Source organism: Actinoplanes sp. ATCC 53533 (genome assembly GCF_003947245.1).
In genome coordinates this window covers 1-56,448 of record NZ_QHHV01000146.1, presented here as the reverse complement: position 1 = coordinate 56,448, position 56,448 = coordinate 1, and the positions used below count along the sequence as shown (strand labels likewise).

At 72.7% G+C, this 56,448-nt stretch carries 54 protein-coding genes and 1 pseudogene (1 of these 55 only partly in view); 22 read left to right on the top strand and 33 right to left on the bottom strand.

All coding sequences use genetic code 11. The features are described from left to right. Positions 1-1,161: the 5' portion of a pyruvate kinase gene (gene pyk, locus DMB66_RS39950; RefSeq protein ID WP_125809323.1), read on the bottom strand. It extends 288 nt beyond the left edge of the window; only the first 1,161 of its 1,449 coding nucleotides appear in the window; its start codon is at positions 1,159-1,161; its stop codon lies off the left edge, out of view. A 270-nt stretch (positions 1,162-1,431) separates the two neighbouring features. Here pyk and DMB66_RS61685 point away from each other — a divergent pair, with 270 nt between their 5' ends. After that, positions 1,432-1,602, top strand: coding sequence for a hypothetical protein (locus DMB66_RS61685; RefSeq protein WP_158647527.1), 171 nt, complete (start codon positions 1,432-1,434; stop codon positions 1,600-1,602). Between the two features lie 52 nt (positions 1,603-1,654). Here the strand turns inward: DMB66_RS61685 and DMB66_RS39945 are convergent, their stop codons facing one another. Both DMB66_RS39945 and gltB read right to left on the bottom strand, forming a co-directional pair. Next, positions 1,655-3,130 carry a glutamate synthase subunit beta gene (locus DMB66_RS39945; protein WP_125809322.1) on the bottom strand — a complete coding sequence of 492 codons (1,476 nt, stop codon included), beginning with the start codon at positions 3,128-3,130 and terminating at the stop codon, positions 1,655-1,657. Further along, entirely contained in the window at positions 3,123-7,712 is a 4,590-nt protein-coding gene (gene gltB / locus DMB66_RS39940; RefSeq protein ID WP_370320125.1) for a glutamate synthase large subunit, read from the bottom strand. Before gltB ends, DMB66_RS39945 begins: the two co-directional genes overlap by 8 nt. A 194-nt stretch (positions 7,713-7,906) precedes the next feature. Between gltB and DMB66_RS39935 the strand changes: the two genes are divergently transcribed. After that, entirely contained in the window at positions 7,907-8,773 is an 867-nt protein-coding gene (locus DMB66_RS39935) for a GNAT family N-acetyltransferase (protein WP_125809320.1), read from the top strand. Between the two features lie 55 nt (positions 8,774-8,828). Here the strand turns inward: DMB66_RS39935 and DMB66_RS39930 are convergent, their stop codons facing one another. Genes DMB66_RS39930 through trpC form a run of 5 tightly spaced genes read right to left on the bottom strand, consistent with a single transcriptional unit; the run spans position 8,829 to position 14,228 of the window. Then, positions 8,829-10,019 carry an NAD(P)/FAD-dependent oxidoreductase gene (locus DMB66_RS39930; RefSeq protein ID WP_125809319.1) on the bottom strand — a complete coding sequence of 397 codons (1,191 nt, stop codon included), beginning with the start codon at positions 10,017-10,019 and terminating at the stop codon, positions 8,829-8,831. Between the two features lie 28 nt (positions 10,020-10,047). Continuing rightward, positions 10,048-11,349: a prolipoprotein diacylglyceryl transferase gene (gene lgt / locus DMB66_RS39925; protein WP_199752897.1), complete on the bottom strand. Its 1,302-nt coding sequence runs from the start codon at positions 11,347-11,349 to the stop codon at positions 10,048-10,050. Between the two features lie 34 nt (positions 11,350-11,383). Continuing rightward, on the bottom strand, positions 11,384-12,190 hold the full coding sequence (gene trpA / locus DMB66_RS39920; protein WP_125809318.1) for a tryptophan synthase subunit alpha: 807 nt from the start codon (positions 12,188-12,190) through the stop codon (positions 11,384-11,386). Then, complete coding sequence (trpB, locus tag DMB66_RS39915) at positions 12,187-13,428, bottom strand: tryptophan synthase subunit beta (RefSeq protein WP_125809317.1); 1,242 nt, start codon at positions 13,426-13,428, stop codon at positions 12,187-12,189. Before trpB ends, trpA begins: the two co-directional genes overlap by 4 nt. After that, positions 13,425-14,228 carry an indole-3-glycerol phosphate synthase TrpC gene (gene trpC / locus DMB66_RS39910; protein ID WP_125809335.1) on the bottom strand — a complete coding sequence of 268 codons (804 nt, stop codon included), beginning with the start codon at positions 14,226-14,228 and terminating at the stop codon, positions 13,425-13,427. The genes trpB and trpC overlap by 4 nt, the downstream gene beginning before the upstream one ends. A gap of 383 nt (positions 14,229-14,611) precedes the next feature. Between trpC and DMB66_RS39905 the strand changes: the two genes are divergently transcribed. Next, positions 14,612-14,917, top strand: a complete 306-nt coding sequence (locus tag DMB66_RS39905) for a hypothetical protein (RefSeq protein ID WP_125809316.1) — start codon at positions 14,612-14,614, stop codon at positions 14,915-14,917. Here the strand turns inward: DMB66_RS39905 and DMB66_RS39900 are convergent. The 3 genes from DMB66_RS39900 to hisI are packed head-to-tail and all read right to left on the bottom strand — an operon-like array spanning position 14,851 to position 17,407. Beyond that, on the bottom strand, positions 14,851-15,411 hold the full coding sequence (locus DMB66_RS39900) for a Trp biosynthesis-associated membrane protein (RefSeq protein ID WP_125809315.1): 561 nt from the start codon (positions 15,409-15,411) through the stop codon (positions 14,851-14,853). The genes DMB66_RS39905 and DMB66_RS39900 overlap by 67 nt on opposite strands. Continuing rightward, complete coding sequence (locus DMB66_RS39895; RefSeq protein ID WP_125809314.1) at positions 15,411-16,991, bottom strand: anthranilate synthase component I; 1,581 nt, start codon at positions 16,989-16,991, stop codon at positions 15,411-15,413. The genes DMB66_RS39900 and DMB66_RS39895 overlap by 1 nt, the downstream gene beginning before the upstream one ends. Further along, entirely contained in the window at positions 16,988-17,407 is a 420-nt protein-coding gene (hisI, locus tag DMB66_RS39890) for a phosphoribosyl-AMP cyclohydrolase (RefSeq protein ID WP_233625172.1), read from the bottom strand. The genes DMB66_RS39895 and hisI overlap by 4 nt, the downstream gene beginning before the upstream one ends. 206 nt (positions 17,408-17,613) lie before the next feature. Between hisI and DMB66_RS39885 the strand changes: the two genes are divergently transcribed. From DMB66_RS39885 to DMB66_RS39870, 4 genes are all read left to right on the top strand, one after another. Then, entirely contained in the window at positions 17,614-19,419 is a 1,806-nt protein-coding gene (locus tag DMB66_RS39885) for a hypothetical protein (RefSeq protein WP_125809313.1), read from the top strand. A 611-nt stretch (positions 19,420-20,030) separates the two neighbouring features. Then, on the top strand, positions 20,031-20,753 hold the full coding sequence (locus DMB66_RS39880) for an ABC transporter ATP-binding protein (protein ID WP_125809312.1): 723 nt from the start codon (positions 20,031-20,033) through the stop codon (positions 20,751-20,753). Between the two features lie 85 nt (positions 20,754-20,838). Next, positions 20,839-21,576 carry an ABC transporter permease gene (locus DMB66_RS39875; RefSeq protein WP_125809311.1) on the top strand — a complete coding sequence of 246 codons (738 nt, stop codon included), beginning with the start codon at positions 20,839-20,841 and terminating at the stop codon, positions 21,574-21,576. Between the two features lie 13 nt (positions 21,577-21,589). Continuing rightward, on the top strand, positions 21,590-22,201 hold the full coding sequence (locus DMB66_RS39870; protein WP_125809310.1) for a TetR family transcriptional regulator: 612 nt from the start codon (positions 21,590-21,592) through the stop codon (positions 22,199-22,201). Here DMB66_RS39870 and DMB66_RS39865 read toward each other — a convergent pair. Next, positions 22,198-22,941: a DUF2470 domain-containing protein gene (locus tag DMB66_RS39865; protein ID WP_125809309.1), complete on the bottom strand. Its 744-nt coding sequence runs from the start codon at positions 22,939-22,941 to the stop codon at positions 22,198-22,200. The genes DMB66_RS39870 and DMB66_RS39865 overlap by 4 nt on opposite strands. Before the next feature lie 102 nt (positions 22,942-23,043). Between DMB66_RS39865 and rpsD the strand changes: the two genes are divergently transcribed. Beyond that, positions 23,044-23,652 (top strand): 30S ribosomal protein S4, encoded by a 609-nt coding sequence (gene rpsD / locus DMB66_RS39860; RefSeq protein WP_125809308.1) that lies wholly within the window; start codon positions 23,044-23,046, stop codon positions 23,650-23,652. A gap of 54 nt (positions 23,653-23,706) precedes the next feature. Here the strand turns inward: rpsD and DMB66_RS39855 are convergent, their stop codons facing one another. Together DMB66_RS39855 and DMB66_RS39850 are read right to left on the bottom strand one after the other, a co-directional pair. Continuing rightward, positions 23,707-25,551: an ABC transporter ATP-binding protein gene (locus tag DMB66_RS39855; protein WP_370320118.1), complete on the bottom strand. Its 1,845-nt coding sequence runs from the start codon at positions 25,549-25,551 to the stop codon at positions 23,707-23,709. Beyond that, on the bottom strand, positions 25,548-27,302 hold the full coding sequence (locus tag DMB66_RS39850; protein WP_125809332.1) for an ABC transporter ATP-binding protein: 1,755 nt from the start codon (positions 27,300-27,302) through the stop codon (positions 25,548-25,550). The genes DMB66_RS39855 and DMB66_RS39850 overlap by 4 nt, the downstream gene beginning before the upstream one ends. A gap of 203 nt (positions 27,303-27,505) precedes the next feature. On the opposite strand from DMB66_RS39850, the gene DMB66_RS39845 reads away from it, so the two are divergent. Beyond that, complete coding sequence (locus tag DMB66_RS39845) at positions 27,506-28,135, top strand: TIGR03085 family metal-binding protein (RefSeq protein ID WP_125809307.1); 630 nt, start codon at positions 27,506-27,508, stop codon at positions 28,133-28,135. 10 nt (positions 28,136-28,145) lie between these two features. On the opposite strand, the gene DMB66_RS39840 is transcribed toward DMB66_RS39845, so the two are convergent. Continuing rightward, entirely contained in the window at positions 28,146-29,141 is a 996-nt protein-coding gene (locus tag DMB66_RS39840; protein ID WP_233625171.1) for an aldo/keto reductase, read from the bottom strand. 89 nt (positions 29,142-29,230) lie between these two features. On the opposite strand from DMB66_RS39840, the gene DMB66_RS39835 reads away from it, so the two are divergent. Further along, positions 29,231-29,890, top strand: coding sequence for a class I SAM-dependent methyltransferase (locus tag DMB66_RS39835; RefSeq protein WP_125809306.1), 660 nt, complete (start codon positions 29,231-29,233; stop codon positions 29,888-29,890). Positions 29,891-29,901: 11 nt separating this feature from the next. Here DMB66_RS39835 and DMB66_RS39830 read toward each other — a convergent pair whose 3' ends face one another. Next, positions 29,902-30,378 carry a hypothetical protein gene (locus DMB66_RS39830; RefSeq protein ID WP_125809305.1) on the bottom strand — a complete coding sequence of 159 codons (477 nt, stop codon included), beginning with the start codon at positions 30,376-30,378 and terminating at the stop codon, positions 29,902-29,904. Positions 30,379-30,479: 101 nt separating this feature from the next. On the opposite strand from DMB66_RS39830, the gene DMB66_RS39825 reads away from it, so the two are divergent. From DMB66_RS39825 to DMB66_RS39815, 3 genes are all read left to right on the top strand, one after another. After that, positions 30,480-31,190: a response regulator transcription factor gene (locus tag DMB66_RS39825; RefSeq protein WP_125809304.1), complete on the top strand. Its 711-nt coding sequence runs from the start codon at positions 30,480-30,482 to the stop codon at positions 31,188-31,190. 10 nt (positions 31,191-31,200) lie between these two features. Further along, positions 31,201-32,469 (top strand): HAMP domain-containing sensor histidine kinase, encoded by a 1,269-nt coding sequence (locus tag DMB66_RS39820; protein ID WP_125809303.1) that lies wholly within the window; start codon positions 31,201-31,203, stop codon positions 32,467-32,469. A 75-nt stretch (positions 32,470-32,544) separates the two neighbouring features. Then, a complete protein-coding gene (locus DMB66_RS39815; protein WP_125809302.1) occupies positions 32,545-32,988 on the top strand; it encodes a PepSY domain-containing protein in 444 nt (147 codons plus the stop codon). 65 nt (positions 32,989-33,053) lie between these two features. Here the strand turns inward: DMB66_RS39815 and DMB66_RS39810 are convergent, their stop codons facing one another. After that, entirely contained in the window at positions 33,054-34,265 is a 1,212-nt protein-coding gene (locus tag DMB66_RS39810; RefSeq protein ID WP_125809301.1) for a S8 family peptidase, read from the bottom strand. Between the two features lie 343 nt (positions 34,266-34,608). On the opposite strand from DMB66_RS39810, the gene DMB66_RS39805 reads away from it, so the two are divergent. Further along, a complete protein-coding gene (locus DMB66_RS39805) occupies positions 34,609-36,432 on the top strand; it encodes a long-chain fatty acid--CoA ligase (RefSeq protein WP_125809300.1) in 1,824 nt (607 codons plus the stop codon). 215 nt (positions 36,433-36,647) lie between these two features. On the opposite strand, the gene DMB66_RS39800 is transcribed toward DMB66_RS39805, so the two are convergent. Next, positions 36,648-37,106, bottom strand: coding sequence for a pyridoxamine 5'-phosphate oxidase family protein (locus DMB66_RS39800; protein ID WP_125809299.1), 459 nt, complete (start codon positions 37,104-37,106; stop codon positions 36,648-36,650). Next, the gene (locus DMB66_RS39795) at positions 37,103-37,450 is read right to left on the bottom strand and encodes a VOC family protein (protein WP_125809298.1); all 348 of its coding nucleotides are present in this window, start codon (positions 37,448-37,450) and stop codon (positions 37,103-37,105) included. Before DMB66_RS39795 ends, DMB66_RS39800 begins: the two co-directional genes overlap by 4 nt. An 83-nt stretch (positions 37,451-37,533) precedes the next feature. Here DMB66_RS39795 and DMB66_RS39790 point away from each other — a divergent pair, with 83 nt between their 5' ends. Then, positions 37,534-38,391, top strand: coding sequence for a sigma-70 family RNA polymerase sigma factor (locus DMB66_RS39790; protein WP_125809297.1), 858 nt, complete (start codon positions 37,534-37,536; stop codon positions 38,389-38,391). A gap of 23 nt (positions 38,392-38,414) precedes the next feature. Here DMB66_RS39790 and DMB66_RS39785 read toward each other — a convergent pair whose 3' ends face one another. Continuing rightward, the gene (locus tag DMB66_RS39785; RefSeq protein WP_125809296.1) at positions 38,415-39,869 is read right to left on the bottom strand and encodes a PLP-dependent aminotransferase family protein; all 1,455 of its coding nucleotides are present in this window, start codon (positions 39,867-39,869) and stop codon (positions 38,415-38,417) included. A gap of 59 nt (positions 39,870-39,928) precedes the next feature. Between DMB66_RS39785 and DMB66_RS39780 the strand changes: the two are divergent. Together DMB66_RS39780 and DMB66_RS39775 are read left to right on the top strand one after the other, a co-directional pair. Continuing rightward, positions 39,929-40,579, top strand: a pseudogene (locus DMB66_RS39780) (YitT family protein); the annotation flags it as partial. A gap of 304 nt (positions 40,580-40,883) precedes the next feature. Next, a complete protein-coding gene (locus tag DMB66_RS39775) occupies positions 40,884-41,312 on the top strand; it encodes a hypothetical protein (RefSeq protein WP_125809295.1) in 429 nt (142 codons plus the stop codon). Between the two features lie 145 nt (positions 41,313-41,457). On the opposite strand, the gene hisF is transcribed toward DMB66_RS39775, so the two are convergent. Together hisF and DMB66_RS39765 are read right to left on the bottom strand one after the other, a co-directional pair. Next, positions 41,458-42,234, bottom strand: a complete 777-nt coding sequence (gene hisF, locus DMB66_RS39770) for an imidazole glycerol phosphate synthase subunit HisF (protein ID WP_125809294.1) — start codon at positions 42,232-42,234, stop codon at positions 41,458-41,460. After that, a complete protein-coding gene (locus tag DMB66_RS39765; protein ID WP_125809293.1) occupies positions 42,231-43,142 on the bottom strand; it encodes an EamA family transporter in 912 nt (303 codons plus the stop codon). Before DMB66_RS39765 ends, hisF begins: the two co-directional genes overlap by 4 nt. 72 nt (positions 43,143-43,214) lie before the next feature. Between DMB66_RS39765 and DMB66_RS64445 the strand changes: the two genes are divergently transcribed. The 3 genes from DMB66_RS64445 (at position 43,215) to DMB66_RS39755 (ending at position 44,701) form a co-directional block, all read left to right on the top strand. After that, positions 43,215-43,736 carry a LysR family transcriptional regulator gene (locus DMB66_RS64445; RefSeq protein WP_233625170.1) on the top strand — a complete coding sequence of 174 codons (522 nt, stop codon included), beginning with the start codon at positions 43,215-43,217 and terminating at the stop codon, positions 43,734-43,736. Then, complete coding sequence (locus DMB66_RS64440) at positions 43,622-44,128, top strand: LysR substrate-binding domain-containing protein (RefSeq protein WP_233625174.1); 507 nt, start codon at positions 43,622-43,624, stop codon at positions 44,126-44,128. Before DMB66_RS64445 ends, DMB66_RS64440 begins: the two co-directional genes overlap by 115 nt. 192 nt (positions 44,129-44,320) lie before the next feature. Further along, the gene (locus DMB66_RS39755) at positions 44,321-44,701 is read left to right on the top strand and encodes a hypothetical protein (protein WP_125809292.1); all 381 of its coding nucleotides are present in this window, start codon (positions 44,321-44,323) and stop codon (positions 44,699-44,701) included. 63 nt (positions 44,702-44,764) lie between these two features. On the opposite strand, the gene DMB66_RS39750 is transcribed toward DMB66_RS39755, so the two are convergent. Beyond that, positions 44,765-45,253, bottom strand: a complete 489-nt coding sequence (locus tag DMB66_RS39750) for a MarR family transcriptional regulator (RefSeq protein WP_158647526.1) — start codon at positions 45,251-45,253, stop codon at positions 44,765-44,767. A 51-nt stretch (positions 45,254-45,304) separates the two neighbouring features. Here DMB66_RS39750 and DMB66_RS39745 point away from each other — a divergent pair, with 51 nt between their 5' ends. Further along, positions 45,305-45,748, top strand: a complete 444-nt coding sequence (locus DMB66_RS39745; RefSeq protein ID WP_125809290.1) for a nitroreductase/quinone reductase family protein — start codon at positions 45,305-45,307, stop codon at positions 45,746-45,748. Between the two features lie 129 nt (positions 45,749-45,877). On the opposite strand, the gene DMB66_RS39740 is transcribed toward DMB66_RS39745, so the two are convergent. From DMB66_RS39740 to hisD, 8 genes are all read right to left on the bottom strand, one after another. Beyond that, positions 45,878-46,267, bottom strand: coding sequence for a Rid family hydrolase (locus DMB66_RS39740; protein WP_125809289.1), 390 nt, complete (start codon positions 46,265-46,267; stop codon positions 45,878-45,880). Between the two features lie 120 nt (positions 46,268-46,387). Continuing rightward, on the bottom strand, positions 46,388-47,113 hold the full coding sequence (gene priA, locus DMB66_RS39735; protein WP_125809288.1) for a bifunctional 1-(5-phosphoribosyl)-5-((5-phosphoribosylamino)methylideneamino)imidazole-4-carboxamide isomerase/phosphoribosylanthranilate isomerase PriA: 726 nt from the start codon (positions 47,111-47,113) through the stop codon (positions 46,388-46,390). A 34-nt stretch (positions 47,114-47,147) separates the two neighbouring features. Continuing rightward, the gene (locus DMB66_RS39730) at positions 47,148-47,468 is read right to left on the bottom strand and encodes a hypothetical protein (protein WP_125809287.1); all 321 of its coding nucleotides are present in this window, start codon (positions 47,466-47,468) and stop codon (positions 47,148-47,150) included. Then, positions 47,465-48,103 carry an imidazole glycerol phosphate synthase subunit HisH gene (hisH, locus tag DMB66_RS39725; protein WP_125809286.1) on the bottom strand — a complete coding sequence of 213 codons (639 nt, stop codon included), beginning with the start codon at positions 48,101-48,103 and terminating at the stop codon, positions 47,465-47,467. Before hisH ends, DMB66_RS39730 begins: the two co-directional genes overlap by 4 nt. After that, complete coding sequence (locus tag DMB66_RS61680) at positions 48,103-48,270, bottom strand: hypothetical protein (RefSeq protein WP_158647525.1); 168 nt, start codon at positions 48,268-48,270, stop codon at positions 48,103-48,105. The genes hisH and DMB66_RS61680 overlap by 1 nt, the downstream gene beginning before the upstream one ends. Then, positions 48,267-48,878, bottom strand: a complete 612-nt coding sequence (hisB, locus tag DMB66_RS39720) for an imidazoleglycerol-phosphate dehydratase HisB (RefSeq protein ID WP_125809285.1) — start codon at positions 48,876-48,878, stop codon at positions 48,267-48,269. The genes DMB66_RS61680 and hisB overlap by 4 nt, the downstream gene beginning before the upstream one ends. Before the next feature lie 46 nt (positions 48,879-48,924). After that, positions 48,925-49,989 carry a histidinol-phosphate transaminase gene (locus DMB66_RS39715; protein WP_125809284.1) on the bottom strand — a complete coding sequence of 355 codons (1,065 nt, stop codon included), beginning with the start codon at positions 49,987-49,989 and terminating at the stop codon, positions 48,925-48,927. Between the two features lie 55 nt (positions 49,990-50,044). Further along, positions 50,045-51,355, bottom strand: a complete 1,311-nt coding sequence (gene hisD, locus DMB66_RS39710) for a histidinol dehydrogenase (RefSeq protein ID WP_125809283.1) — start codon at positions 51,353-51,355, stop codon at positions 50,045-50,047. 147 nt (positions 51,356-51,502) lie between these two features. Between hisD and DMB66_RS39705 the strand changes: the two genes are divergently transcribed. Further along, complete coding sequence (locus DMB66_RS39705) at positions 51,503-52,213, top strand: LON peptidase substrate-binding domain-containing protein (RefSeq protein ID WP_125809282.1); 711 nt, start codon at positions 51,503-51,505, stop codon at positions 52,211-52,213. On the opposite strand, the gene DMB66_RS39700 is transcribed toward DMB66_RS39705, so the two are convergent. Both DMB66_RS39700 and dnaE read right to left on the bottom strand, forming a co-directional pair. Further along, positions 52,128-52,943: a DUF2567 domain-containing protein gene (locus DMB66_RS39700; protein ID WP_233625169.1), complete on the bottom strand. Its 816-nt coding sequence runs from the start codon at positions 52,941-52,943 to the stop codon at positions 52,128-52,130. The two genes, DMB66_RS39705 and DMB66_RS39700, sit on opposite strands and share 86 nt — an antisense overlap. 58 nt (positions 52,944-53,001) lie before the next feature. Then, positions 53,002-56,448 (bottom strand): DNA polymerase III subunit alpha (dnaE, locus tag DMB66_RS39695; RefSeq protein WP_125809281.1); only part of this gene is annotated, 3,447 nt, incomplete at its 5' end.

The window sequence follows — 56,448 nt, the reverse complement described above, 5'->3', positions numbered from 1 at the left end:
CCGGGAGAGGCGGCGGACGGTGTCGCCGGTCTGGGAGAACGCGACCAGGGCCTTGGCGCCGATGTTGCGGGCGATCCGGCTGGCGGCGACGGTCAGCGCGCCGCTGTGGGTGCGCGGGTCGTGCTGCAGGACCGGGACGCCGAAGTCGCCGCTCTCGGTGGTGGTGACGATCTTCGCCATCGTGCTGACGGTGAGGACCGGATACTTGCCGACCGAGGTCTCGCCGGAGAGCATCACCGCGTCGGCGCCGTCGAGGACGGCGTTGGCGACGTCGGAGGCCTCCGCACGGGTCGGGCGGGAATTTTCGATCATCGAGTCGAGCATCTGGGTGGCGACGATGACCGGCTTGGCGTTCTCGCGGCAGAGCTGCACGGCCCGCTTCTGCACCAGGGGAACCTGGTCGAGCGGCAGCTCGACGCCGAGGTCGCCGCGGGCGACCATGACGCCGTCGAAGGCCAGCACGATCGCTTCCAGGTGGACCACGGCTTCCGGCTTTTCCACCTTGGCGATGACGGGGAGGGTCGTGCCCTCCTCGGCCATGATCTGGTGGACCAGCTTGATGTCGTCGGGCGAGCGGACGAACGACAGGGCGATCAGGTCGACGCCGAGGCCGAGCGCGAAACGCAGGTCCTCCTCGTCCTTTTCGCTCATCGCGGGCACGCTGACGGCGACGTTGGGCAGCGAGACGCCCTTGTTGTTGCTGACCGGGCCGCCCTCGATGACCAGGCAGCGGATGTCGTTGCCCTCGACGGCGGAGACCTCGACGGCGACCTTGCCGTCGTCGATCAGGAGCCGGTCGCCGACCTTGACCTCCTGGGGCAGCTTGGCGTAGGTGCAGCTGACCCGGTCGGGGGTGCCGAGGATGTCGTCGCTGGTGATGGTGACGACATCGCCGGTGTTCCACAGGTGCGGGCCGTTGGCGAAGCGGCCGAGCCGGATCTTGGGGCCCTGCAGGTCGGCGAGGACGGCGACGGCGCGGCCGGTTTCCCGGGCGGCGTTGCGGACCATGTCGTAGATCTGGCGGTGGTCCTCGTGGCTGCCGTGGCTGAAGTTCAGCCGGGCGACGTCCATGCCGGCCTCGACCAGTCCGAGCATGCGCTCGGGGGAGGCGGTGGCGGGACCCATAGTGCAGACGATCTTTGCGCGGCGTGTCACAGCCATCAGGCTAGTCTCTCTTTCGGATCGGCCCGATGGCCGACCCCCGTCATGGTGATGAACTGCTAGTGGGCGACGCCCCGCGAGGTTCCGGGCCGGCGTCGGCGGGCTTCAGCGACCGCGATCATCGTCAGCTTATCGGGCGCTGCCATGCCCTCGCGGGCAGACGGGGTAGGCCGCAGCACTCAACCCGTGCTAGACGAAATGAACCCATGCACGCGTTGTCACGTGTTGACAGCAGCCAGTTGTTTTGGCGGCGGTCTTGGAGGTGTGACGATGGCGTTCCGGGAGTGCACGGGCGGGCTCTGGTGGTCGGCCACGAAGCGGCGGCGGGTGCTGGACCGCGCCGAACGGGAGCAGGCGCTGGAGAGCGCGGCGGCCCGGCAGCGGCTGCTGCACCTCGCGGCGCAGTCAGACGCGGGGCACGGCCTGCGCGAGGCGGCCTAGCGCAAACGGCGGGGCGGACCCGAAAGCCCGCCCCCTCCGCACGAAGTCGAACTCAGTGGGCCGCGGCCAGCGGCTGCGACGACGGGCGTACCGGCGCCGGCAGCTCGCCGAAGCCACCCAGGTAGGTGTGGATCGCCGCGGCGGCGGCCCGGCCCTCGGCGATCGCCCAGACGATCAGCGAGGCGCCCCGGTGCATGTCGCCCGCGACGAACACGCCCTTCGCGCCGGTCTGCCAGTCGTCGCCGGCGTCGACCGAGCCGCGGCCGTTGCGGGTCACCCCGAACTGCTCCAGCAGCGGCTGCGGCTCGGTGCCGTCGAAGCCGATCGCCAGCAGCACCAGCTGGGCGGGCAGGTCGCGCTCCGAGCCCTCCTGGACGGTGACGGTACGGCGCCCGTTCACGCGCTCCACGACCACGTCGGCGACGCGCACCGCCGTGACGCTGCCCGTACCGTCGTCGACGAATTCCTGGACCGCGACGCCGAAGACGCGTTCGCCGCCCTCCTCGTGGGCCGGGTAGTTGCGCAGGATGACCGGCCAGGTCGGCCACGGGTGCAGCTCGCCGACCCGGTCGGCGGGTGGCAGCGGATACTGGTCGAGCTGGATCACGCCCGCCGCGCCCTGCCGGTGTGCGACGCCGAGGCAGTCCGCGCCGGTGTCGCCGCCACCGATGATCATCACGTGCTTGCCCGCGGCGTCGATCGGCGTGCTCTCCTGCTGGCCGGACACCACCCGGTTGGCCGGGACCAGGTGTTCCATGGCCAGGTGCACGCCGTTCAGGTGCCGCCCGGGTGTCTCGGTCGCGTCCCGGCCGGCCAGGGCGCCGCAGGTCAGCAGCACCGCGTCGAAGCGTTCCCGCAGGTCGTCGGCGGTGACGTCGACGCCGACGTTGACGCCGGTCTCGAACACCACGCCCTCGGCCGCCATCTGGGCCAGGCGCTCGTCGATCCGGGCCTTCTCCAGCTTGAAGTCGGGGATGCCGTAGCGGAGCAGGCCGCCGATCTTGTCGTCGCGCTCGTAGACCGTGACCGCGTGGCCGGCCCGGGCCAGCTGCTGCGCGGCGGCCAGCCCGGCGGGGCCGGAGCCGACGACGGCGACGCTGCGGCCGGACTGGGTGGCCGGCGGCTGGGGACGCAGGCCGGTGGCGAACGCGTGGTTGGCGATCTCCACCTCGACCTGCTTGATGGTCACCGGGTCGTCGGAGATGCCCAGCACGCAGGCGGCCTCGCACGGCGCCGGGCAGAGCCGGCCGGTGAACTCCGGGAAGTTGTTCGTGGCGTGCAGGCTCTCCGCCGCCGCGTCCCAGGCACCGGTGCGGACCAGGTCGTTCCAGTCCGGGATCCGGTTGCCCAGCGGGCAGCCCTCGTGACAGAACGGGATGCCGCAGTCCATGCACCGGGTCGCCTGGTCGCGGATGAGCTCGTCGCCCGCGGCCGGATAGACCTCGCGCCAGTCGCGGATGCGCACCGGCACCGGGCGGCGCTTCGGCAGCTGCCGCTCGTACCGCAGGAAACCATTGGGATCAGGCACGGGTAACCCCCATAACCGCCTCGTCGATGTTCCGACCGGCGGCTTCGGCGGTCTTGATCAGTTCCATCACGCGCTTGTAGTCGCGCGGCACCACCGCGGTGAACTCGGTCACCGCGGCCGGCCAGTCGGCGAGCAGGCGTTCCGCCACGGCGGAGCCCGTCTCGGCGAGGTGCTTGCGCACCAGGGTGAGCAACTGCTCCTGCTCCTCGGCGTTGAGCGGGGTCAGGTCGACCAGCTCGGGGTTGATCCGGGCGGCGTCCAGGCGGTGCACGAACGCGGTGCCGCCGCTCATGCCGGCGGCGAAGTTGCGCCCGACGGTGCCGAGCACCACCACGGTGCCGCCGGTCATGTACTCGCAGCCGTGGTCGCCGACGCCCTCGACGACCGCCGCAGCACCGGAGTTGCGGACCGCGAAGCGCTCACCCGCGCGGCCGCGCAGGAACACCTCGCCGCCGGTGGCGCCGTACAGGATGGTGTTGCCCGCGATGATGTTGTCTTCCGCGACGAACGGCGCGGTCTCGTCCGGGCGCACGATCACCCGGCCGCCGGAGAGGCCCTTCGCGACGTAGTCGTTGGTGTCGCCGATCAGCCGCAGGGTCACGCCGCGCGGCAGGAACGCGCCGAACGACTGGCCGCCGGTGCCGCGCAGGGTAAACGAGATGGTGTCGTCGGGCAGGCCGTTGCCGCCGTAGCGGCGGGTGACCTCGCCGCCGAGCATCGCGCCGACGCTGCGGTGGTCGTTGCGCACGGTCACCTCGGCGCGGACCTCGGTGCCCTCGTCGAGCGCCGGGGCGGCGAGCGCGATGAGCTCGTTGTCCAGCGCCTTCTCCAGCCCGTGGTCCTGGGCGACGACGCCGCGGCGGGCGGCGCCCTCGGGCAGCTCCGGCACGTACAGCACCGGGGCCAGGTCCAGGCCCTTGGCCTTCCAGTGCGTCACGGCCGGGACCACGTCGAGGATCTCGGCGTGCCCGATCGCCTCGTCGATGGTGCGGAAGCCCAGCTCGGCCAGGTAGCCGCGGACCTCCTCGGCGAGGAACAGGAAGAAATTCTCCACGAACTCGGGCTTGCCGGTGAACCGCTCGCGCAGCACCGGGTTCTGGGTGGCGATGCCGACCGGGCAGGTGTCCAGGTGGCAGACCCGCATCATGATGCAGCCCGAGACGATCAGCGGCGCGGTCGCGAAACCGAACTCCTCGGCGCCGAGCAGCGCCGCGATGATGACGTCCCGGCCGGTCTTGAGCTGGCCGTCGACCTGCACGGTGACCCGGTCGCGCAGCTTGTTGAGCAGCAGCGTCTGCTGGGCCTCGGCCAGGCCGAGCTCCCACGGGGAGCCGGCGTGCTTGAGCGAATTTAGCGGGGAGGCGCCGGTGCCGCCGTCGTGGCCGGAGATCAGGATGACGTCGGCCTTGAGCTTGGCCACGCCCGCCGCGACGGTGCCGACCCCGATCTCACTGACCAGCTTCACGTGTACGCGGGCAGCCGGGTTGACGTTCTTGAGGTCGTGGACGAGCTGCGCCAGGTCCTCGATGGAGTAGATGTCGTGGTGCGGCGGGGGCGAGATCAGCCCGACGCCCGGGGTGGCGTGCCGGGTCTTGGCGATCCACGGCCACACCTTGTTGCCGGGCAGCTGGCCGCCCTCGCCGGGCTTCGCGCCCTGCGCCATCTTGATCTGCAGGTCGTCCGCGTTGACCAGATATTCGCTGGTCACGCCGAAGCGGCCGGAGGCGATCTGCTTGACCGCCGAGCGGCGCTGGGAGTCGTACAGGCGCTCGACGTCCTCGCCGCCCTCGCCGGTGTTGGACTTGCCGCCGAGGCGGTTCATCGCGATGGCGAGCGTCTCGTGCGACTCCGCCGAGATGGAGCCGTACGACATGGCACCGGTGGCGAACCGCTTGACGATCTCGCTGGCGGGCTCGACCTCCTCCAGCGGGACCGGCACCCGGTCCCGGAACCGGAACAGCCCGCGCAGCGAACCCGCCGCCGCGGCCAGGCCGTCGACCTTCTCCGTGTACTGCTTGAAGACGTCGTACTGCTTGCTGCGGGTGGCGTGCTGCAGCAGGAAGACGGTCTCCGGGTTGAACAGGTGGACCTCGCCCTCGCGGCGCCACTGGTATTCGCCGCCGACCTCGAGGCGGCGGTGGCTGCGCTCGGCCGGGTTCTTCGGGTACGCCTTCGCGTGCCGCGCCGCGACCTCCGCGTGGATCTCGGCCAGGCCGGAGCCGCCGATGCGCCCGGACGTGCCGGCGAAGTAGCGCTGCAGCAGCTTGTTGTCGAGACCGACCGCCTCGAACACCTGCGCACCGCAGTACGAGGACACTGTGGAGATGCCCATCTTGGACATGATCTTCAGGACGCCCTTGCCGAGCGCCTTGACGTAGTTGCTGACTGCCTTCTTCGACTCCATGCCCGCCAGCGGGCCGGTGGCGATGAGGTCGTCGACGGTCTCGAACGCCAGGTACGGGTTGACCGCCGCGGCGCCGTACCCGATCAGCACGGCCGCGTGGTGCACCTCCCGGCAGTCGCCGCTCTCCACGACGAGCGCCACCTGCGTGCGGGTCTGCTCGCGCACCAGGTGCTGGTGCACCGCCGCGGTGAGCAGCAGCGACGGGATCGGCGCGAGGTCGGCGTTGGAGTCGCGGTCGGACAGCACGAGGATGCGCACGCCGTCTTCGATCGCCTCCGACACGTGCCGGCAGATCTGGGTCAGCCGGGCCTTGATGCCGTCGGCGCCGTCGCGCAGCGGGTAGAGGCCCGAGACCCGGACCGCCTTGAAGCCCGGCAGGTCGCCGTCCTCGTCGATGGAGAGCAGCTTGGCGAGGTCGTCGTTGTCGAGGATCGGGTACGGCAGCACGATCTGCCGGCAGCTCGCCGGTCCCGGGTCGAGCAGGTTGCCCTCCGGCCCGATGGTCATCGACAGGCTGGTCACCAGCTCCTCGCGGATGGCGTCCAGCGGCGGGTTGGTGACCTGGGCGAAGAGCTGGTGGAAGTAGTCGAACAGCAGCCGCGGGCGGGTCGACAGCGGCGAGATCGGCGTGTCGGTGCCCATCGAGCCGAGCGGCTCCGCGCCGAGCCGGGCCATCGGCGCGACCAGGATCTTCAGCTCCTCCTCGGAATAGCCGAAGACCTGCTGGCGGCGCATGACCGAGTCGTGGGTGTAGATGACGTGCTCGCGGGCGGGCAGGTCCTGCAGGTCGATCAGCCCGGCGTGCAGCCACTCGTCGTACGGCTGCGCGGCGGCCAGCCCGGCCTTGATCTCGTCGTCGTGCACGATCCGGCCGGCCTCGGTGTCGACCAGGAACATCCGGCCCGGCTGCAGCCGGCCCTTCGCGATGACCGTGGCCGGGTCGAGGTCGAGCACGCCGGCCTCGCTGCCCAGCACGACCAGGCCGTCGCTGGTGTGCCACCAGCGGCCGGGGCGCAGGCCGTTGCGGTCGAGCACGGCGCCGATGATGCTGCCGTCGGTGAACGCCACGCTGGCCGGGCCGTCCCACGGCTCCATCAGGCTGGCGTGGAAGCGGTAGAAGGCGCGCCGGGCCGGGTCCATGGCCAGGTCGTTCTCCCAGGCCTCCGGGATCATCATCAGCACGGCGTGCGGCAGGCTGCGCCCGGACAGGTGCAGCAGCTCCAGCACGGCGTCGAAGTTCGCCGAGTCGGACGCCTCGGGCGTGCAGATCGGGAACAGCCGCTTGATGTTGCCGGGCACGTTCGGCGAGGCGAGCAGGGCCTCCCGGGCGGCCATCCAGTTCTTGTTGCCACGGATGGTGTTGATCTCGCCGTTGTGCGCGATGAACCTGTACGGGTGGGCGAGCGGCCAGGACGGGAACGTGTTGGTCGAGAACCGGGAGTGCACGAGCGCGATCGCGCTCTCCACCCGGTCGTCGCTCAGGTCCGGGAAGAAAGCCGGCAGCTGGTCGGGGGTCAGCATGCCCTTGTACGTGATGGTGCGCGCCGACAGCGACGGGAAGTATGCCGCGACGCCGCGCTGCGAGCTCTCCCGCTCGGCCTGCTTGCGGACGCAGAACGCGACCCGCTCCAGCTCGAGGCCGGACAGCGGGGCGCCGGCCGGGCCGGACTTGCCGCCGGTGAGCCGATGCGCGGCGAGGAAGACCTGGCGGATCTGCGGGCGGGCCGCCGCGGCGGTCTCGCCCAGCCCGGACGGGTCCACCGGCACGTCCCGCCAGCCCAGGATGTCGCCGCCCTCGACCAGGGCGTACTTCTCGAAGACCGCCACCGAGCGGGCGGCCTCCTCCGGGTCGTTGGGCAGGAACACCAGGCCGGTCGCGTACGAGCCGGCGGGCGGCAGGTCGAACTCCACCGCGGCGCGCAGGAACGCGTCCGGGATCTGGATCATGATGCCGGCGCCGTCACCGGTGTTGTGCTCCGCGCCGCGGGCGCCACGATGGTCGAGCCGGATCAGCGCCGAGAGTCCCTTGGCGACCACCTCATGGGAGCGCCGACCGTGCAGGTCGGCCACGAAGGCCACGCCACACGCGTCGTGCTCCTGCGCCGGATCGTACAAACCACGAGAGTCATGGTTGTCGCTTCGGGGGTGCGGAAAAGCCACCGGGCCTCCGATCGTCACTGGTGTTTCCGTTCAAGGTCGGGACGACGTCGGCCCTGCAAAGTCTCTAGAGTCTACGTTAGTCGCCACCGATCTCCGCCAGGTGCGGATGGATCACACTTTTACCCCAGTGGAATTGTCACGGAGCTGCTGGCTGGGGCGATATGTCCCCGCCGGGCGAGAGATGCCGCAGAACCAACGGGTAGTCTCGCGCGGTGGCGATAGAGGATACCGACGTCTTCACCCGGCTGGAACGTTTCTACGATGCCGTGCCCCGCGACGCCGCCGTCGCGGAGGAGATCGGTGGTTTCGTGCTCTTCGTCAGCGATGGCGCGGGCTGGCCCTACTATGCCCGGCCCCGCCTGGGCGGTGCCGGCGCCCCGTCCGCCGCCGATGTTACCGCCGTGCGGCAGCGGCAACGTGAGCTCGGCGTGCCCGAGGCCTTCGAGTGGGTGCACGAGACGACCCCCGACCTGCTGGCCGTGGCCCGCTCCGCCGGGCTGGGGGTGCTGCTCGCGCCGCTGATGGTGCTGGAGAACGCGGCCCTGGTGCCGGACCTGCCGCTGCCCGGCGCCACCATCCGCTTCCTCGAGCCGGCCTCGACCACCTTCGGCGCCGACATCAGCATCAGCCGCGCGGTCGGCCGGCTGGGCTTCGGCGCCCCGGCCAACGCGACCACGGTGCAGAGCGGCTCGCTGGTGGTGGAGGTGGCCGGCCCGGCGCAGCGCGACGCCGTGCCGCCGCTGAGCGACGAGGCCGTGACCGAGCTGACCCGCCGGCACGCGTCCGGCCGGTTCCTCAGCGCCGTGGTCGAGTCACCCACCGACGGGATCCTGGCCTGTGGCTCGGTCCAGCGGGTGGACGTGGTCGGCGAGGTCGCCGGGGTGGCGACGCTGCCGTCGGCCCGGCGCCGCGGCTACGCGTCGCAGCTCACCGCGAGCCTGGCCCGGCGCACCCTGATGGACGGCAGCGATCTGGTGTTCCTGTCCGCGGGCGACGACGACGTGGCGCGGCTCTATTCCAAGGTCGGCTTCCGCCGCATCGGCACCGCCTGCATCGCCGAGCCGGCCGCGGTCCTCTAACCCGCGACGGCATCGGCCGCGGTCCTCTAGGCCGCGACGGCACCAGCCGCGGTGCTCAGTCCGGGGGATGCCAGTCGGCGGTCTGGCCGTGTGCGTGGCCCAGGATCCGGGGCCGCAGCGAGCCCAGTGCCGCGTTGCGGGCCCGCAGCGCGAGCCGCCCGCGCGCCTGCACCACGGCCGACATCCGCCGGGTCTGCCGGACCACGCTGGCGGTGCGGGGCCGGCGCGCCCGGTCGTATTCCTCCACCGCCGCGCCCAGCGCCGGGCCCGGCTGCGCGTCGGCGACCAGCGCCCGCAGCGTGGCCGCGTCCTCGAACGCCAGGCAGGCGCCCTGCCCCAGGTGGTGCGGCATCGCGTGGGCGGCGTCGCCGAGCAGCACCACGCCGCCCGGTCCGGATCGGAAGCTGTAGGCGCGCGGCAGCGGCCGCAACTCGCGGACCTCCTGCGGGACCAGGTCCTCGGGGAGGGTCGCGGCGAGCAGCGCACCGACCGGCGGGTGCCAGTCGGCGAACCAGCGCCGCAGCAGCGCGAGCTGGGTCGCGGGCGGCTCCGGGCGCGGGGCCCCGGCCGCCGTGGCCACCCAGTAGACACCGCCCTGGCCGGCGGCGCGGCCACCGAGCGGAATGGAGACGAAGCGGTAGCCGGCGCCGAGGGTCTCGCCGCCGGTCGCCTGGTCCGGGGGCAGGTCCGGCACCCGGTAGCCGGGGATGACCGCCTGCCAGGCGGCGAAACCCGAGCCGACGGCGGTGGCGTCCGGTGCCAGGGCGCGGCGCACCGGGCTGTCGATGCCGTCGGCCGCGACCAGCAGGTCGGCCTCGTAGCGGGTGCGGCCGTCGGTCACGGACGGCCGCTGGGCGCGCCCGGTGCGCACGCCGGTGACGGCCACCCCGGTTCGGATGTCCACCCGGTCACCGAGCCCGGCCACCAGCGCGTCGTAGAGGTCCACGAGGTGCACGACCGCCGGGGCGGGACCGGCGCCCGGCCGCGCCCGGGGCGCGACGAGCCACTGGCCGTCCGGGCGGCGCACGCCACCGTCCGGCAGCGGCGACACGATCGCCGACCAGCCGCCGTCGGGGTCCAGGGCGTCCAGGGCGCGCCGGCCGTTGGGCCAGAGCACCAGGGCGGTCGGGGACGCGGCGATCCGCTCGCCGGACTCCAGCAGGGTCACCTGCCAGCCGTCGCGGGCCAGCGCGCCGGCGGCGGCCAGCCCCGCCATGCCCGCCCCCACGACTACGGCCGTGCGCACACCGCCGCCTTCCGCCGAGGCCGGGCCGTCAGTGTTCGTCGGCGGAGGCGGAAGCAGACGACTTGTCGTCGGTCTCCGCGGGCTCGGCGGCCGATGGGCCGGACTTGTCGGTGTTGTCCGCAGCGTCGGACTTGGCGGAGCTGTCCGCGACGGCGGGAGCAACCGGAGCAGCGGGGGCGGCCGGAGCAGAAGCAGCGGCAGCCGGGGCAGCGGGGGTAGCCGGAGCAGAAGCAGCGGCAGCCGGAGCAGCGGGCGAAGCCGGAGCAGCGGCAGGGACCTTGCCGGCCTCGGGCGAGCCAGCGTCGTCGGCTTCGGCGAGCGGGGCCGGCTCGGCGGGTGGCAGGACCCCGGTGCGCTCGTACGCGTGGAAGCGTTCCTCGCTGACCACCTGATAGGCCGTGGGCGGCTTGGCCGCGGCCTGCGCACCGCCGACGTCGACCTGCGAGATGTCGCTCTCGGCGGACGGCTCCGGCGCGGTGTCCGGCGCGTCGATCGGCACCACGTACTCGCGGGGGCCCTTGACCAGCAGGAAGTAGATCAGCGCCCCGAGGAACACCACGACGGAGGTGAAGACGTTGAGCCGTACGCCGAAGAGGTGGTTGGCCTCGTCGACCCGCAGCATCTCGATCCAGAAGCGGCCCACGGTGTAGGCCATCACGTAGATCGCGAACGCCCGGCCGCGGCCGAACTTGAACCGGCGGTCCAGCAGGAAGACCAGGCCCGCGACGCCGACGTTCCACACCAGCTCGTAGAGGAAGGCCGGATGGTAGAGGTCGGGCAGGGTCACAGCCTTGCCGTCGATGACGGTCGCGTGGCCCGGGTTGGCCCGGTCCATGTCGTGCACCCGCAGGCCCCACGGCAGGGTCGTGACGCTGCCGTACAGCTCGTTGTTGAACCAGTTGCCGATCCGGCCGACGGCCTGGGCCAGCGGCAGCGCGGGGGCGAGCGCGTCGGCGAAGACGCTCAGCGGCAGGCCGAGCTGGCGGGCGGCGAACCAGGCACCGAGCGCGCCGCCGAGGACGGAACCCCAGATACCGAGGCCGCCCTCCCAGATCTGGAAGATCCGGATCGGGTCACCACCGGCGCCGAAATAGTCGCCCGGCGACGTGACGACGTGATAGATCCGGGCACCGACGATGCCGAAGGGCACGGCCCAGACGGCCATGTCCAGCGACGCCCACGGTGCGACACCGCGGCGGCGCAGCCGGTACTCCATGACCAGGACGGCAACGATGATGCCCGCGACGATGCAGAGTGCGTATGCCCGGATCGGCAGTCCGAGGACGTGCCAGACCGACGTCGTGGGGCTGGGGATAGCGGCGAAGTTCACGCGCGCACCCTACCGCCGATCCCTGCGTACGCCATCAAGAGGGTTTGGTGCCCCGGACACCCTCGGCCAGCTCCGCGCTCAGCGCGCGCAGCCGATCCAGCCCGGTGCCCCGGTCGGGCGCGTCCAGCACGCACCGGATCAATGCGCTGCCGACGATGACGCCGTCGGCGAACGCGGCCACCTCGGCCGCCTGCGCGCCGTTGCCGACACCCAGGCCGACGCCGACGGGCAGGTCCGGATCGGCCCGGCGGATCCGGGCGACCAACTCGGGGGCCTGCGACGAGACCGCCGTACGGGCGCCGGTGACGCCCATCAGCGCGGTCGCGTAGACGAAGCCCCGGCACTGGCCGAGGGTCATGGCGAGACGCTCGTCGGTCGACGAGGGCGACACCAGGAAGGTGCGGTCGATCGCGTACCGGTCGGCGGCGGCGATCCACTCGGCGGCCTCGTCCGGGATCAGGTCCGGGGTGATCATGCCGGTCGCCCCGGCGGCGGCGAGATCGCGGGCGAACGCGTCCACGCCGTACCGCTCGACGGGGTTCCAGTAGGTCATCAGCACGACGGTGGCACCGGCGTTCGCGACCGCCTCGATGATCCGCAGCGTGTCCCGGGTGCGCACGCCGCCGGCCAGGGCGATGTCGCTGGCCCGCTGGATCACCGGGCCGTCCATGACCGGGTCGGAGTACGGCAGCTCGACCTCGATGACGTCACAGCCGGACTCGGCCATGGCGACCATCGAGGCGATGCTCTCGTCGACGGTCGGGAAGCCGGCCGGCATGCAGCCGACGAGCACCGCGCGCCCCTCGGCCTTGGCCTTGCCGAAGGTCTCGGCGATGCTCACGAGTTCTCCCCCGGGACGATGGTCTCGACCTGGTCGAGGATGCCGAAGTACGCGCCCGCGGTGTGCACGTCCTTGTCGCCGCGCCCGGACAGGTTGATCACGATGGTCGGCGTCCGGCCCAGCTCCGCGGTCAGCGCCGGCACGATCCGGGCGGCGCCGGCCAGCGCGTGCGCGCTCTCGATCGCCGGGATGATGCCCTCGGTGCGGCAGAGCAGTTGGAACGCCGCCATGGCCTCGGCGTCGGTCACCGGCTCGTAGCGGGCCCGGCCGGTGTCGTGCAGCCAGGCGTGCTCCGGGCCGACACCCGGGTAGTCCAGGCCGGCCGAGATGGAGTGCGACTCGACCGTCTGGCCGTCCTCGTCCTGCAGGACGTAGGTGCGGGCGCCGTGCAGCACGCCCGCCGAGCCGCCGGTGATCGACGCGGCGTGCCGGCCGGTCTCCACGCCGTCACCGCCGGCCTCGAAGCCGTACAGCCGCACGTCCTCGTCGGGCACGAAGGCGTGGAAGATGCCGATGGCGTTCGAGCCGCCGCCCACGCAGGCCGCCACCGCGTCGGGCAGCCGGCCCAGCTTCTCCAGGCACTGCGCGCGGGCCTCGATGCCGATGCCGCCGACGAAGTCGCGGACGATCTCCGGGAACGGGTGCGGGCCGGCGGCCGTGCCCAGCAGGTAGTGGGTCGTGTCGACGCTGGAGACCCAGTCGCGCAGGGCCTCGTTGAGCGCGTCCTTGAGCGTGCGCGAGCCGTTGGTCACGGGCACGACCGTGGCGCCGAGCATGCGCATCCGCGCCACGTTCAGCGCCTGCCGCTCGGTGTCCATCTCGCCCATGTAGACGACGCACTCGAGGTCGAGCAGCGCCGCCGCGGTGGCGCTGGCGACGCCGTGCTGGCCGGCGCCGGTCTCCGCGATGACCCGCGGCTTGCCCATCTGCTTGGCGAGCAGGGCCTGGCCCAGCACGTTGCGCACCTTGTGCGCGCCGGTGTGGTTCAGGTCCTCGCGCTTGAGCAGCACCTCGGCGCCGAGCGCCGCGGACAGCCGCTCGGCGCGGTAGAGCAGCGACGGCACGCCCGCGTAGTCGCGCAGCAGGCCGGTGAACCGCTCCTGGAACACCGGGTCGACCTTCGCCGCCCGGTATGCCGCGTCCAGCTCGTCGAGCGCCCGGACCAGGGCCTCGGGCACGAACCTGCCGCCGTACCGACCGAAATGCCCGGCCAGGTCCGGCAGCGCCGGAGCGCTCATCGCACGGGCCGCGGCGTCGCCGGGTGGTTGCCCGCGTTGACCAGCTCGGCGACCGCGTCACGCGGGCTCTTCTTGGTCACCAGGCCCTCGCCGACCAGCACCGCGTCCGCGCCGGCCGACGCGTACCGGATCAGGTCGTGCGGGCCGCGCACGCCCGACTCGGCGATCTTCACGACGTTGTTCGGCAGGCCGGGCGCGATCCGCTCGAAGACGGACCGGTCCACCTCGAGGGTGCGCAGGTCGCGGGCGTTGACGCCGATGACCTGGGCCCCGGCGTCCAGGGCCCGGTCGGCCTCCTCCTCGTTGTGCACCTCGACGAGCGCCGTCATGCCCAGCGACTCGATGCGCTCCAGCAGGCCGGTGAGCACGTTCTGCTCCAGCGCCGCCACGATGAGCAGGACGAGGTCGGCGCCGTGCGCCCGCGCCTCGTGCACCTGATAGCTGGAGACCACGAAGTCCTTGCGCAGCACCGGCACGTTGACCGCGGCTCGCACCGCGGCCAGGTCGGCCAGCGATCCGCCGAACCAGCGGCCCTCGGTGAGCACGCTGATGCACCGCGCGCCGCCCGCCGCGTATTCGCCCGCCAGCTCCGCCGGGTCGGGAATGTCGGCCAGCGCGCCCTTCGACGGCGACGACCGCTTGACCTCAGCGATCACCGCCACGCCGGGCTTGCGCAGGGCCGCGTACGCGTCGATCGCCGGCGGCGCCGCCGCGGCGAGGTCGCGCACCTGCTCCAGCGAGAGCTGCTGCTGGCGGGCCGCGACGTCCTCGCGCACCCCCGCCAGGATCTCCTCGAGCACGTTCTGCGGTCCCGCACCACGCTCGGCGGGTCCGCCACTGCCGGCTTCCGCCTGATCGGATGTCACCTAATGACTCCCCTCTCCGGGTGTCCTCGGCCCGATGCTAGGTGGCCGCCGACTTGTCCAGCCCCCCGGGGTATGGCGCGCCTCACGGGATGGGCTCCTGCATAATGCGCAGCCTGGTGGCGCACTGTATCTCCTGTCACATCCTCCTCGCAGGCCGCAGGCGTCTACCTGCGACCCCCTGGATGATCGGCCGATGCCCCATCATGGTGACGGTGGCGTCACTAGTCGGAAATACGACTCCGGCATCATCGGATTCGGGCAGACTGGTCGGCGGCGTAAGCAACGCCGGCCCCGGCACGAGTCTCGTGAGGTTGACCATGGCAACTGCAGAGGTTGGTTTCGTCACCGTCTCCCGGGCCGTCATCGCGGCGGCCGCCGATCTGGTCGCCGGGGTCGAGCGCCGCGTGGTGGGCGACGACAACGTGCGCACCGCTCAGGGCAACGCGTGGGCGGCGATCTGTGCCGACCGGGCCCGCGCCCAGGCCCGCGCCGACATGGACGTGATGGTCGCGGCGCTGGCCGCCCGGCCCCGCACCCGGCGGGCGCGGCGCGACCGTCAGCGCGCGGTCGGGTCGTCGCCGCGGTCGAGCGCGTCCCAGGCCGCCCTGGTGTCCACCCGCTGATCCACGTCGGCGTCCCGATCCCCGTCGGGGGCCGTCGCCACGCCGCCCCGCCGTTCGTAGCGGGCGCCCATGGCCGGCCACTCGTGGCCGGAACGGGCCGCCGCCAGGCCACCGAGCACGATCCACAGCCCGCCCAGGACGCAGGCCACCGGGCCCAGGGTGGCCCCGGCCCCGGCCGCGCCCACCGCCAGCCCGGCCCGGCCGGCGATCGCTCCGGCCGCGACCCCGAGGCCGACCAGGGCCAGCAGCCCGCCGAGCAGCCGGCGGGCCACGCCGCGGGTCGCCAGCAGCGCCCCCGCCCCGGCCAGGGCGACCAGCGCCAGGCCGAGCACCCAGGGCTCGAGGTCCGCGCCGGTCCGGGCGTCCCGCAGCGACGACAGGCCCGGCCGCGCCGTGACGATCTCCGACCAGGTCCGGGTGACGCCGTAGGCGGCCAGGCCGGCGCCCGCGGCGCAGAGCGACACCGAGTAGGCCAGCCGGCGCCCGGGGGTCATCAGCGCGCCGCGCGCAGCGTCTCGGCGGCGGCGATCGCCGCCAGTACGGCCGCGGCCTTGTTGCGGGTCTCCTGCTCCTCGGCCGCCGGGTCCGAGTCGGCCACGATGCCGGCGCCGGCACCCACGTAGGCCTTCCCGCCGCGCATCAGCGCCGTGCGGATCGCGATCGCCATGTCCATGTCGCCGGCGAAGCCGAAGTAGCCGACCGTGCCGCCGTACAGGCCGCGGCGGGTCGGTTCGAGGCTCTCGATGATCTCCATGGCCCGGACCTTGGGCGCGCCCGACAGCGTCCCGGCCGGGAACGTCGCGGCCAGCGCGTCGAAGGCGGTGCGGTCGGCGCTCAGCTCACCGACGACGGTGGAGACGATGTGCATGACGTGGCTGTACCGCTCGATGCGGGCGAAGTCCGGCACCTCGACGGTGCCCGCCCGGCACACCCGGCCCAGGTCGTTGCGGCCCAGGTCGACGAGCATGACGTGCTCGGCGCGTTCCTTGGGATCGGCGAGCAGCTCCGCCGCGAGCGCGTTGTCCTGCTCGGGCGTGGCGCCGCGCCAGCGGGTGCCGGCGATCGGGTGCAGCAGCGCCCGGCGGACCCCGCCGTGCTCGGCGCTGACCTTCAGATGCGCCTCCGGCGACGAGCCGACGATGTCGAAGTCGTCGAAGCGCAGGAGATACATGTACGGGCTCGGGTTCGTCGCCCGCAGCACCCGGTAGACGTCGAGCGGGTCGGCGTCGGTGGCGCGCTCGAAGCGCTGGGCGACGACGATCTGGAAGCACTCGCCGGCCCGGATGGCCTCCTTGGCCGTCTCGACCGCCCGCTGGTAGTCGCCCGGCGCGGTGCGGCTGACCACCGCACCGGGCGGCACCCGCTCGACCGTGGAGATCATCGGTGGGGTGGGCCGGGACAGCGCGGTGGTCATCGCGTCGAGCCGGCCGACCGCCTGGTGGTAGGCCGCGCGGGCGGCGGCGGCCGAGGCGTCCGGATCCAGCACCGCGTTGGCCACCAGGATCGCCGAGCCGTCGTAGTGATCCAGCACGACCAGGTCGGTGGCGAGCATCATGCCCAGCTCGGGCAGGGGCACATCGTCGGTGGTGGTGGCCGGCAACCGCTCGAAGCGGCGGACCAGGTCGTAGCTGAGGTAACCGACCATGCCCCCGGTCAGCGGCGGCAGGTCGTCGCCCGCGCCGGGCTCCCCGGGCGCCGGCGGCAGGCCATTGCCGTCGCCGGACCCCACCGGCGCGGCCAGGGCCGCGACAGTCTCCCGCAGCGCGACCACCGGATCACCCCGCAGGGGTACGCCGGCAGGCGGGTTGCCGAGCCAGGCGGCCTCGCCGTCGCGTTCGACCAGGGTGGCGGCGCTGCGCACGCCGATGAACGAATACCGCGACCAGGCGGCGGAGCCGGCACCCTGCTCGGCGGACTCGAGCAGGAAGGTGCCCGGGCCGCCGGCCAGTTTGCGGTAGACGCCGATCGGGGTCTCGCCGTCGGCCAGCAGCCGGCGCACGACGGGCACCACCCGGCGCCGGGCCGCCTGCGCGACGAAGCCGTCCTCGTCGGGGGTCACCGAGCCGCTGGTCATGCGCCCGCACCCGGCGCGGTCGCCGGCAGGTCACCCGAGACCGTGGTGCTGGCCGGCAGCTCGTCGAAGAAGCAGGTGTGGGTGCCGGTGTGGCAGGCCGCGCCGATCTGCTCGACCGTGACCAGCAGCGCGTCACCGTCGCAGTCCAGCGCCACCGACCGCACGTACTGGTGGTGGCCCGAGGTGGCGCCCTTGACCCAGTATTCCCGGCGGCTGCGTGACCAGTAGGTCGCCCGGCCGGTGGTCAACGTGCGGTGCAGCGCCTCGTCGTCCATCCAGGCGAGCATCAGCACGTCGCCGGTGCCGGCCTCCTGGACGATCGCGGCCACCAGGCCGTCGGAGGTGCGGCGCAGGCGGGCGGCGATCGCCGGATCCAGCGCGGAGACAGGTCCGTTCACAAGGTCAGTCGCGGGCACAGTGTCACATTCTCCCGCACCGGGCGACAGCGTCCACGAGGCCGTACCGATAGCCCACGATCCGGTCACGGACCCGCACCGGGGGTGTGACCGGACGGCCGGGGACGGTACCGTCGTCCTGCGTTGCGCCTACCAGGTGCCGCGCCCGCCGTCCGACCGGCCCGCCCCGCGGATGGCGCCGCCACTGGAACGGGAGTCTTGAACCGATGGAGCCGACCTCCGAGCCCGAGAACGTCCGGCAGTCGCGTGGCCTCGCCCGCTTCTGGCCGGTGCACGGGATACCCGCGCCGGCTCCACGGCAGTCCGATGAGGATCCGGGCGCGTCGCAGGCCACCGCCGGCGCCGCGGCGCACGCGTCCGACCAGCCAGCCGGCGCCGCCGGCCCGACCGGGGAGCACCCGCAGGTGAGCGATCAGCAGTCCCATCCGCACGATGACCAGCAGGAGTCCGACGAACAGTCGCCGAATCCGTTCGCGCCCCGGCCACACCCGGCGCTGACCAGCGACACCCAGATGGTGGCCCTCGGCTCGCGGCGCCCGGCGGACGCGCTGCTGGGCGGCAACGGCGCCCGGTGGACCAACCAGGGCGGTTTCCCTCCGGTGGAGACCAACGGGCACCGCAACGGCGACGCCGGGCCCCGGCACGGCGGCGCACCGGTCGCCAACGGACAGCCGCCGGTGGGCAGCGGCCCGCTGCCCGGCTCGCGCTCGCCGTTCGCCCCGGGCGGCGACAACCCGCTCCCGTCGTCGCCCTCGGCGTCCTTCGCCCAGCCCGGCGACGACGCGGCGCGTTCCGCCTTCATCCCGGCGGCCAACGAGGAGTCACCCCGGTCGGCGTTCATCCCGGCCGTCAACGAGGAGTCACCCCGCTCGGCGTTCATCCCGGCCGAGGACACCGCACCGGGCGGCCGCCCGGTGTTCGCGCCCGCCGGCAACGACGTGCCACCCGGCTCGCGGTCGCCGTTCGCCCCGGCCGAGGACGACGGCCCGGCCGGACCCTCGTTCGCGCCCTCACCGTTCGCGCCGCAGTCTCCCGGCTCCGCGCCGGTGACCGGTGCCGGTGCTCCGCAGCAGGCGGCGCCGGGCATGGCCGCGTCCGCTGTGCCCCCGCAGCAGGCTGTGCCCCCGCAGCAGGGCGTCCGCCCGCAGCAGGCCGCGCGCCCGGTCAGCGCCACCCCGTCCGCAGCCGGATCCGCCCAGGTGCCGGTGCCGATGCCGGGCCGGCCGGTGAGCACGCCGCCGGCTCCCGCGCCGGCGGCCGTGCCGCACGTGCTCAAGGCCGACTCGTCCGCGCCGACCCGGCTGGAGCCGACCCGGCTCGAGCCGACCGGCTGGGCCACGGCCGGGCCGCGGGCGGGCGCGTCGGGCAGCGCCGCCGTGCCGGTCAGCGCGCCTGCCACCGGGCGCCGCAGCCGCGATGACGAGGCCGCCGACGAGCAGGCGGCGCCCGCTCCCCGGCGGACGTCCGGCGTGGACGACAGGCGGCCGACCAGCGCGGACGACCGGCGGACGTCCGGCGCGGACGACAGGCGGCCGACCAGTGCAGACGACCGGCGGTCCGTCGGCGCAGACGACCGGCGGTCCGTCGGCGCAGACGACCGGCGGCTGGCCAGTACGGACGACCGGCGGGCCGTCGGCGCGGACGACCGGCGGTCGGACGACGCTGCCGAGGCCGCGGCCGGCCGGCGGCTGGACCGGGCCGAGACCACCGAGGCGCCGCTGCGCCCGGGCGACGTGAACGACATCTCGATCACGTTCTGGGCGGAGTCGGCCAGCGACCAGTTCCGCGCCGAGTGGCACGAGGTCAAGGCGCAGTTCGTCGACGACCCGGTGGCCGCCCTGACCCGGGCCCACGACCTGCTCACCGAGGCCGTGCACGAGCTGACCGAGTCGATGCTGGCCGAGCGCGACGACCTGGACCCGCTGCGGGCCGGGGCGAAGCCGGACACCGAGAGCATGCGCATGGCGATGCGCGGCTACCGCGAGTTCCTGGACCGCATCCTGGCCCTGTAATTCGGTGCTCCACCCTGAAATGCCCGGACCGGCGAACGTTGGTCCGGGCATTTCACGTAGCGAGCCTCCAAAATTCAGGCCCGCGGAAGACCCCGGTGCCAGGCCAGGAGCCCGCATGGTCCGCCAGCACACCGGCCCACCTGAGCTCGGGGTCAGGCCAATGTTGTGCCGGAGCGGTGCGGGAGCTCGCCGATGCGCCAGGGCGCGGAAACTGACCACACCGCGAGCCCGAGCACGACCGGACTCGAAAGCCCACCGTGCGGGCCTACGTCCAACTGATGAGCCCCGCCGGGCACTGCTACCCACCTCCTGAGCATCCGGTCCCACACTCCGGACCCAAAACCCACAAACCGCGCACATCGCCGCCGAAAGTCGCGACCTTGATACGCGAGGGCGCCGGACACGCCAGAGATCTCCAAGATCCGCGAAACCGGTGCCCGAACGCAGGTGCGGGCGGCGCCCGCCGCCCGCTGCCCCGGTTTCAGGGAAGTCAGCTGCGGGATCGCGGCTTTTGTCATGCCCGTGTGCCAGTTTCGCGAATCTCGATTGCCCGGCCCGCAGAATTCATCTAGCGTTGAACTCAACAGATGATGAGTTCTTGGGGAGGCACCATGAGCAGCGCCATCGAGGTCGACAGCCTCGTGGTCGAGCGCGGCAGACGTCGCGTGTTGCACGGGATCAGCTGCGCCGTCGCGGCCGGCAGCGTCACGGGGCTGCTCGGCCCCAGCGGCAGCGGGAAGACGACGCTCATCCGGGCGATCGTCGGGGTGCAGGTCGTGAAGTCCGGCACGGTCACCGTGCTCGGCGAGGCCGCGGGGGCGCCCGCGCTGCGGCGTACGGTGGGCTATGTCACCCAGGCCCCCAGCGTCTACGCCGACCTCTCCGTCCGGGAGAACGCTCGGTATTTCGCCTCCCTCTACGGCCTGAGCGCGGCCGACGCGGACCGGGCGATCGCCGACGTCGGCCTGGCCGGCGCCGCCGGGCAACTGGTCGGCAATCTCTCCGGCGGCCAGCGCAGCCGGGCCTCCCTCGGCTGCGCGATGATCGGCGCGCCCCGGCTGCTGGTGCTCGACGAGCCCACCGTCGGACAGGATCCGGTCCTGCGCGCGGACCTGTGGGCGAAATTCCACGCCCTCGCCGCGGCGGGCACGACGCTGCTGGTCTCCAGCCACGTGATGGACGAGGCAGGGCGCTGCGACCGGCTGCTGCTCATCCGCGAAGGCCGGCTGATCGGCGACGACTCCCCGGCGGCGATCCGCGCGGCAGCCGGCACCGAGGATCTGGAAGAGGCTTTCCTCCGGTTGATCCGCGACAGCGAACAGGTGACGGCATGAGCGCCTGCACCGAGCGGCACTCAGCCGCACCGACCACCAACCTCGCAGGCGAGGGCCAGAAGGACACGCCAAAGGGAGGCACGGCATGAACGTCCGGATCACGCTTTCGACGGCGGCGCGCATCCTGCGGCAGCTGCGGCACGACCGGCGCACGGTCGGGTTGCTGGTCGTCGTGCCGGCGGCGCTGCTCACCCTGCTCTATTTCATGTACGACGACGCGGGTGGCACCTTCGACCGGATCGCGCTGGTCATGCTCGGGATCTTCCCGTTCGTGATCATGTTTCTGGTGACCAGCATCGCGATGCTGCGCGAGCGCACCACCGGCACCCTGGAGCGGCTGCTCACCACTCCGCTCGGCAAGCTCGACCTGCTCTTCGGCTACGGGCTGGCGTTCGGCCTGGCCGCGGCGGCGCAGGCCGGTGTCGCGGTCGCGGCGGCGTACTGGGTGCTCGGGCTGGACACGGTCGGCACTTCCGGGCTGGTTGTGCTGATCGCCGTGGTCGACGCGGTGCTCGGGGTGGCGCTCGGGCTGTTCTGCAGCGCCTTCGCGCGCACCGAGTTCCAGGCCGTACAGTTCCTACCGGTAGTGGTCATCCCCCAACTGCTGCTCTGCGGTCTGTTCGTGCCGCGGGCGCAGATGGCGGGCTGGCTGCAGGCGGCCGCGGACGTGCTGCCGCTGTCCTACGCGGTCGAGGCGCTGGCCCAGGTCGGCGCGCACCCGGAGGCCACCACGACGATGTGGCGCGACCTGACGGTCGTGGCCGGCGCGGCGATAGTCGCCCTGGTCCTGGCCGCCGCGACGCTGCGGCGTCGCACACCCTGACGAGGAGCTGTTCTTGGTACGGCGTAGCGGGCGGCGTCCGGGCAACCAGGACACCAAGCAGTCCATCCTGGAATCCGCCCGCAAGGCCTTCGCGGAGGTCGGCTACGACAAGGCCTCGGTGCGGGCCATCGCCGCCGTGGCCGGGGTCGACCCGGCGCTGATCCACCACTACTTCGGCACCAAGGAAAAACTCTTCCTGGCGACCATGAACCTGCCGATCAACCCCGCCGAGGTGGTCCCGAAGGCGATGGCCGGGCCCCGCGAGCAGGCCGGCGAGCGGCTCGTGGCGCTGCTGATCAGCGTCTGGGACTCGCCGGCCGGCATCGCCGCGGTGGGGCTGCTGCGCTCGGCGATGAGCAACGAGTGGACCGCCCGGCTGCTGCGCGAGTTCGTCGTCACCCAGGTGCTGCGCCGCGCGGTCGCGGAGCTGGACATCGACGAGAAGCAGGCACAGACCCGGGCCGCGCTGGTCGCCACCCAGATCGGCGGGCTGGTGATGGTCCGCTACGTGCTCAAGGTCGAGCCGGTGGCCTCCGCCCCGGCCGAGCAGCTGGTGGCCGCGATCGGCCCGGCCGTGCAGCGCTACCTGACGGGCGACCTGCCGGGGGTCTTCGAGACGGCCTAGGCCGCCGCCTCGCGCTCGCCGGTGCAGCGGTGGCACAGCACCGGGTGCAGCAGGTGGGCCAGGTCGTGCCGGTCGGCGACCGGCCGCGGGAACGCCAGCCGGGCGACCCGGTCGCCGAGGCGGACCATGAAGCCGTACCGGTCCAGGCGCACGACCTTGGGCTCGTCGCCGGGGCGGGCGGCCGGGCCGAGCTGGCGGCGGACGTAGTCGGCCATCTCGTCGACGTGGTGGTCGGCGAGGTCGGCGACCAGGTCGAACTCGACGGTCCGCAGCGGGTCCGGGCTCGCCAGCGCGTAGTCGTCGGGGTCGATGTCCACCAGCACGCCGTTGCGTTCGTAGCGGACCTCGGCGACCTCCATCCGGTGCAGGACCTGGGTGTCGCCCACGTCGAGCAGGTCGGCCGCCGGGTCGGTGTCGGCGTAGTCCAGCGCGGCCTCGCGGGCCTGCTCGCCGGTGAGCGCGACGGCCCAGCCGGCCACCCACACCCGGCCCAGCGAGGGTGCGCCGGCGACCGGCGGCACGTCGCTGATGTCGAGCACCAGCGCGGTGTCGTCGTTGCCCGCGGTGGGGCGCAGCGCGGTGGTCAGGGCTCCGTTGCTAGGGGCCAGCAGCAGCAACCGGCCCTGGCTGTCGGTCACGTGCCGTACCGGGTACGGACCCTGCCGGCACGCGATGTGCGCGGTGGCGGGCAGGTGTCCGGCGGCCAGGGTACGGGCGACCTCGGCGGGCGTGGGCTGCATATCGGGTACCTCCGAGCACCGGTTAGGATTGCCTTAGTAAGGTGAGCCTAACCGTACAACACACCTGAACCACAGCGCCCCTCAACTGGAGTGAGATCGCCCGTGAACAACTCCCGACCCAAGGCCCGGCTGTCGCGGGCACTCGGCATTCCGCTGACACGCAAGTGCGTGAAGTATTTCGAGCGGCGGCCGTTCCCGCCCGGCATGCACGGCCGGGGGCGGCGCAAGGCGTCGGACTACCAGGTCCGGTTGCTCGAGAAGCAGCGCCTGCGGCACCAGTACAACATCAGCGAGGCGCAGATGCGCAAGGCCTACGACGACGCGCACCGCAAGGAGGGCAAGACCGGCGAGAACATGGTCGCCCTGCTGGAGAGCCGCCTCGACGCGACCGTGCAGCGCGCCGGCCTGGCCCGCACCATCTACCAGGCCCGCCAGCTCGTCGCGCACGGTCACTTCACGGTGGACGGCACGAAGGTCGACCGGCCGTCGTACCGGCTCAAGCCGGGCCAGGTCGTCGAGGTGCGCGAGAGCAGCCGGCAGAAGCCGCCGTTCCAGATCGCGGCCACCGGTGCGCACCTGGACGGCCCGACGGCGCCGTACCTGTCCACGGCGATCGAGGAGCTTCGCATCATCGTGATCCGCAAGCCGCTGCGCGCCGAGGTCCCGGTGATCTGCGACGAGCAGCTGGTCGTCGAGTTCTACGCGCGATAATGATGGCGTCGCTCCGCTCCGCGGCGATCGCCTTGTGACCGCTGAGTCGCGAACTCAGCGGGTCTGTTCCAGCCAGGAGGCGTAGAGCTTGGCGTAGATCGAGCCCTCGTCCTCCAGCAGGGTGGCATGCGGGCCGCGTTGCACGACGCGGCCCGCGTCCACCACGATCACCTCGTCGGCGGACTGCGCGGTGGACAGCCGGTGGGCGATGGCCACGGTGGTGCGGCCCCGGGTGACGGTGTCGAGCGCGCGCTGCAGGCGCACCTCGGTGGCCGGGTCGACCGCGCTGGTCGCCTCGTCCAGCACCAGCAGGTCCGGGTCCGCCACGTACGCCCGTACCAGCGCGACCAGCTGCCGCTCCCCCACGCTGAGCGCCTCGCCGCGCTCGCCCACCGAGGTCTGCAGCCCGAGCGGCAGCCCGGCGAGCCAGTCCGCCAGGCCCAGCTCGACGAACGCCAGCTCCAGATCCGCGCCGGACAGCTCGGGCGCCGCGAAGCGGATGTTCTCCGCCACCGTCGCGTCGAACAGGAAGCCGTCCTGCGGCACCATCACCACCCGCGAGCGCAGCGAGGCGAAGCGCACCGAGGTCAGCGGCGTGCCGGAGAGCAGCACCTCGCCGCCGGACGGGTCCATCAGCCGGGTGAGCAGCTTCGCGAAGGTCGTCTTGCCGCTGCCGGTCTCGCCGACCACCGCCACCCGGGTCTTCGCCGCGATCTCCAGATCGACGTCGGCGAGCACAAAGGGAGTGCCTTTAGTCCGGTCAAGGGTGGCGGCGGGGTGGTTGGACAGGGCGCCGGGATAGTTGTATGACACGTCGGCGAAGCGCACCGAGAGCGGGCCGGGCGGCAGCTCCACGCCCCGCGCCTCCGGGTCGGCCACGTCCGGCTCGATGTCGAGCACGTCGAGCACCCGGCGCCACCCGGCGACCGCGTTCTGCGCCTCGTTGAGCACCTCGGTGGCGATCTGCACCGGCTGGATGAAGAGGGTGACCAGGAACAGGAACGCGGTCAGCTTGCCGACGGTGAGGCCGCCGTCGACGCCGAGCAGCACGCCCACGACCACCACGGCGGCCAGCGCCACCCCGGCCGCGATCTCCCCGGTCGAGAAGCTGATCACGCTGGTCCGCAGGGCCTTCTGCTGTGCCACCCGCAGGCTCTCGATGGAGGTGTCGAGCCGCTTGCCGGTCCGCCCGGCCACCCCGTACGCGCGGATGACGGTCGCGCCGACCACGCTCTCGGCGACCGCGCCGAGCATCGTGCCGGTGCGCTCGCGCACGACCCGGTAGACGCCGGCGAGCCGCCTCTGGAACAGCCTGATGATCACCACGGCCGGCAGGAACGCGGCGAACACCACCAGGGTCAGCTGCCACGAGTAGACGAACATGACGATCGTGGTGACCACCAGCTGCCCGGAGGTGAGCAGCAGCATCACGCCGCCGGTCTGCAGGAACTGGGTGATCTGGTCGACGTCGCCGGTGACCCGGGAGACCAGCGAGCCGCGCCGCTCGGACTGCTGGTGCAGCATCGACAGATCGTGGATGTGCCGGAAGGTGCGCGAGCGCAGCCCGGCCAGCGCGGTCTCGCTGACCGTGAACAGCCGCCGGGTCATCGCATAGCCGCAGGCGGTGGAGACCACCAGGACGGCCAGGGTCAGGCCGACGACGACCGCCACGACGCCCAGGTCCGGGCCGCCGGGCGCCCGGATGCCGCGGTCGATGCCCTGCTGCACCGCGATCGGCACGGCGACCCGGCCGGCCATCGAGACCAGCGCCAGGGCGAGCGTGCCGATCAGCCCGGGCCGCAGCTCGGGCGAGAGCGCGATGCCGCGCCGGACGGTCGCCAGGGTGCCTTCTTCGGGCTTCTCCGCGACGGCGGCTTTCTCCAGGACGGCGGCAGTCACGCGGTAACCCTGCTGTCTTCTTCGCGAGCGGCCTCGGCCTGCTCGTACGCGGTGACCAGATTGAGATAGCCGGGCTCGGTGGCGAGCAGCTCGGCGTGGGTGCCGGTGGCCACCACCCGGCCATCGCAGAGGTAGACGACCTGGTCGGCGAGCGCGATGGTGGCCCGCCGGTAGGCGACGACCAGGATCGACGCCCCCGAGTCGTGCCTGCGCAGCGAGGCCAGGATGGCAGCCTCCACCCGCGGGTCGACGGCGCTGGTGGCGTCGTCGAGGACGAGCAACCGCGGCTGCCCGGCCAGCGCCCGGGCCAGGGTGAGCCGCTGGCGCTGCCCGCCGGAGAGCGACGTGCCACGCTCGCCGACCGCGGTGTCCAGGCCGTCGGCGAGGTTGCCGACGAAGCCCTCGGCCTGGGCCAGGCGCAGCGCGGACCAGGCGGCGTCGTCGTCCAGGCCGGCCCGCTCCAGGGTCACGTTGCCGCGCACGGTGTCGTCGAAGACGAACGGCACCTGCGGCACGAGCGCCGCCGCCGACGCCAGCGCCGGCACGCTCAGCTCGGGCAGCGGGGTGCCGTCGAGGCAGACAGTGCCCTTGTCGGGGTCGACCAGCCGCACGGCCAGCGAGGCGATCGTCGACTTGCCCGAGCCGGTCGCGCCGACCAGGGCGACCGTCCGGCCGGCGGGGACGGTGAAGGTGACGTCGTGCAGCACCTCGGTGCCCTCGCCGTACGAGAAGTGCACGTGGTCGAAGCTGACCTCCGCGGGCCCGGTGCCCGCCGGCTCGGCCGAGCCGTAGGCGAGGTCGCCGTCGGCGCCCAGCACCGCCTCGACCCGCTCCCAGCCGGCGACGCTGCGCGGCAGCTCGGCGACCACCCAGCCGATCGCCCGGACCGGGAACGCCAGCACGGTGAACAGGAACGAGACGCTGACCAGCTCGGCGACGCTGATCGCGCCGGACTGCAGCCGCCAGGCGCCGAGCATCAGCACGGCCAGGGTGCCGACGCTGGGCAGGCTGTCCATCAGCGGGTCGAACAGGCCGCGGAGCCGGCCGACCGAGATCAGCGCGTCGCGCAGCTCGGTGACGTGCACGGCGAAGCGCCGCGACTCGGCCGCCTCGCGGCCCATGGTCTTGACCACCAGCGCGCCGTCGAAGCTCTCGTGCGCGACCGCGCTGACCTTGGCGCGCAGCTGCTGGGCGCGGATCTGCCGGGGCGACATCCGCCGCGAATAGACCAGGTTGAGGCCGAACAGGGCCGGGAAGAGGACGACGCCGACCAGGGCGAGGACCCAGTCGGTGAGGAACAGCGAGACCAGGGCCGCGGCGATCATCACGATCGTGCCGACCGCGAACGGCAGCGGCGCGATCGGCACGAACGCGGCCTCGACGTCGGAATTGGCGTTGGACAGCAGCGTGCCGGTGGCGTGCCGCTGGTGCCAGGCGGGCGGCAGCGCCAGGTAGCGCCGGGTCACCGCGCGCCGGTAGCGGGCCTGCAGCCGGAACTGCATGTAGCCGGCGCCGAGGCGGCGGCCGAAGATGCTGGCCACCCGCAGCACCGCGATGCCGATGAACACGGCGGCGATCAGGGCGAGCTCGCCCGCGCCGGCCCGCTGCTCGGCGAACGCGGGCACGACGACGTCGCCGATCACCCCGCCCACCACGTATGAATTCGCGATGACGAGCAGGCCGAACAGGCTGCTGCCGACCGTGCCGACGATGAAGAGACGGGGTTCGGTGCGGATTGCCCTGCCGAGCACGCGCAGGCCCCGGCCGAGCACGTCGCGACTGGCCCTCGTGGTCAAGGATCTCCGCCCAGCGGTAAGTCCACGCCGGGGGTCCCGGCCTTACCGGTCCATCCTGCCGAACCCTCCGCGAAACGCCACAGGTTTACATTGTGTCAACAAGCACACCGCGCCGCAGCCCCGGCTCCGCCGCAGCCCGCGGGGCCTACCATCGATTAATGACCGACTTCGCGCGCGGGGAACGCCGGCAGCTCGCCGACCTGCTGCACCACGTGGGCCCGGAGCTGGCGACGGTGTGTGCCGGCTGGACCACCCGCGACCTCGCGGCGCACCTGGTCGTCCGCGAGCGGCGGCCGGACGCCATGATCGGCTCGGTGATCCCGCCGCTGGCCGGGCACGGCGAGCACGTGCGGCTGGCCAAGCTGTCCCAGCCGTACCCGGAGCTGATCCGCCAGCTGCGCACCCCGCCCTGGTGGAGCCCGATCAGCAACCCGCTGACCGACGCGCTGACCAACACCGTCGAGTTCTTCATCCACCACGAGGACGTCCGGCGCGCCACGCCCGGATACGCACCGCGCGACCTGCACCCGGACGAGCAGCAGGCGATCTGGCGGACCACCAGGCTCACCGCCCGGCTGGTCCTGCGCAAGATCGGCTTCCCGGTGCTCGTCGAGGCCGCCGGCTTCGGCACGCTCCGGCTCGGCGACGGCGAGCCCCGCGCCACGCTCACCGGCGATCCGGGCGAGCTGGCGCTGTTCGTCTCCGGCCGGCAGCGGGTGGCCGAGGTCGACGTCACCGGCGATCCGGCGGCCGTCGCGAAGCTGACGACCGCCCAGATCGGGATGTGAAGCGGCCGGCCTATTCCCGGGTGGCGGAGACCCAGTTCGGATCGCTGTGGTCCGAGCGCGGGCCGACCACCGCGGCGGCCAGGTCGTCGAGCAGCTTGAGCTGGCCCGCGTCCAGGGCCACGCCGAGGCTCGCGACGTTCTCGTCGACCCGGGCGGCGCGCCGCGTGCCGGGTATCGGCACCACCGGCAGCCCCAGCTCGGTGCCCCGGACACGCAGCCAGGCCAGCGCCACCTGAGCCGGGGTCGCGCCCACCTCGGCGGCCACCCCGCGCACCCCGGAGACCACGGCCTGGTTGCGGTCGAACGCGGCGCCGGAGAAGCGGGACAGCCCGGACCGCCAGTCGCCGGCGATCGCGGCCTGATCGAGGGTGCCGGTGAGGAAGCCGCGGCCCAGCGGCGAGTACGGCACGAAGCCCACCCCGAGCGCCGCGGCGGCCGGCACCACGGCCCGTTCGACGTCGCGGCTCCACAGCGACCACTCGCTCTGCACGGCGGCGATCGGGTGCACCGCGTACGCCTGGCGCAGCTCGGCCGCGGTCACCTCGGACAGGCCCAGGTGCCGGACCTTGCCGGCGCGGACCAGCTCGGCCATCGCGCCGACGGTCTCCTCGATCGGCACCCGGAGGTCGCGCCGGTGCAGGTAGTAGAGGTCGATGACGTCGACGCCGAGCCGGCCCAGGCTCGCGTCGCAGGCCTGCCGGACGTAGCCGGCGTCGCCCCGGGTCGCCGTGGTGCTCAGGTCGCCGTCCCGGGCGGTGATGCCGAACTTGGTGGCCAGGGTGACCTCGTCGCGCCGGTCGGCCAGCAGCCGGGCCAGCAGGCGCTCGTTGCTGCCGGCGCCGTAGAGGTCGGCGGTGTCGAGAAAGGTGACGCCGACGTCCACCGCGTGGTGCAGGGTGGCCAGCGACTCGGTGTCCTGCGCCGGGCCGTAGACCTCGGCGAGGCCCATGGCCCCGTAGCCGAGGGCGCTCACCGTCAGGTCGTCGCCCAGCTGGGTGGTATGCACGAGATACTCCCGTTCCTCGATCCCGATCGTCTTGGCACCGACGCTAAAGTACTTGCCGCCCGGCCGGAGCCTCTGCTGTCCTGACGGACATGTCGAACCCGGCGGTGGACTTCCTGGCCGGACTCGCCGGCGGCGGCCCGGTGCTGGAGCTCGCCATCGGTACGGGCCGGGTCGCGGTGCCCCTGGCGGCCCGCGGCCTGCGGGTGGAGGGCGTCGAGGGCTCGCCGGAACTGGTGGCGAAGATGCGCGCCCGGCCCGGCGGGGCGGACATCCCGGTGGTCGTCGGCGACATCTCGGACCTCGCCGTCCGGGGCCGGTTCCCGCTGGTCTACGTCGTCTACAACACCCTGTCCACGATCGTCGACGCCGAGCGCCAGGCGGCGTGCTTCCGCGACGTCGCCCGGGTGCTGGCCGCCGGCGGCGCGTTCGTCATCGAGGCCTTCGTGCCGGACCCGGCCGGCTTCGAACGCGACGCGCAGCACCCGCAGGTCCGGGCGGCGGCCGCGGACGAGGGGCCGTTCCGGCCGCACCGCCACGACCGGGCCGCGGAGACGTTCGTCCGGCAGTGGCCGGACTTCACCGCCGCCGGGGTGCGGCCCCAGCCGTCCGGCATGCGGTATCTGTGGCCGGAGCAGATCGACCGGCTCGCCGCCCGGGCCGGCCTGCGGTTCGAGGCCCGTTACGCCGACTGGCACCGGCGCCCGTTCGAGGCGGCCAGCACCGACCACGTGTCGGTCTACCGGGCCTGACAGCACAACGGTCAGTCGTCGTGGTCCTCGACCAGCGTGGGCACGCCGCCGGGGCAGACGATCTCGAACTTGACCCGGTCGGCGCGGTCGCCCAGGCCGCGGAATTCGCCCTCGGCGTCGTCCTCCTGCGGGCCCCGATCCTGCTCGTGCAGCTCGTAGCCCTGCCGCGGCGACATGCTCACCACCTCGGGCCGGGTGCCGGCGCACCGGCCGACGACCGTGCCGGCCCGGGTGGGAAAGGTCCGGGTGGCCGCGGTGGTGGCCGGCGCCGGCGGCGACGACGGCCGTGCCCCCGTGCCCGCCGATGCCGACGGCGACCCGGTGATCTGCCGGGCCAGCTCGTCCGCCACCTCGGCGGCGCTCAGCGGGCGGGTCTCCGGCGAGGTGAGACCGTTGCCGATGACGCTGATCGCGCCGAGGCCGACCAGCACGGCGAGCACCGCCGCGCCGAGCCAGCCGGCGGCCACCAGCAGGGTTCGACGATTCACCCGATCGACTATGCCCGGCGCTGTCCTAAGGCCGGCCCCCGGGGACGCTAAGAGAGGGTTAAGAGCGCTGCCGCGTACCGGGGGCCGGGTTACCGTGCAGCGTGGCCCACCTTCTGCTGATCGAGGACGATCCGGCGATCCGTACCTCCCTGCTGCGCGCCCTGCGCGAGCGCGGCCACGCCGTGGCCGCCTCGCACACCGCGATGGACGGCCTGCAGACCGCCCTGGCCGAGCGCCCCGACCTGATCGTCCTCGACCTCGGCCTGCCCGACCTGGACGGCCGGGAGCTGCTGCGGATGCTGCGCGCGGTGAGCACGATGCCGGTCATCGTGGCGACCGCCCGCGACGACGAGCAGGAGATCGTCCGGGTGCTCGACGCGGGCGCCGACGACTACATCGTCAAGCCGTTCACGGCCGCGCAGCTCGACGCCCGGGTGCGCGCGGTGCTGCGCCGCGGCGGGGCGGCCGGCACCGACCCGGTGGCGTTGACGGTCGGCGGGCTGCGCATCGACGCGGGCGCACGCACGGCCACCCTGGACGGCGCCGAGCTGGACCTGACGCCCCGCGAGTTCGACCTGCTGCACCACCTGGCCAACCGGGCCGGGCAGGTGGTGAGCAAGCGGGAACTGCTCAGCGAGGTGTGGCAGATCCCGTACGGCGGCGCGGACAAGACCGTCGACGTGCACCTGTCGTGGCTGCGCCGCAAGCTCGGCGAGACCGCGCAGGAGCCGCGCTACCTGCACACCGTCCGCGGGGTGGGCGTGCGGCTGAGCCAACCCGCGGCGGAGAACCCGTGCGAGTCCGCGACATGAGCGGCCCGGCATGAGGCGCCGGTTGATCCTGCTCGTGGCGGCCACCACCTGCCTGGTGCTGATCGCGTTCCTGGTGCCGCTCGCGCTGCTGATCCGCCAGGTCACCGAGGACCGGGCGGTCGGCCGGGCCGACGACGTGCTGCAGGCGATCGTGCCGCAGATCGGCACCAGCGACCCCGCTTCCCTCGCGCTGACCGTGGAGGGGCTGCCGCTGCCGGTCAGCGTGTTCCCACCGGACGGGCCGGTGCTGGGCCAGGCCGCCGAGCGCACCCCGGCCGTCCGGCTGGCGCAGCTGACCGCCCGGTCGTTCACCGTGGACACCGACGCCGGCCGGGAGATCGTGGTGCCGGTGCTCAGCGGCGGCAAGACCTACGTGCTGCGTACCGTCGTGCCCGCCGACCGGCTGACCAGCGGGGTCGCCCGGTCCTGGCTGGTGCTCGCCGGGCTGGGGCTGGCCCTGGTCGCGCTCGGGCTGGTGGTGGCGGACCGGCTGGCCCGGTCCATCGTGGCGCCGATCGCCGACCTGTCCGCGGTCTCGCACCGGCTGGCCCGCGCCGAGCTGACCGCCCGGGCCGGGCCGGGCGGCCCGCGCGAGGTCCGCGAGGTCGCCACCGCGCTGAACCATCTCGCCGGGCGCATCCAGGACCTGTTGCGCGAGGAACGGGAGCAGGTCGCGGACCTGTCGCACCGGCTGCGCACGCCGCTGACGGCGCTGCGGCTGGAGGCGGAGTCGCTGCGCGACGAGGACGAGGCGGCGCGGGTCTCCGCCGCCGCGGACAGCATCGAGCGCGCGGTCACGGCCGTGATCCAGCAGGCCCGCCGGCGCGGCGGCGACCGCGCGCCGGCCGCGGACGCCACGGCGGTGGTCGCGGCCCGGGTGGCGTTCTGGACCGTGCTGGCCGAGGACACCGACCGGGAGGTACGCCGGGAGCTCCCGTCGGCGCCCCTGCCCGTGGCGCTGCCGGCCGACGACCTGGCGGCGGCGCTGGACGCGCTGCTGGGCAACGTCTTCGCGCACACCCCGGACGGCACCGGCCTGGCCGTCTCGCTCGCGGCGCGGCCGGGCGGCGGCGCGGTGCTGACGGTCACCGACTCGGGCCCGGGCTTCCCGGCCGAGGCGTCGCGCCGGGGCTCCTCGGGCAGCGGCTCCACCGGGCTGGGGCTGGACATCGCCCGGCGGGCGGCCGAGGCCGGTGGCGGCGCGCTGCACGTCGGGGCGGCACCGGGCGGCGGTGCCGAGGTGCGCCTGGAGCTGGCCGCCGCCTTAACCCGGTCTTAGCGATCACACAGCGCGGCCATAGCCCGCCGAGCGCGAACCTGTGGGTGTTCCGTACCGCAGACACCGGAGGTTTTCATGATCAGGCTTCGTACCGCTTCCGCCATCACCGCCGGCGCGGTCGCCGCGCTCGCCATCGGCGGCACGGCCCTGGCGGCGGGAAGCGACACCACTGCCTCCCCCGCACCCGCCGCCTCGGAGTCCACTCCTTCGGCTCCCTCGTCGGCACCGTCCTCGGCCGCTTCGGCCGACGCGATCAGCCTGGACGCCGCGAAGGCGATCGCGATCAAGGCCGCCGGCGGCGGCCAGGTGACCGACATCGAGCGGGAGACCGAGCACGGCCGCGCGGTCTGGGACGTCGAGGTGCAGGTCGGCGACGTCGAGCACGACATGGACGTGGACCGGGCGTCGGGCGAGGTGCTCGGGCACCAGAGCGAGCGTGACACGGCCGACGATCGGGACGACGACGCGGACGACCACGACGACAACGACGACAGCGACGACAACGGGTCGGACGACTGATCTCCGTACCGCGAAACGTGGAGCCCCGGACCGACCGGTCCGGGGCTCCGTCGCGTTCGGCCGGATCAGGAGCCGACGTAGAGCAGCCGGTTCGGCGAACCGGTGCCGGGGCTGGTCACCTTGTTGGGGGTGGAGTTGTTGACCAGGTTGTCGCGCACCTGGGCCGGGGTGAAGGACGGGTTGGCCGCCAGCACCAGGGCCGCGGCACCCGCCACGTGCGGGGACGCCATCGACGTGCCGCTGATCGTGTTGGTGGCGGTGTCGCTGGAGTACCAGTCCGACTTGATGGACGAGCCCGGCGCGAAGATGTCCAGGCAGGTGCCGTAGTTGGAGTACGAGGCCTTGGCGTCGGTGCTGGTGGTGGCGCCGACCGTGATGGCCGAGGCGACCCGCGACGGCGAGGAGTTGCAGGCGTTCGCGGTCGAGTTGCCGGCCGCCAGGGCGTAGGTGACACCCGAGGTGATCGAGCTCGCGACGGCGTTGTCGAGCGCGGTGCTGACGCCGCCGCCGAGGCTCATGTTCGCCACGGCCGGCTTCTTGGCGTTCTGGGTGACCCAGTTGACGCCGGCGATGACGCCCGCGTTGGTGCCGCTGCCGGCGCAGTTGAGCACCCGGACGCCGACGAGCTTGACCGCCTTCGCGACGCCGTACGCGGTGCCGCCGACCGTGCCCGCGACGTGCGTGCCGTGGCCGTTGCAGTCCACACCGCCGCTGCCGACGGCGTCATAGCCGAACGTGGCCCGGCCGCCGAAGTCGCTGTGGCTGTACTTGATGCCGGTGTCGATGATGTACGCCGTCACGGCGCTCGCGGTGGTGTTGTAGGTGTACGTGGTGCTCAGCGGGAGGTTCCGCTGGTCGATCCGGTCGATGCCCCAGGTGGCGCCGGACTGGGTGGCGAGCAACGAGACCCGCTGGTTCTGCTCCACGTAGGCCACGCTCGGGTCGGCCGCGAGCCGCTTGGCCGCGGTCTCGTTCATGGCGGCCTCGAAGCCGTTGAGCGCCGAGCCGAACGTCTGCCGCACCTGCGCGCCGTAGCCGCGGGCCAGACTGGACGACTTGTCGCCGACGGCCGCGACTCGGCCGGCCTTCGTGCCGAGCGCACTGTCCTTGAGAACCACGATGTAGCTGCCGGCCACCGCGTCGGCCGTACCGGCGAGCCGGATCTGGCCGGTGGCCGGGGCAGCCGCCGCCGGGGTCACCGTCGCGGCCGTCGTCGCCGCCACGACGAGCACGCTCATGGCCAGGAAGCGGCCGTTTCTGGGACGTCGAATCGCCATGCTCTTCCTCTCTCGCGCCTGCGGACCCTGGTCCCGGGCTCGTGGCCCGCGCCGGTCCGTTGCGCTGAGGCTAGGGGCAAAGCATTAAAGGTCCTCTATATCGATTGGGCCATATCAGCGAATGTGCAGAACCTTGACCTGCGCGGGCAGTGCCACGCCGACCGTGGCACTGCCGGTGGCGCCGCTCGACGGTTAGGATCGGAGTGCAGGTCAACCCGCGAATGGCAGAAGATCATCGCGAGGCACTCTGGCCCTCGCGACCTCGGGGCAATACTCTGCGGTAACACAACTGTCACTCACGATTTCCCCCCATAGCCCCATAGACGCAAAGAGGCGGCGCCCGATGGCTCTCGAGGTTCCCTACCGGTCAATCCCGGACATGTTCCTGCAGCGTGTGCGGGCCACCCCGAATGGTCGAGCGTTCGCCACACCGACCGCAGATGACACCGCGATCACGTGGCTGACCTGGTCCCAGGTCGGCGAGCGCGCGACTGCGATCGCCGCCGGCCTGGCCGGGCTCGGCGTCGGTCTCGAGGACAGGGTCTCGATCCTGTCCGGCACCCGCCTGGAGTGGGTGCTGGTCGACCTCGGCATCAACTGCGCCGGTGCGGCGACAACCACGGTCTACCCGACCACCGAGCCCGAGGACGCGGCCTTCATCGTGGCCGACTCAGGTTCCAAGGTGCTGGTGGCGGAAGACCCGAAACAGGCACTCAAGCTGGCCGGCGCGGACACCTCGGTCACCCACGTGGTGCTGATCGACGGCCTGGCCGACGCGAACGCCACCCCGCCGCAGCTCACCCTGGCCGATCTGGAGGAGCGGGGCCGCGCCGCGCTCGCCGCCCAGCCCGACCTGGTCGACAAGATCGTCGAGGGCATCGGCCCCGACAACGTGGCGACCCTGATCTACACCTCCGGCACGACCGGCCGGCCCAAGGGCGTGCAGCTGCTGCACCGCGGCTGGACCTGGGAGGGCGTGGCGCAGGCCGGCCTCGGCCTGTTCGAGTCGACCGACCTGCAATATCTCTGGCTGCCGCTGTCACACTCGTTCGGCAAGACGCTGCTCTGCGGCATCCTGCACGTGGGCGTGCCGACCTACGTCGACGGCCGGGTCGAAAAGCTGGTGGAGATGCTCGCGGTGGTGCAGCCGACGCTGATGTGCGCGGCGCCCCGCATCTTCGAGAAGGTCTACAACAAGACGGTGACCACCGCGCTCAGCGCCGGCGGCGCGAAGGCCAAGATCTTCAGCTGGGCGGTCGGCGTCGGCAAGGAGAAGGTCGCCCTCGAGCAGGCCGGCAAGCCGGTCGGCGGGGTGCTGAAGGCCAAGTACGCGGTCGCCGAGAAGCTGGTCTTCAGCAAGCTGCAGCAGCGCCTCGGCGGCCGGCTGCGGGTGCTGGTCTCCGGCGCGGCCCCGCTGAGCCGCGACATCGCGGAGTTCTTCGCCGCCGCGAACCTGCCGATCTTCGAGGGCTACGGCCTGACCGAGTCGAGCGCGGCCAACTTCGTCAACACGCTGGACGGGTTCAAGATCGGCTCGGTCGGCCGGCCGCTGGGCGACCTGGAATGCCGCATCGACACCGACGGCGAGATCCTGCTGCGCGGCGCCCCGGTCATGCGCGGCTACCACAACCTGCCGAAGGAGACGGAGGAGTCGTTCACCGAGGACGGCTTCTTCCGCACCGGCGACATCGGCGAGCTGGACAGCGACGGCTACCTGAAAATCACCGACCGCAAGAAGGACCTGGTCAAGACCTCCGGCGGCAAATACATCGCCCCGTCGGCGATCGAGGGCATGTTCAAGGCCGTCTGCCCGTACACGTCGCAGGCGGTCGTCGTGGGCCAGGGCCGCAACTTCGTGACGATGCTGATCTCGCTGGACGAGGACGCGATCACGGCCTGGGCGGCGGGCGGCCCGCTGGCCGGCAAGTCCTACCAGGAGATCCTGGCGGCGCCGGAGACCGAGAAGCTGATCACTGACTACATCGAGGAACTCAACGGCAAGCTGAACCGCTGGGAGACGGTCAAGAAGTTCGCCATCCTGCCCCGCGACCTGAGCATCGAGAACGGCGAGATCACGCCGTCGATGAAGATCAAGCGGCGCAGCGTGGAGACCAACTTCGCCGGTCAGATCGACAAGATGTATGCGGGAAGCCTCGTGCAGATGTAGCCAGCATCAAGATCAAGGGCGTCAAGGTCAAGGGCTTCCTTGCCACGGTCCGTGCGGGGTGCAGACCGTCGCTCCCGCGGGGACCGGGCGAGGGCAGCCAATCGCCTGGCGGCTCATGAACGGCCGCCCTCACCCTGCCAGGTCCGTGCTCACCAGAACGAGCGCCGCGATCTCCGATCGCGGCGCTCGCGCTTTACCCCGGCGGCTGGTTCTGATCAGTGGAGCCAGGTGCCGTTTCGCATCAGGGTTCGGTCCGCGATCTCGTTCACTTCTCGCCAGGCCTGGACGCGGTCAGGGCGCAGGATCAGGTAGACGTACGTGCCGCCGGCCTGCCGTGGGTCCCAGTCGGTGCCGTTCGCGTAGCCCTCCGCCACCCAGGCCGGCGCTTGCGCCACCGGGAAGGTCTCCCCCAGCACCGCGTCGATCATCACCACGTCCCGGGTCGCGCCCAGCGCGATCCGCGCGACGCCCGTCGCCGTCAGGTTCGCGGCCGTCCGCGACTTGGCGTCCGTGGCCAGCACGATCCGTTCGCGCAGCCAGGCCATCGTCAGCGGCACCAGGTAGGGGGTGTCCGCAGCCGCGGTCGCCACCCACACGTCCGGGACGGCGGCGGTCAGTTTGGCCAGGACGTCCGCTTTGCGGTCCGCCGGCGGGCGGGGGCCGGGGTGGGTCATGCCGGCTGGAGGAGGCCCAGAGTGGCGCCGTCCCTGTCGCGTACCGTCGCGATCAGTTTGCCGTCGCCCACGTCCTTGACCCCCTGCACTTCCTCGGCCCCCGCCGCCAGCAGCTCGTCCAGGGCCATTTTGATGTCGGCCACGTGCCAGTACATCACCGGGCCGGTCAGGCCCCGCGCGTGACCCTGCGGGTCCAGGCCGACGTGCTGGCCGCCGGCGGTGTAGCCGACATAGTAGGGCTGGTCCACGTCCGGTGCCACGCCGAGCAGGGCGCCGTAGAGTGCCTTCGCCGCGGTGAGGTCGCTGACCGGGATGACGATGGTGCCGATGCCGGAGGTTGTCATGGTGTGGTTCCTTCCGTGAGCGTCACAACGGGCCGCCGTGGTCCGTCAAGGTGATGACGGATGCCGACGCGGAGGTGTGACAGGTGAGCGAGATGGACCAGTTGGCGCGGCGCTTCGAGGCCGACCGGCCGCATCTGCGGGCCGTCGCCCAGCGGATGCTCGGTTCGGCCGCCGAGGCTGACGACGCGGTGCAGGAGGCCTGGTTGCGGCTGAGCCGCAGCGACACCTCGGCGGTCACCAACCTGACCGGCTGGCTCACCACCGTGGTCTCCCGGGTCTGCCTCGACATGCTGCGCTCCCGGGCCGCCCGCCGCGAGGACATCGCGGACCTGCCCGAGGCGCCGGCCGCCGCGGAAACCCAACCGGAGAACGAGGCGCTGCTGTCGGACGCGATCGGCCCGGCGCTGCTGCTCGTGCTGGACACTCTCGCGCCCGGGGAGCGGCTGGCCTTCGTCCTGCATGACCTGTTCGCCGTGCCGTTCCCGCAGATCGCCGAGATCGCCGGGTGCTCACCGGCCGCGGCCCGGCAACTGGCCAGCCGGGCCCGGCGCAAGGTGCAGGGCCGCGAGGCGGAGGAGGATCGCGCTCGCAGCCGTACCGTGGTCGAGGCTTTTCTGGCCGCCGCCCGCGGCGGTGACTTCGCTGCGCTGCTCGCCCTGCTCGACCCGGAGGTCGTGGTCCGCGCGGACGCCGCGGCGGTCCGCACCGGGGCGAACGAGCTGGTCCGCGGGGCGAACGCGGCGGCCGAGACCTTCTCGGGCCGGGCGAGGCACGCCGAGGTGGCGTTGCTGGACGGCGAGGCCGGCCTGGTCTGGGCGCCCGGCGGCACGCCGCGGGTGGCGTTCGCCTTCACCCTCGCCGGCGGCCGGATCACCGGCATCGACCTGATCGCCGACCCGGCCGACCTGGGCGCTATGGAAGTGACCCTGCTCGGCGGCTGACGGCGGGCTCGAGCCCGGGCGCCTCAGGCGATGACGGTGGGCGTTCGCCAGGCCGGCCGGGTGGCGCGGTCCAGGTCGTGGCGGACCGACGCGATCCGGCGGATCGCTTCCGTGAGATCGTCGGCCGCCAGCGTGAACGGCAGCCGGATGAAACGTTCGAGGGTGCCGTCGAGGCCGAACCGCGGGCCGGGGGCGAGCCGCACGCCGACGTCCTCGGCCGCGCGGGACAGGGCGCTGGAGATCGGCCCGTCCAGCTCGGCCCAGAGCGTCACGCCGCCGGCCGGGACGGTGAACCGCCACTCCGGCAGATATTCGCCCAGCGCCGCGACCAGCGCGTCCCGGCGGAACGAGAGCTGCGCGCGGCGGGCCGCGACGATCGTCTCGGCGTCGCGCAGCAGGTGGCACGCGACGAGCTGTTCGAGCACCGGGCTGGCCATGTCGACGCCGACGCGCAGGGCCGCGAGCCGCTGCACGAGCGGGGCGGAGGCGCGGACCCAGCCGATCCGCAGGCCACCCCAGTACGCCTTGCTCATGCCGCCGATCGAGACGACCCGGGAGTGCCGGTCGAAGACGGCGACCGGCGGCGGCATCGCCGTGCCGTCCAGCGGCAGGTCCACGAAGGACTCGTCGACGACCAGTTCGGTGCCGGTGGCGTGGGCGGCGGCGACGAGGCGTTCGCGGAGCTCGGCGGGCATCAGGTGGCCGGTCGGGTTCTGGAACTCCGGAATGACGTATGCCAGCCGGGGACGGGTCTGGCGCAGGGCGCCGAGCAGCATCTCGCCGTCCCAGCCGGCGGCCGCGTCCAGGCCGTGGGTGGTGATCCGGGCCCGGCGCGCGGAGAGGGCGGCGAGGGCGTTCGGATAGGTCGGCGACTCGACCAGCACCGCGGCGCCGGCCGGGACGGACAGGCGCAGCACCAGGTCGAGGGCCTGCTGCGTGCCGCTGGTGATGAGGATCTGCTCCGGGCTGGTGGGCACGCCACGGGCGGTGTATCCGGCCGCGACCACCTCGCGCAGGTCCATCAGGCCGGTCGGGTGATAGCCGGCGCTGCCCAGAAAGCGCGGCAGGTCGTCGGCGGCGGCGCGGGCCGCGGGCACCAGCTCGACGGGCGCGGCGGACGCGGCCACGCCGAGGTCGATCATGTCCATGTCGTCGTCCGGGGTCCACAACCCGGAGGAGGCGACCCGGTGACCGTTCGGCAGGGTGGTCCAGCTCCCGGCGCCGCGCCGGCTGGTCAGGTGGCCGGTCTCGCGGAGCGAGCGGTACGCGGCGGTGATGGTGGTCCGGCTGATGGCGAGCGCCTCGGCCAGCTCCCGTTCGGCGGGCAACCGCACGCCCAGCGGTAGCCGGCCGTCGGTGAGCAACCCCCGGATCGCCCCGGCCAGCGCGGCGTAGTCCGGGCTGCGATGCCGTCCGGGCAGCGAGTGCCACTGACCCAGGAGGCGAGCCAATTGGCCCCCTCGAACCGACGTCGTCATAGCCACCTCCCGGAAATTGGCTCTTTGTGCCGAGCCAATTGGCCTTCAGAGTGGCACCTATGCGTCGCCTGAGCAACCTCGTTCCCACCGACATCCGGCTCCCCCGCCGCGCCACCCAGCTCTTCGCCGGCCTGGTCCTGTACGGCGTGAGCATGGCTTTCATGGTGGAGAGCAGCCTCGGGCTGAACCCGTGGGACGTTTTCCACCAGGGTGTGTCGAAGGCCACCGGGATCAGCTTCGGCTGGGTGGTGCTGCTCACCGGCGTTCCGGTCCTGCTGCTCTGGATCCCGCTGCGCCAGCGCCCGGGCTTCGGCACGATCGCCAACCTGGTGGTGATCGGCTTCGTCGCCGACGGCACGCTGGCCCTGCTCGCACCGGGCGAATCGATGGCGATGCGGATCACGTTCCTGGTGGTGGGGATCGCGCTCAACGGGGTCGCGACCGCGATGTACCTCGGTGCCCGCTTCGGCCCGGGCCCCCGCGACGGGCTGATGACCGGGATCGCGCGCCGGTGGCCGCGGCTGTCGATCCGGCTGGTCCGGACCAGCATCGAGGTGCTGGTCCTGGGCATCGGCTTCCTGCTCGGAGGCACGATCGGCGTCGGGACGGTGGCCTACGCGCTGGGCATCGGCCCGCTGGTGCAGCTCTTCATGCCGGTCTTCGCCGTGCCCGAGAGCGAGCCGGCCGCCGGGCTCGCCCCGGCCGACGGACTCGCCCCGGCCGACGGACTCGCCCCGGCCGACGGATTCGCCCCGGCCGACGGATTCGCCCCGGCCGACGGATTCGACTCGGCCGACGGGTTCGACTCGGCCGACGGGGCGGCCACGCCGGCACGGCGGCCGGACGCGCCGCGGTTGGCACCGGTTGCCGCGAGCTGACGGCCGGGCCCCGGAGAATCGTTGCCCACCCCGGGCTCGGCGAAGCGGGCGAAATGTCCGGGCGAGCGGACACAGCTTGGTGATCATCCCGACACATTTGCTTTCCGGTTCGGCGGGCGCACGGCATCATGGCGACATGGGGGCTGGCGACTGGCATTGGAACGACGCATGGATCTTCGTGTCCGCGGTCATCGCCGAGCGCCTGGAGCGTGACCGGGCACTGCACGCGGCGCTCCCGGTGACCGGCGCGAGCCTGGCTGACGTGCTGGCGGCGGCCGACTTCCTGCACCACAGTGTGCCCAGCCGCGCCGAGCTGGAAGATTCCGTGCGCCGCCTGGCCGGGGCCGGCCTGCTCACGGTGGACGACGACATGGTCGAGGTCGCGCCGGCCGGTGAGCAGCTGTGGCGCACGAGGCCGTTCAGCGGCCTGTCCTCGGCGGTGGTGACGCTGCAGACCCAGCTGAACCGCGCGGCCACCCCGGGCGAGTCCGACTGGAAGCTCGACGAGCGCACCTACAACGCGGCCGTCCGCGAATATTCCCTGCGCCTCGCCGACGGTCGCTGACCCGGCACCAGGCACCGCGCACCGCCCGACCCCGGACCGGCCCGGGTGGGTTGCCAGCACCGGGAGCGGCGCCGGCTGCCGGACCGCGTCGACTGCCCGAGGCCGGCGGCTGCCCGAGGTCGGCGTCGGCTGCCGGGGCCGGGGCTCAGCGGACCGGGTTGCCGGCCTCGCGGAGGCTCTCCTTCACCTGGCCGATGGTCAGCTCTCCGAAGTGGAACACGCTGGCCGCCAGCACCGCGTCTGCGCCTGCGGCGACCGCCGGCGGGAAGTGCGCCACCGTGCCCGCGCCGCCGCTGGCGATCACCGGGATGTCGACCACCGCGCGGACCGCGGCGATGAGCTCCAGGTCGAAGCCCGCCTTGGTGCCGTCGGCATCCATCGAGTTGAGCAGGATCTCGCCCGCACCCAGCTCGGCCACGCGGCGGGCCCACTCGACCGCGTCGAGGCCGGCGCTCTTGCGGCCGCCGTGGGTGGTGACCTCCCAGCCGCTCGGGTGCTCCGGGCTGGGGCCCGACGGCAGCCTCCGCACGTCGAGGGAGAGCACCAGCACCTGGTTGCCGAAGCGGTCGGCGATCTCCGCGATCAGCGCCGGGCGATGGATCGCCGCGGTGTTGACCCCGACCTTGTCCGCTCCCGCGCGCAGCAGGGTGTCGACGTTGTCGACCGAGCGGACCCCGCCGCCGACGGTCAGCGGGATGAAGACCGACTCCGCGGTGCGCCGGACCACGTCGAGCATGGTGCCGCGGTCGTCGGAGGAGGCGGTCACGTCCAGGAAGGTCAGCTCGTCGGCCCCGGCGGCGTCGTATGCCGCGGCCAGCTCGACCGGATCGCCCGCGTCGCGCAGATCGACGAAGTTGACCCCCTTGACCACCCGCCCCGCGTCCACGTCGAGACAGGGAATCACCCGCACCGCCACCGTCATGCCCCAACCCTATCGAGCGGCCCGGCGGCCGGCGCGGGAGTATCCACAGGCCGGGCCGGGCGCAGCACTCCGACCAGCACGCCGCCGACCACCAGCACTCCCCCGGCCACGTCCGTCGCGTGCACCTCCTCGCCCAGCAGCAGCGCCGCCGACGCGATGCCGAACACCGGCACCAGCATCGAGAACGGGGCGACGGTCGAGGCGCCGTACCGTCTGATCAGCGCGCCCCACGCGCCGAAGCCGGCCAGCGTCGAGATCAGGGCGACGAACAGCAGCGCGCCGACCGCCGGGGCGTCGATCGCGCGGAGCGCGGCCAGGTCCGCGGCCGGTCCCTCGATGAGCAGCGAGAGTACGGCCAGCGGCGCCGCCGCCACCGCGCTGACCCAGATCATGAAGCGCAGCGTGTCGGTCGGCGCCGCCTGCCGGGTGGCCACGTTGGACAGGCCCCAGGCCACTGCCGCGCCCAGGACCAGCCCGAACGCGCCGGCCGGCAGGCCGTCGGCGCCGAGCCGCACGGCGACCACGCCGATGCCGAGCGCCGCGACCGCCAGCCCGGCGATCCGGCGCCGGCCGGGGCGTTCGCGCAGCAGCAACACCGCGAACGCCGTGGTGAACACCGCCTGGCTCTGCAGCACCAGCGAGCTGAGCCCGGCCGGCATTCCGGCCGCCATCCCGGCGAACAGCAGGGAGAACTTCGCGACCCCGAGGGCCAGGGCGACCGCGATCACCCAGCGCCACCGGGTGGGCGGCCGGCCGGCGAACAGGACCGCGGGGAACGCGGCCAGCGCGAACCGCAGCGCCGAGAACAGCAGCGGCGGGAAGTGGTCGAGGCCGATGTCGATCACGACGAAGTTGACGCCCCACACGGCGGCCACGGCCACGGCGAGCGCGATGTCACGCTGTTTCATCCGCTCAGCCTGGCCGCCGCCGACAGTGAAGCACCAGCGAATAGTGCTACACCCACGATGTAGCGTGACTACATGATTGACCTGGGCCGGCTCCGCGCCCTACACGCCGTGGCCAGCTACGGAACGGTGCTGGCCGCCGCCGAGGCGCTGCACTGCACCCCGTCGGCGGTGTCGCAACAGCTCGCCAAGCTGGAACGGGAGACCAGCGCCACCCTGATCGAGAAGGACGGCCGCCGGCTGCGGCTGACCGAGGCGGGCCGGGTGCTCGCCGGCCACGCCGAGCGGGTGCTGTCGAGCGTCGACGAGGCCGAGGCGGCCCTGGCGGCGCACCGGGACACGGTCATCGGGCGGCTGACGGTGGCGGCCTTCGCGACGGGTGGCCGGGCGGCTGCTGCCGTACGCGCTGCACCGGCTGGCCACCGAGCACCCGCCAGCTGGCGACGGGCCTGGTGGAGGTCAGCCCGCACGAGGGGCTGGAGATGCTGCGGCGCGGGCACGTGGATCTCGCGGTGCTGGACGACTGGCCGGAGGTGGCGCTGCGCTACCCGCCGGGGATCACCCACGTGGAGATCGGCCGGGACGTGGCCGACCTGATCGTGCCGGGCGGCCACCGGTTCGCGGCGGGACGCGAGGTGCGGCTGGCGCAGGCGCGCGACGAGCGATGGATCTCGGTGAAGTCCGGCGACATCTGTCATGAGTGGCTGCTGCGGGTGTTGCCCGGGATCCGGCCGGATTTCCACGTGGGCGAGTTCGAGACGCAGTTGACCCTGGTCGCGGCGGGGCTGGGCATCGCGCTGATCCCCCGGCTGGCCCGGCCGCCGCTGCCGGCGGGGGTCCGCGTGGTGCCGGTGCGGCCGGTGCCGATCCGGCGGGTGGTGCTCGCCTGGCGGGAGGCGTCGGCCGCCCGTCCGGCGGTGACGGCGGCGATCGCGGCGTTGCGGGAGGCCTGGCGCCGGCAAGCTCCTGCCGCGCCGCCGGACCGGTGAGGCGTGATGGAGGATCCGGCCGAGCGTCTGGTCGAGCTACGCATCCCGCTGGTCGGGGTCGGCCGTCTGGCCTGCGATGATCCGGATCGGTGTCCGGGCCGGTCAGAGTGTCTCGCGAACGTTCGTTCGCGGTCGCCGAAGGCCGACCAGAACCAGCTGCTTTCTGGCTTCTCGGCTGGGTAGGGTGCCGGCGTGGATTTCTTCCTCGACCTGCCGTGGCAGTGCTGGGCCCTCCCGGCGCTGCTCGTCGTGGCTTGGACGGCCCTGTGGTGGGGAAGCCGCCGGGCGCGGCTGTGGTTCGCCGGGCTCACCCCACCCGGCGCCGTCGTCATCATCCTGCTCGGACTGATCGAGATGCTGTCGCCGGGGCCGCAGCAGGACGAACCGGCGGACCTCTCGGGACGGATCAGCGCCCTCGGCAGTGGACCCGGCACGCTGATCGTGGCGGTCGGGCTGCTCGCTCTGGTCGTCGGCACCGCGCTGACGATTGTCACCTTCGTGGTGGAGACGACGCTGATGGTCCGTCGCCACGAGCGTGCCCAGCGGGATGCGGCCGCTCAGCCGCCGAGCTGAACCGCCACATGTGCAGCCGAGTACGGGCATCCGTGCACACGACTCCGGAAATCGACCCATGGCCTAGCTCCGGGTCAGGGCGCGGACGCGGTCGGCCTCCGCGACCTGCATGTCTATGCCGCGGCGCAGGAAGCCGGCGATCAGCGCGAGCTCGTCGGCCGAATAGCTCGCCAGGATCCGGTGCCCGGCCCGTTCGATCGGGGCGTAGACGCGGTCGATCAGGGCCTCGGCGTGCGGGGTCAGCGCCACCACCGCCCGCCGCCGGTCGTCTTGATCCACCGTGCGGGTCAGGTGCCGCGCCGCGACGAGTCGCTGGATCGCCGTGGTGGTCGCGGCCGGGCTGAGCTTGGCCGCGCCGGCCAGCGCCGCCGCCGACAGCGGGCCGGACTGGCTGACCAGCCAGAGGATGCGCAGGTCGGTGCGGTTTACCCCGAGGGCGGCGGCCGCCGCCTCGTCCACGAGGTCGGCGGCGGCCCCGAAATCCGCCGCGGCCCGGGCCGTGGCGGCTAGATCCGCCGGGGCGTGGGCGGCAGCGGGCAGTTGCTTCGACACTCGAAGGAGTTTACCGTAGGGCGCATTACTTCGACACTCGAAGGGATTTTCATGACCGAGCCGATGCCCACCCTGCCGTCGTGGCTGCCGTTCGCCAACCGGGTGGTCCGGGCGCTCACCTGGCTGGGTCTGCCGCTGGGCACGATCCACGTGCTCACCGTGCCCGGCCGGCGCAGCGGCGAGCCACGCTCGACGCCGGTGTCTCCCCTGACGCTCGGCGGCCGCCGCTATGTGGTCGCCGCGCTGCCGCACTGCGACTGGGCCCGCAACGTCCGGGCGGCCGGCCGCGGCGAGTTCGCCCGGGGACGCCGCCGATCGGCGGTGACCCTGACGGAGGTCGGCGACCCGGCGGTGCGGCGCGCGGTGCTGCGGGCGTTCCCCGAGAAAGTGCCGAACGGGGTGCCGTTCTTCGTGCGGCTCGGGCTGGTCGAGCGGGCCGACCCCGACCAGTTCGAGGCCGTCGCGGACCGGGTCGCCGTCTTCCGAATGGACTGAACCGGCTCGGTGGGCCGAACCGGCTCGATGCTGAACCGGCTCGATGCTGGACCGGCTCGATGCTGGACCGGCTCGGTGGGCTGAACCGGCTAGATGGCCGAACCGGCTCGATGCTGAACCGCGGTGGGCTCAGACGTACGCCTCGACCTCGACCTCCACCAGGTGCTGCGGATCCAGCAGCCCGGCCACCACCACCAGGGTCGCCACCGGGCGCACCGCCGCGAACAGCGAGCCGTGCACCCCCGCCACCGCGTCCGCGTACGCCGCATCCGTCACGTACATCCGGGTGCGGATCACGTCCTCGATCGCCGCCCCCGCGCCCGCCAGGGCGTCCAGCGCGATCCCGAACGCCGTCAGCGCCTGCGCGCGGGGATCACCGATCCCCGTCACCACACCGTCCACAGTGGCCGTGCAACCGGCGGTGAGCAGCAGATTTCCGGCGCGCACCACGCGGGAGTAGCCGTATTCGGCCTCCCACGGCCCGCCGGAACCGAACCGCCGCACCGCCGGGTCGCTCATGCCGTCAACTCCCGGCCGACCCGAAACGGTCCGCGTCCCACTTGTCGCCCGGATTCTCCGCCGGCGCTCCGGTGACGACATCGGCCCGGCGCGGAGTCGATGATGCGGACGCCGGCTGGCTCATGCCTCGGCCAGTGCCGCGAGCGCCTCGGCCACCGTGAACGCGCCCGCGTAGAGCGCCTTGCCCGCGATCACGCCCTCGACGCCGACCGGCTCCAGGGCCGTCAGGGCGCGCAGGTCATCCAGTGTGGACACCCCGCCGCTGGCGATCACCGGCTTGTCGGTGCGGGCGCACACCTCACGCAGCAGCTCCAGGTTCGGCCCGCGCATCGTGCCGTCCTTGGTGATGTCCGTGACCACATACCGGGTGGCGCCCGCCTTGTCGAGGCGTTCCAGGATCTCGAAGAGGTCGCCGCCCTCGCGGGTCCAGCCACGGGCCGCGAGCGTGCGGCCGCGCACGTCGAGGCCGATCGCCACCCGGTCGCCGTACTCGCCGCAGATCCGGTCGCACCACTCGGGGTCCTCCAGCGCCGCCGTGCCGATGTTGACCCGGGCCGCGCCGGTGGCCAGGGCCGCCCGCAGCGAGGCGTCGTCGCGGATGCCACCGGAGAGCTCGACCTTCACGTCGAGCCGGCTGACCACCTCGGCGAGCTGCGCGGCGTTCGAGCCGCGGCCGAACGCGGCGTCGAGGTCGACCAGGTGCACCCACTCCGCACCGTCGTTCTGCCAGGCGAGCGCCGCGTCGAGCGGGTCGCCGTAGCTCGTCTCCGAGCCCGCGGCGCCCTGGACGAGGCGAACCGCCTGGCCGTCGGCGACGTCGACGGCGGGCAGCAGGGTGAGGGTCACAGCGAACTCCGATCAGAGACAACGGGGACGAACATCAGAAGCGGCGGCCGAGGACGACGACCACCAACGCCGGCAGCACCAGCACGATCATCGCGATCAGCACGATGCGCAGGGCCAGGTCGGGCACGAGCAGCCACACCGCCAGCGCCGCGACCAGCGGGACGATCGCGATGCCGGTCCGCTGCGCGCGGCTGCGCCGGTAAAGCGTGCCGGAACTGGGCCCCCGCTTGGGCTTCAACGAATTCACCAGGGCGCGGCGGCGCTGCCGCCGGACGGACCGGCGGGCCCTGGCGGCCTTCTCCTTCTCCAGGACGACGAGCCGCTCGGCCCGCCGTTTCGCGCGCTCCTTGCTCACCGTACGGCGGACCCGGGCAGGCCCGACACCCAGCTGCCGAGCAGGGCGTAGCCGGCGTCGGAGGACTTCTCCGGGTGGAACTGGGCCGCGGACAGCGGGCCGTGCTCCACCACGGCGGCGAACGGCTGGTCGTGCGCGGCCGTGGTGACCCGCGCGCCGACCGCGGCGAGGGCGCCCAGGTCGGAGGCCGCGTACGAGTGGACGAAGTAGAACCGCGTCTCCGGCGCCAGCCCGTCGAGCAGCACCGAGCCGTCCGGCACGGACACCGTGTTCCAGCCCATGTGCGGGATCCGCCGGGCGGTCAGCCGGGTCACCGCGCCCGGCAGCAGCCCCAGCCCCCGGGTCTCGACACCGTGCTCGACGCCGGAGTCGAAGAGGATCTGCATGCCGACGCAGATGCCCAGCACCGGCTTGCCCGCCGCCACCCGCGCGGCGATGACCGGGCCCGCGCCGAGCTTGTCGATGCCGGCCATGCAGGCCGCGTAGGCGCCGACCCCGGGCACGACCAGGCCGTCCGCGGCGGCCGCGGCGGCCAGGTCGTCGGTAACCGTCACGTCGGCACCGGTGCGCGCGACCGCGCGCTCGGCGGAGCGCAGGTTGCCGGAGCCGTAGTCCAGGATCACCACCGTGCTCATCAGCTGTCCCCCGGGATCAGCCAGGCCACCCCGGCGGCGAGCGAGAGCAGGGCGAGCGCGGCCACCAGGCCGATGCTGAACTTGGTGGCGCCCTGCCTGACGAGCGAGATCACCCCGCCGACCAGCATGCCGCCCAGCCCGAGCAGCAGGATCGGGACGAGGCTCACAGCACGCCCTTCGTCGACGGCAGCGCGCCGGCGTTGCGGGGGTCGATCTCGACGGCCTGGCGCAGCGCCCGCGAGAACGCCTTGAACTGCGCCTCGACCACGTGGTGCGCGTCCGGGCGGCCGCCGTCGCGAGCCGCGCGCAGCACGCTGACGTGCAGGGTCACCTTGGCGGTGTGGCCGAACGACTCGAAGATGTGCCGGGTCATGCTGGTCGGGTAGACCGGCCCGATGTACGGCGCGAGGTCGGGCTCGTCGTGCACCACGTACGGCCGGCCGGACAGGTCGACGGCGGCGCGGACCAGCACCTCGTCCATCGGGATGGTCGCGGAACCGTACCGCCGGATGCCGGCCTTGTCGCCGAGCGCCCGGGCGAAGGCCTCGCCCAGCGCGATCGCCGTGTCCTCCATGGTGTGGTGCGCGTCGATCTCGAGGTCGCCCTCGGTGCGCACGGTCAGGTCGAAGCCGCCGTGCTTGGCGAGCTGGTTGAGCATGTGGTCGTAGAACCCCACGCCGGTCGCCAGGTCGCCCTTGCCGGTGCCGTCGAGGTCGATCTCGACGAGCACCTTGGTCTCGTTGGTGACGCGCTCGATGCGCGCGGTTCGGGTCACAGCCCTTCCTCACTTCGTTCGTCGACGCCGGGGTCGAGACGCCCGGTCACTGCAGCGCCCCCAGGAAGGCGTCGGTTTCGGCTTCGGTGCCGGCGGTGACCCGCAGCCAGCCGGCCAGGCCCACGTCGCGGACCAGCACGCCGCGGTCGAGCAGGCGCTGCCAGGCCGCGTGCTGGTCGCCGCCGACCTCGAACAGCACGAAGTTGGCGTCGCTGTCGGCGACCCGGATGCCCCGGGAGCGCAGCGTGGCGACGATCCGGTCGCGCTGTTCCTTGATCGCGTCGACGGTGACCAGCAGGGCCGCGCGGTGCGCGAGGGCGGCCCGCGCGGCGGCCTGGGTCAGCGTCGACAGGTGGTATGGCAGGCGGACGAGCTGGACGGCGTCGACCACGGCCGGGTCGGCGGCGAGATAGCCGAGCCGGCCGCCGGCGAAGCCGAACGCCTTGCTCATCGTGCGGGTGACCACGAGCCGGGGGTGCCGCGGCAGCGAGGCCAGCGCGCTGGGCGTGCCCGGGCGGGCGAACTCGGCGTACGCCTCGTCGACGATGACCATTCCCGGCGCCGACGCCAGCACCGCCTCGACCACCGACGGGTCGAGGGCCGTGCCGGTCGGATTGTTGGGTGAGCAGAGGAACACCAGGTCGGGCGCGTGCCGGGTGATCTGCTCCACCGCCGAGGCGGGGGTCAGGCCGAAGTCCGGGTCGCGCAGCGCGCCGATCCAGCGGGTGCCGGTGCCGGCGGCGAGCAGCGGGTGCATCGAATACGACGGGCCGAAGCCCAGCGCGGTGCGGCCCGGGCCGGCGAACGCCTGCAACAGCTGCTGCTGGACCTCGTTGGAGCCGTTGGCCGCCCACACGTTCGCCGCGGCCAGGCCGTGGCCGAGGTAGCCGGCGAGGTCGGCGCGCAGGGCGACCGCGTCCCGGTCCGGGTAGCGGTTGAGGTCGCGCAGCTCGGCCTGCACGGCCTTGCCGATCGCCTCGACCACGGCGTCGGGCACCGGGTAGGAATTCTCATTGGTGTTGAGCCGCACGGCGACATCGAGCTGCGGCGCCCCGTAGGGCGATTTTCCGCGCAGGTCGTCGCGGATCGGCAGGTCGTCGATCGTGGTCATGCCGAGAACCTCGCAGTCACGGCCTGCCCGGACGCGGGCAGGGCGGCGATCGTGATCATGCCGGGAACCTCGCCGTCACGGCCTGCCCGTGCGCGGGCAGGTCCTCGGCGTTGGCCAGCGCGACGACGTGCGGCGCGACGTCGCGCAGCGCCGCCTCGTCGTATTCGATCACGTGGATGCCGCGCAGGAACGACTGCACGGACAGGCCGGAGGAGTGCCGGGCGCAGCCGGCGGTCGGCAGCACGTGGTTGGAGCCGGCCGCGTAGTCGCCGAGCGAGACCGGCGAGTAGGCGCCGACGAAGATGGCGCCGGCGTTGCGCACCCGCATCGCCCACGCGCGGGCGTCCCGGGTCTGGATCTCGAGGTGCTCGGCCGCATAGGCGTCCACGACGCGCAGGCCCTGCTCAAGGTCGTCGACGAGCACGATGCCGGACTGGCGGCCGCCGAGCGCCTCGCGCACCCGGGCCTCGTGCTTGGTGGCCGTCACCTGGACGGCCAGCTGCGCCTCGACCGCCTCGGCCAGCTCCGGGGAGTCGGTGACCAGCACGCTGGCGGCGAGCGGGTCGTGCTCGGCCTGGCTGATCAGGTCGGCCGCGACGTGCCCGGGCGACGCCGTCGCGTCGGCCAGGATGGCGATCTCGGTCGGGCCGGCCTCGGCGTCGATGCCGACCGTGCCCTGCAGCAGGCGCTTGGCGGCGGTGACCCAGATGTTGCCCGGCCCGGTGATCACGTCGACGGGCTCGCAGCGGTCGGACTCGTCCGCCCCGTCGCTGCCGTAGCCGAGCATCGCGATGGCCTGGGCGCCGCCGACGGCGTAGACCTCCTCGACGCCGAGCAGCGCGCAGGCGGCGAGCACCCGGGCGTCGGGCAGGCCGCCGTTTTCCGGCTGCGGCGGGCTGGCCACCACCAGCGACTCGACGCCGGCGACCTGGGCGGGCACCACGTTCATCACCACGGTGGAGGGATAGACGGCCAGGCCGCCGGGGACATAGAGGCCGACGCGCGAGACCGGGACGTGCCGCTCGGTGACGCTGCCGCCGGGCACCACCTGGGTGGTGACGTCGGTGCGGCGCTGGTCGCCGTGCACCTTGCGGGCGCGCTCGATGGCCACCAGCAGGGCGGCCCGCACGTCGGGGTCGAGCTGCCCGGCGGCGGCGGTGATCGCGGCCGCCGGCACCCGCAGGCGCTCGAGCACCACGCCGTCGAATCTCTCCGTCGCCTCGCGGATCGCCGAGAACCCATGCTCCCGGACCGCCGCCACGACGGGACGAATCTGCTCGACGGCCACGGAGACGTCGAGCTGGGCACGGGGCAGCAGGCCGCGGGGGTCCCGACGGGAGCCGCGCAGGTCGATCCGATTCAGCACGGGCCAAGTCTAGGCGCCTGGTCCGACAGTCTCCGGGCGCCATTCCAGGCTGTGGGAAGGCGGCTTTCACCGCTTTTGTTCGGGGAGAATCGAAGATCACCGGTACGGGGCGCGCGCGGACAGCGACCGGGCCGATACGCTCGCACCGTGGGCGCGATTATCCCGGTCTTCCCGCTGGGCACGGTGCTCTTTCCCGGCCTGGTCCTGCCCTTGCACATCTTCGAGGAGCGATATCGCACGCTCGTGCGCGACCTGGTCGCCACGACGGACGACGAACCGCACGAGTTCGGCGTCGTGACCCTGCGGTACGGCTGGGAGGTCGCCACCCCGAACGGCGACGCCGAGCGGCCGGCCGACGAGGAGCCGATCACCACCGAGCAGCTCTACGGCGTCGGCTGCACGGCCGAGCTGCGCCAGGTCACCGAGCTGCCCGACGGGCGCTTCGACATCGTCACGGTCGGCCGGCGGCGCTTCCGGGTGGTGGCGATCGCCGCGGACACCCAGCCGTACGTGACCGCCGAGGTGGAGTGGCTGCCCGACGAGGAGAGCGGCGACCCGGTCTCCACGCTGCTCGCCCCGCGGGTGCTGACCGCCTTCCGCACCTATCTGGACCTGCTGCGGCCCGATTCCGAGGTGCTCGACCAGGTCCCCGACGACCCCACCGTGCTGTCCCACCTGGTCGCGGCGACCGCCCAGCTCACCACCGAGGAGCGGCAGGAGCTGCTGGCCGCGCCCGACACCGCCACCCGGCTGCGCACCGAGCTGCGGCTGCTCAACCGCGAGGCGGGTCTGCTGGCCAAGGTGCGGGCGGTGCCGGTGCCGCTGTCGGATCTGGCCCGGCCGGTGAGCCCGAACTGACCCCATCGGCCAGGTCTTGGCCGTAACCCGGCTGGCCGCCCGGTAGGTCGTGGCCGTAACCCGACTGGCCGCCCGGCAGGTCGTGGCCGTAACCCGGTTTGGCGCCGGGGCGGTCCAGATCCGGGTCGTTGGACCAGCCGGCCAGCAGCGTGGTCACGATCACCGCGGCGAAGCCGGCCACCAGCAGCGCGCCGTGCGCGTGCAGATCCGGCGGCCGGTCGTAGGTCTGCCCGGCGGTGGAGCTTTGCTGCCAGTCGTTCCAGGCGCTGAGCCCGACCAGCCGGCCGACCTCCCACATGACCAGCGCGGCGGCCAGGCCGCCGAGGGTCGCCCCGAGCAGCAGGCCGGGGCCCCGGTCGCGGCGCAGCACCAGCCAGAGCAGCACGGCGGCGAGCAGGCCGAAGACGAAGCCGATCATCGTGAACCAGCCGTCGGCCGCGATGTACTCCTCCGGCGACGGGTCGTTGACCACGATGCCGTTCTGCCCGGCGTTGATCACCGGGACCGTGGGCGCGAGCCAGGACCAGAGCAGGCCGAGCGGGGCGCCGGCGACGGCCATCGCGGCCGTGACCGACACCGCGACGAGCACGGTACGGCGTAACGACCGCCGCTCAGGTCGCGGCGGCGCCCAGTCCAGCGCGTCGACGGGCGCACCGTACGGGTAGGCCGGCGGCGGATCGTACGGCTGAGCCTGGTCGTACGACTGGGCCGGCTCCTGGCTGGGGTTCACTCCCCGATCCTGCCAGGTCCGCCTGTGACACCGGCTCCCCGCACCGGAGCAGCAGGCATCAGAGCACCGCCGACGGGCCGAGGATCATCTTCAGGTCGGCGCGCAGCGCCGGCGTCGGCGCCACCCGCACCGCGCCCAGGCGGAAGATCGTGGTGCGGCTGCCGTTCTGCAAGTGCACGTGCACCTCGGCGTCGCCCGGGTGGCTGACCAGGATCTCCTTGAGCTCGTCGACCAGCGGCGGCGTGCACCGGGTGATCGGCATGGTCAGGGTGATCGGCTTGGTGTCCGGGTTGTGGGTCACGTCCGGCATCGACATGTCCATCGCCATGATCCGCGGGGTGTCGTCGCGGCGGTCCACCCGGCCCTTGACGATGACGATGGCGTCCTCGGCGATGTACTGGCCGATCACCTCGTAGGTGTTCGGGAAGAACAGCGCCTCGACCCCGCCGGCCAGGTCTTCCAGCGTGGCCGACGCCCAGGCCCGGCCCTGCTTGGTGATCCGCCGCTGCACGCCGGTGAGGATGCCGGCAAGCGTGACGACCTGCCCGTCCGGCACCGAACCGTCCTCGTTCAGCGCGGCGATGGTGGTGTCGGCCGAATTGTGCAGCAGCGCTTCGAGGCCCGCGAGCGGGTGGTCGGAGACGTAGAGGCCGAGCATCTCGCGCTCGAAGGCCAGCTTGTCGCGCTTGTCCCACTCGCTGTCGCCGATCGTGGGCATGGCGACGGTCGCCGCGCTGCCCGCGCCCGAGTCCGCGCCGAACGAGGCGAACAGGTCGAACTGGCCGGCCGCCTCGTTCTTCTTGACGTCCGCGTACGCGTCGATCGCCTCGGCGTGCACGGCGAGCAGGCCCTTGCGGGCGTGCCCCATCGAGTCGAAGGCGCCGGCCTTGATCAGCGATTCCACGGTCTTCTTGTTGCAGGCGACGGCGTCCACCTTGGACAGGAACTCGTAGAAGTCGCCGTACTGGCCCTTCTCCTTGCGGCACCGGACGACCGCCTCGACCACGTTGACGCCGACGTTGCGGACGGCGGCCAGGCCGAAGCGGATGTCCTTGCCGACCGGGGTGAACGGGCCGGCCGACTCGTTCACGTCCGGCGGCAGCACCTGGATGCCCATCCGCCGGCACTCGGCCAGATACATCGCCATCTTGTCCTTGTCGTCGCCGACACTGGTCAGCAGCCCGGCCATGTACTCGGCCGGATAGTGCGCCTTGAGGTATGCCGTCCAGTAGGAGACCAGCCCGTACGCCGCCGAGTGCGCCTTGTTGAACGCATACCCGGCGAAGGGCACCAGGACGTCCCACACCGCCTGGATGGCCTCGTCGACGTAGCCGTTCTTGCGGCAGCCGTCCCGGAACGGGATGAACTCCTTGTCCAGGATCTCCTTCTTCTTCTTGCCCATGGCCCGGCGCAGCAGGTCCGCTTGGCCGAGCGTGTAACCGGCGAGGATCTGCGCGGCGCGCTGCACCTGCTCCTGATAGACGATCAAGCCGTGGGTCGGCTCCAGGATCTCCCGCAGCGGCTCCTCCAGCTGCGGGTGGATCGGGGTGATCTCCTGCAGCTTGTTCTTGCGCAGCGCGTAGTTGGTGTGCGACTCGACGCCCATCGGGCCGGGCCGGTAGAGCGCCAGGACCGCGGAGATGTCCTCGAAGTTGTCCGGCTTCATCAGGCGCAGCAGCGAGCGCATCGGCCCGCCGTCGAGCTGGAAGACGCCCAGCGTGTCGCCGCGGGCCAGCAGATCGTAGGACTTCTGGTCGTCCAGCGGCAGGGCCAGCAGGTCGAGCTTCAGCCCGTGGTTGAGCTCGATGTTCTTGACCGCGTCATCGATGATCGTCAGGTTGCGCAGGCCCAGGAAGTCCATCTTGAGCAGGCCGAGCGTCTCGCAGGTCGGATAGTCGAACTGCGTGATGATCACGCCGTCGGCGGCCCGGCGCATCAGCGGGATGTGGTCGATGATCGGCTCGGCGCTCATGATCACGCCGGCCGCGTGGACGCCGGTCTGCCGGATCAGGCCCTCGATACCGCGGGCGGTGTCGATGACCTTCTTGACGTCGGGGTTCTGCTCGTACAGGGACCGGACCTCGCCGGCCTCGCCGTATCGCTTGTCGTCCTTGTTGAAGATGCCGGAGAGCGTCATGCCCTTGCCCATCACGTCCGGCGGCATGGCCTTGGTGATCTGGTCCCCGACCGCGTACGGGAAGCCCAGCACCCGGGCCGAGTCCTTGATCGCGGCCTTCGCCTTGATCGTGCCGAAGGTGGCGATCTGGGCGACCTTGTCCTCGCCCCAGCGGTCGGTCACATACCGGATGACCTCGCCGCGCCGGCGCTCGTCGAAGTCGATGTCGACGTCGGGCATGGACACGCGCTCGGGGTTGAGGAACCGCTCGAAGATCAGGCCGTGCGGCAGCGGGTCCAGGTCGGTGATGCCCATCGCGTACGCGATCAGCGAGCCGGCGGCCGAGCCACGGCCCGGTCCCACCGCGATGCCGTTCCGCTTGGACCACTGGATGAAGTCGGCCACCACCAGGAAGTAGGACGGGAAGCCCATCTGGGTGATGATGCCGAGCTCGTACTCGGCCTGCACGACGTGCTTCTCCGGGATGCCGTCCGGGAATCGGCGCTTGAGGCCCTCGAACGCCTCCTTGCGGAACCAGGACTCCTCGGTCTCGCCGTCGGGCACCGGGAACCGGGGCATCAGGTTCCGGAAGGTGAACATGCCCTCGGTGTCGACCTTCTCCGCCACCAGCAGGGTGTTGCGACAGCCCTCCTGCCAGGCGTCGGACGAGTCGACCGCGCGCATCTGGTCGGCGGACTTGATGAAGTAGCCGCCGCCCTCGAAGCGGAACCTGTTCGGGTCGGCGATGTTGCTGCCGGTCTGCACGCAGAGCAGCACGTCGTGCGCCTCGGCCTGGGACTCGTGCGTGTAGTGCGAGTCGTTGGTGACCAGCGGCGGGATGCCGAGCTTGCGGCTGATGTCGAGCAGGCCGGAGCGGACCCGGCTCTCGATCGACAGGCCGTGGTCCATGATCTCCAGGAAGTAGTTCTCCTTGCCGAAGATCTCCTGATACTGCGCCGCTACCTTGTATGCCTCGTCGTCCTGGCCCAGCCGCAACCTGGTCTGCACCGCGCCGGACGGGCAGCCCGTCGTCGCCATGATGCCCTCGGCGTGCTCGGCGATGATGTCCATGTCCATCCGGGGCCACTTGACGTAGTGGCCCTCCATGGACGCCCGCGAGCTGAGCCGGAACAGGTTTTTCAGCCCCTGCGCGTCGCGGGCCCACATCGTCTTGTGGGTGATCGCGCCGTTACCGGAGATGTCGTCGCTCTTCTGCTCCGGCCGGCCCCACTTCACCCGGGCCTTGTGCAGCCGCGACTCGGGCGCCACATACGCCTCGATGCCGATGACCGGCGTGATGCCGGCGGCGGTCGCCTGCCGGTAGAAGTCGTAGGCCCCGTGCATGTTGCCGTGGTCGGTGATCGCCGCGGCCGGCATGCCGAGGCGATT

Excerpts from the sequence above, each read along its gene's own strand:
- DMB66_RS39765 (WP_125809293.1), bottom strand. The coding sequence starts at position 43,142 with ATGAAACAGCGTGACATCGCGCTCGCCGTGGCCGTGGCCGCCGTGTGG.
- DMB66_RS39820 (WP_125809303.1), top strand. The coding sequence starts at position 31,201 with ATGAGGCGCCGGTTGATCCTGCTCGTGGCGGCCACCACCTGCCTGGTG.
- hisH (WP_125809286.1), bottom strand. The coding sequence starts at position 48,103 with ATGAGCACGGTGGTGATCCTGGACTACGGCTCCGGCAACCTGCGCTCC.
- DMB66_RS64445 (WP_233625170.1), top strand. The coding sequence starts at position 43,215 with ATGATTGACCTGGGCCGGCTCCGCGCCCTACACGCCGTGGCCAGCTAC.
- DMB66_RS39805 (WP_125809300.1), top strand. The coding sequence starts at position 34,609 with ATGGCTCTCGAGGTTCCCTACCGGTCAATCCCGGACATGTTCCTGCAG.
- DMB66_RS39785 (WP_125809296.1), bottom strand. The coding sequence starts at position 39,869 with ATGACGACGTCGGTTCGAGGGGGCCAATTGGCTCGCCTCCTGGGTCAG.
- DMB66_RS39810 (WP_125809301.1), bottom strand. The coding sequence starts at position 34,265 with ATGGCGATTCGACGTCCCAGAAACGGCCGCTTCCTGGCCATGAGCGTG.
- DMB66_RS39745 (WP_125809290.1), top strand. The coding sequence starts at position 45,305 with ATGACCGAGCCGATGCCCACCCTGCCGTCGTGGCTGCCGTTCGCCAAC.
- DMB66_RS39875 (WP_125809311.1), top strand. The coding sequence starts at position 20,839 with ATGAACGTCCGGATCACGCTTTCGACGGCGGCGCGCATCCTGCGGCAG.
- DMB66_RS39775 (WP_125809295.1), top strand. The coding sequence starts at position 40,884 with ATGGGGGCTGGCGACTGGCATTGGAACGACGCATGGATCTTCGTGTCC.
- DMB66_RS39740 (WP_125809289.1), bottom strand. The coding sequence starts at position 46,267 with ATGAGCGACCCGGCGGTGCGGCGGTTCGGTTCCGGCGGGCCGTGGGAG.
- DMB66_RS39865 (WP_125809309.1), bottom strand. The coding sequence starts at position 22,941 with ATGCAGCCCACGCCCGCCGAGGTCGCCCGTACCCTGGCCGCCGGACAC.
- DMB66_RS39885 (WP_125809313.1), top strand. The coding sequence starts at position 17,614 with ATGGAGCCGACCTCCGAGCCCGAGAACGTCCGGCAGTCGCGTGGCCTC.
- DMB66_RS39880 (WP_125809312.1), top strand. The coding sequence starts at position 20,031 with ATGAGCAGCGCCATCGAGGTCGACAGCCTCGTGGTCGAGCGCGGCAGA.
- DMB66_RS39800 (WP_125809299.1), bottom strand. The coding sequence starts at position 37,106 with ATGACCCACCCCGGCCCCCGCCCGCCGGCGGACCGCAAAGCGGACGTC.
- DMB66_RS61685 (WP_158647527.1), top strand. The coding sequence starts at position 1,432 with ATGGCGTTCCGGGAGTGCACGGGCGGGCTCTGGTGGTCGGCCACGAAG.
- DMB66_RS64440 (WP_233625174.1), top strand. The coding sequence starts at position 43,622 with ATGCTGCGGCGCGGGCACGTGGATCTCGCGGTGCTGGACGACTGGCCG.
- DMB66_RS39845 (WP_125809307.1), top strand. The coding sequence starts at position 27,506 with ATGACCGACTTCGCGCGCGGGGAACGCCGGCAGCTCGCCGACCTGCTG.
- DMB66_RS39815 (WP_125809302.1), top strand. The coding sequence starts at position 32,545 with ATGATCAGGCTTCGTACCGCTTCCGCCATCACCGCCGGCGCGGTCGCC.
- DMB66_RS39895 (WP_125809314.1), bottom strand. The coding sequence starts at position 16,991 with ATGACCAGCGGCTCGGTGACCCCCGACGAGGACGGCTTCGTCGCGCAG.
- hisF (WP_125809294.1), bottom strand. The coding sequence starts at position 42,234 with ATGACGGTGGCGGTGCGGGTGATTCCCTGTCTCGACGTGGACGCGGGG.
- DMB66_RS39715 (WP_125809284.1), bottom strand. The coding sequence starts at position 49,989 with ATGACCACGATCGACGACCTGCCGATCCGCGACGACCTGCGCGGAAAA.
- DMB66_RS39905 (WP_125809316.1), top strand. The coding sequence starts at position 14,612 with ATGGCAACTGCAGAGGTTGGTTTCGTCACCGTCTCCCGGGCCGTCATC.
- DMB66_RS39835 (WP_125809306.1), top strand. The coding sequence starts at position 29,231 with ATGTCGAACCCGGCGGTGGACTTCCTGGCCGGACTCGCCGGCGGCGGC.
- trpB (WP_125809317.1), bottom strand. The coding sequence starts at position 13,428 with ATGAGCGCTCCGGCGCTGCCGGACCTGGCCGGGCATTTCGGTCGGTAC.
- DMB66_RS39795 (WP_125809298.1), bottom strand. The coding sequence starts at position 37,450 with ATGACAACCTCCGGCATCGGCACCATCGTCATCCCGGTCAGCGACCTC.
- DMB66_RS39900 (WP_125809315.1), bottom strand. The coding sequence starts at position 15,411 with ATGACCCCCGGGCGCCGGCTGGCCTACTCGGTGTCGCTCTGCGCCGCG.